The organism is Arthrobacter sp. efr-133-TYG-118 (genome assembly GCF_030209755.1).
Taxonomy (GTDB): Bacteria; Actinomycetota; Actinomycetes; order Actinomycetales; family Micrococcaceae; genus Arthrobacter.
In genome coordinates this window covers 57672-113583 of sequence record NZ_JARVRH010000006.1, presented here as the reverse complement: position 1 = coordinate 113583, position 55912 = coordinate 57672, and the positions used below count along the sequence as shown (strand labels likewise).

Genomic DNA, 55912 nt, shown 5'->3' with positions numbered 1-55912 from the left:
ATGCCTTCCGAGTGTCGTTCCACTTGGCAGAACGTTGCACTCGCGCCACTCGGGCTCATCCTCACACTGTCAGTGACAGCACTCACACGGAAGAGACCGATGAACCCCACACCGGGCGTAACCATAGATCGACTCGAGCCAGCCACCCGTTCACGAGTCGCGACTCCCGCGGTTCAAGACATTCTCGGGTCCACCGTTGCGGCAGCGTACGCGGCGCAGGGCGAAATCAACGTCCGACGAACGGCAGCCGGAGCACTACTCGTCGGTCGGAAGATCGGACTCGCCTCTCCGACTGTCCAGAAACAGCTCAGCGTCGACCAGCCCGACTTTGGCGTTCTCGTCGACGAGATGAGCCACGTTGACGCCGTGAACCTTGAGGAACACCTCGACGCGGAGAACGTCAAGATGGTCACCTGCGGGGGCAGGCAACGATCCCGTCGTCGCTGCCATCTCTCGCGTCACCCCGGTTCCCTACGCGGAAATCGTGGCCTCGATCGCCTCGAAATCCGCAGGACCGGGCACGAGGGCGAACATCGACGAGTTCACCGAGACCACCTCGACTGCCATCGAGGTGTCGGCGGTGCCGGTCGCGCCAAAGCCATCATCATCCTCAACCCGGCACAACCGCCGCTCATAATGCGAGACACCGTTCTCGCATTGATCGGCGAGGCCAGCCACGACGGCATCCGCGAGTCCATCCACACGATGGCGGCCAGGAGGACATGATCGTGGACATCGCGCTCGGCCTGATCCGACTTGGGGATTGGCCGCTGACGATGACCTTGTAGTCGACCCGATCCTTCCTTCGAGTGGAAGGTAAACCGAAGTCACACAAACCCAGGAGAACATCATGACCCTGCTTGAAGAAGAGATCGCCGTCATCACCGGTGGCGCTCAACACTTAGGCCCCGCGCTTCACGACGGTGGGGGCAAAATGGTCATTGGCGACTGCGGCGAGGATGCTATGCCGGCTGGCGGGCAGATCGGACGGGAAGGAATCGCCATCGGTGTCCGGTGCGACTGTGTGAATCGTGTGGGTTTCGAGGTCCTCCGATGAGCCGCCGCGCTATCGCGACCCTCGAGGAGCTCGAGTCCCTCGTCGGCCGGGACGTCGGTACGAGCGATTGGCTGGTGGTCGACCAGGCGCGCATCGATGCGTTCGCGAAGGCGACCGACGACCATCAGTGGATCCACGTCGACCACGAGCGGGCGACCGCAGGTGCCTTCGGGACGACCATCGCCCACGGCTTCCTCACGATCTCACTCATCCCGCACTTCGCCGGTCAGATCTACGGAATCGAGTTCGGCTCCGCCCGGTTGAACTACGGGGTGGAAGGCCTACGCTTCCCCAACCCGGTCCCCGTAGGCAGCCGCATCCGCGCGACGGCGTCCTTCACCGACCTCAAGGAAAAGCCGAGGGGCAATCAGTTGACCACGAAGTACGTCGTCGAGATCGAGGGCCAGGACCGACCGGCCTGCGTGGGGTCCGTCCTGACGTTGATCGTCGACTGACGCCACGCAGCCGACAACAAGGAGCGGCGGGGCGCCAAACGAACCCCGGACACCCGGCCTGGCGATCATCGTGGTCTCTGTGCTCTGGCGGTGGCGTCCGACTCGATCAACGGCGTCACGGGCCTCCCGGGCGGCTGGGGCCTGGGCAACGCGCTGTTCATCGCCGACTGGCCGTGCGTTCAGCGCTCGGGCTGGGCATAGCTGTCGGACCGCTGCTCGGAGGCACCCTGGGCAATATCAGCCGGCGCAGCCCGTTCGTCCCGGGGTGGCTGGCCACCAGCGGGATCAATAGCTCGACCAGTGCCGGATTGAGTCCGATGGTGCGCTTTCCGGCGCCGGTCTTCGTGGCTCCAACGTAAAACTGCGACTGCCCGTCCCGTTTCCAGGCCTTGTTGATCCTTACCGTGGGCGGCTTGGACAAAAGGTCGACATCCCCCACGGTGAGCGCCGTTGCTTCGCCAAACCTTGTTCCAGTCATGACGAGGAAGCTCGTAAACGCCTTGTACCTCTCCCCCATCCCTTCCATGATCAAGCTGAATTCGGCATGCGTGAGAAACATCGCTTCATCCTCAGCCCGGTCAAGGCTAGGCAGCTGCACGCCACGGCAAGGGTTCCGGGGGATGTATTGCAGCATCTCGGCAGTGTTCATCGCTGCAGAGATAAGACCATGAACATTGTGGATGGTCTTTGGTGAACGGCCCTTGGCCATCATCGACTTCACCCAATGATTCAGGTGCCGATAATCGAGCTTGTCCACCGGGATGTGACCTATGACGTCCCGCACATGAAGATCCAGCATCGTCTGGTAAGTCCGGGTGGTTCCACTCGAGGGCCGAATCAGGAGGTCAATATGCTCCTGAATCACTTCGGCCACAGTCGGTACTTTCGACTGGTTCGCGAGGATTGCTTGTTGGGCGATTTCGAAGGATTGTCCGTTCGCGTCCAACAGCCGTTTGAGGGTCTCGGCCTCGGATTCGGACGCAACGGTAAGCCCCTGTTGCTCGCGGCTCTTCGGGTCGCGCCATAGCACCATGAAGGAGGATGTTCCGTCCTTTTTCACGCGTTTGCGGATGCTGGCCACACAAAAATGCTAGACCCGTGTCAACACTTTTGGAGTTTTTGTCAACAGTCAGGGGCCAAATAGGCCCCTGACCTGCGGATACACTGTGCCCGAGGTGGGACTCGAACCCACACACCTTTCGATACCGCATTTTGAGTGCGGCGCGTCTGCCAATTCCGCCACTCGGGCGCGGAAACACCGAAACAAGACTAACCGACGTCGAGCTCTTCACAGAACTCAACGCTCCCTGTTGCAGTGCGCGAAACTACTCTACATGCAGATAGGCTAATTTCCAGAACCGGCTCGGCCGAGCAATAAATCATACGCAGGGACCGGGTGCAACTAAGATGGTTGAGAACCCGCCGTACGTCTTGAAGGAGATCCCGTGTCAGAACAGACGGAGTCCAAGCCCGCATCCCAGCCGGCACGCCGAGTAGTTGTCGCAGAGGATGAGACCCTCATCCGCCTGGACATAATCGAGATCTTGAAGGGCGAAGGCTACGACGTTGTCGGTGAGGCCGACAACGGTGAGAAGGCAGTCCAGCTGGCCGAAGAGCTGAAGCCGGATCTGGTCCTCATGGACGTCAAGATGCCTGTCATGGACGGCATCTCTGCTGCGGAGAAGATCGTCAAGGCGAGGATCGCCCCCGTGGTCCTCCTCACGGCGTTCAGCCAGAAGGAGCTCGTGGAGCGCGCCCGCGACGCCGGGGCCATGGCCTATGTCGTCAAGCCCTTCACTCCGGCCGACCTGATCCCCGCAATCGAGATCGCATTGTCCCGGCACGAGGAGATCAAGGCGCTCGAAAACGAGGTGTCCGACCTCCAGGAGCAGTTCGCCACGCGCAAGCTTGTGGAGCGCGCCAAGAGCCTCCTGACCACCAAGATGGGTCTCACGGAGCCGGAAGCATTCCGGTGGATCCAGAAGACCTCCATGGACCGCCGTCTCAGCATGCGTGAGGTCGCCGAAACCATCATCAACCAGGTCAACTAGCACTCCCCCGCGATGGGCGCCGCTTCCGGTGGAAGCGGCGCCCATCGTCGTCCCCGGCTCGCACACGGGGAGCCGGGCCCATGGCCGCACCCGGATAGCACCCGGCGCCGCCCACGAACCACCCGGCCCCAAAACAAGTCAAAGGAGGCCCCGCCAAACGGCGGAGCCTCCCCTTGCTTGAATCCGAAAAGATCAGGCCTTCGACTTGGCCTTCTTCTTTTCCGGCCACGGTCCGACCTTTTCCTTGCGGGCTGCGGCCTCTTCCACGCGGGAGGTGTCCGCGAGGTCGCCCACCTTGTGGACCTTGAGCGAGTTCGTGGAACCAGCCTGTCCGGGAGGCGAACCGGCCGCGATGACCACGAGGTCGCCGTTCTCTACGATCTTCATCTCGAGGAGGCTGCGGTCCACCTGGGCCGTCATGGCGTCAGTGTGGCCCACCATCGGGACCAGGACGGGCTGGATGCCCCAGGTCAGAGCCAGCTGGTTCCAGACGTGCTCCACCGGGGTGAAGGCGAAAACCGGCTTGACAGGACGCAGGCGGGACAGTCGGCGGGCCGAGTCGCCGGACTGGGTGAAAGTACAGATGTACTTAGCGTCCAGCTGGTCGGCGATTTCGACGGCAGCACGCGTGATGGCGCCACCGCGGGTCTTGGGCTTGGTACCGAGCGGAGGAACGCGCTCAAGACCGTGCTCTTCGGTGGACTCGATGATACGTGCCATGGTCTTGACCGTCTCGATCGGGAACTTGCCCACGCTCGTCTCGCCCGAAAGCATGACTGCGTCGGCGCCGTCGAGCACTGCGTTGGCGCAGTCCGAAGCCTCGGCGCGGGTCGGGCGCGGGTTGTCGATCATCGATTCGAGCACCTGGGTGGCCACGATGACCGGCTTGGCCCAACGGCGGGCCAGTTCAATGGCGCGCTTCTGGACGATCGGCACTTCCTCGAGCGGGAGTTCCACGCCAAGGTCGCCACGGGCAACCATGATGGCGTCGAAGGCGTCGATGATTTCGTGGAGCTGGTCCACTGCCTGAGGCTTCTCGATCTTGGCGATGACCGGCACGCGGCGGCCCTCTTCGTCCATGATTTCGTGCACGCGCTTGATGTCGGACGCATCACGGACGAAGGACAATGCCACCAAATCAACACCGCGCTTCATGGCCCAGCGGAGATCGTCCTCGTCCTTTTCGCTCAGTGCGGGGACGTTGACGGCAACGCCGGGCAGGTTGATGCCCTTGTTGTTGGAGACCCAGCCGCCGACGGTCACCGTAGCAACCACCTTGACGTCGTCAACATCGATGGCGCGAAGGGCAACCTTGCCGTCATCGATCAGCAGTGCGTCACCGATGTTGACGTCTTCGGTCAGGCTCTTGAGCGTGGTGGAGCAGATGTCCTTGGTACCCGGGACGTCCTCGGTGGTGATGGTGAAAGTGTCACCGACGGCGAGTTCGTGGGGGCCGTCGACAAATCGACCCAGGCGGATCTTCGGGCCCTGCAGGTCAGCCATGATGGCAACCGGCTTGTGAAGCTGGGCGGCGGCTTTGCGGACGTTCTCGTACGTGGTGTCGTGTACCGAGTAGTCGCCATGGCTCATGTTCATGCGGGCGACGTCGACGCCGGCTTCCAGCACCGCGAGGGTGTTGTCAAAGCTGGAAATTGCCGGTCCGAACGTTGCCACGATTTTTGCGCGTCTCATATACCTACCCTAGTAGTGTGCTGCAGTTGGAGTTGGGAAAGCGTCGTGCGCCGGTCCTTAGAGGACCGCTATAGCCCGGTCGGTGGGAGCCACCGGCGCGGGAAGAATGGTGCTGCCCATGAGGTACTTGTCGACGGCGGCAGCGCAGGCGCGGCCTTCGGCGATAGCCCAGACAATCAAGGACTGCCCGCGGCCGGCATCGCCTGCCACGAAGACCCCCTCGGTGTTGGTCATGTAGTACCCGTCTCGGGCCACGTTGCCGCGGCCGTCGAATTCTGCGCTGACCTGTTCGGTGATACCGGCAGGTTCCGCACCCGTGAAGCCGAGCGACAGGAAGACCAGGTCGGCGGGAATGATGCGTTCCGTACCGGCCTTCGGCAGGCGCTTGCCGTCCACGAACTCGGTCTCGGCCACCTTGACCCCTGTGAGCTTGCCGTTTTCGCCCACAAATTCAACGGTCGAGGCGAGGTAGGTGCGTTCGCCGCCCTCTTCATGTGCGCTGGCAACTTCGAAGAGCGTGGGGAACGTCGGCCACGGCTGGTGCGAGGCGCGCTCAAGCGGCGGCTGCTTGCCGATGGCGAGGGTGGTGACGGACGCGGCGCCGTGGCGGTGTGCCGTGCCGAGGCAGTCGGCGCCGGTGTCGCCGCCACCGAGGATGATCACGTGCTTGCCCTTGGCATCGATCTGGCCCTCCACGGTTTCACCGGCAACCACGCGATTGGCGGGGACCAGGTAATCCATGGCGAAGTGGATGCCTTCGAGGCCGCGGCCCGGGATGGGAAGGTCGCGAGGAACGGTGGCACCGGTGGCGATCACCACCGAATCGTAACGGCGGCGCAACTGCTCCCACGTCACGTCGCTTCCGACCGCAACACCCGTGCGGAAGCGGGTGCCCTCGGCCTTCATCTGCTCGACGCGGCGGTCGACCTGTTCCTTTTCCATCTTGAAATCGGGGATGCCGTAGCGCAGCAGTCCCCCGATCTTGTCGTCGCGCTCGTAGACGGCCACCGTGTGTCCGACGCGCGTCAGCTGCTGTGCGACTGCAAGCCCTGCGGGGCCGGAGCCGACGACGGCGACCGTCTTGCCGGAGAGACGCGCCGGCGGAAGGGGTTGTACCCAGCCGTTTTCGAAAGCGTCGTCGATGATCGAAACTTCAACCTGCTTGATGGTCACAGCGGGCTGGTTGATGCCCAGGACACAGGATGCTTCACACGGCGCAGGACACAAACGGCCGGTGAACTCCGGAAAGTTGTTCGTCGCGTGCAGGCGCTCGATCGCTTCCTCGCCCTTGCCGCGCCACGTGAGGTCGTTCCACTCGGGGATGAGGTTCCCCAAGGGGCAGCCCTGGTGGCAGAACGGAACGCCGCAGTCCATGCAGCGGCCTGCCTGGCTCTTGAGCACGCCCTTGTCCTGGGCTTCATAGACTTCTTTCCAGTCCATGATGCGGACGGGAACAGGACGGCGTGGCTGCGTCTCGCGCTGCCGGACTTTCAGAAATCCGCGTGGATCAGCCACCGGTTACCTCCAGGATTCGAGACCATACTTCTTCGCCATCGGGATCAAGGCCCTCTTCGATAGCGTCGAGGCGGGTTTGCAGGACTGCGGCGTAGTCGCGCGGCAGAACTTTGGTGATGCGGGCGGCTGTGTCATCGAAGTTTTCGAGCAAGCGGCCCGCAAGGACGGATTCGGTTTCTTCCAGGTGCTTGACCAGGAGTCCGTGGACGATGGTGCGGTCCTCGTCGTCAAGCTCAAGCAGCTGCAGCTCCCCTGAATCCAAGGCCTGCTTGTTGACCCGGGCGGGCTGGAGGTCCAGCACGTAGGCAGTACCACCGGACATGCCGGCACCGAAGTTGCGGCCGGTACGGCCGATGATCAGCGTCTGGCCGCCGGTCATGTACTCGCAGCCATGGTCACCGATGCCTTCAACGACGGCAGTGGCCCCCGAGTTGCGTACCAGGAAGCGTTCGCCCACCTGGCCACGCAGGAACATTTCACCACTCGTGGCCCCGTAGCCGATCACGTTGCCGGCGATGACGTTGCGTTCCGCCTGGAAAACGTTGGTGCGGTCCGGGCGGACGATGATGCGTCCACCGGAGAGTCCCTTGCCGACGTAGTCGTTGGAGTCGCCGAACATGCGCAGGGTAATGCCTGCCGGAAGGAAGGCGCCGAGCGACTGCCCGGCGGTGCCCTTCAGCGTGATGTCGATCGTGTCGGTGGCGAGCACATCGATGCCGAAGGTCTTGGTCACGACGTGCCCCAGCATGGTGCCGACGGAACGGTCCGTGTTGATGACGTCGACGGCGATCTTCACCGGCGTGCGGTCGCTCAAAGCCTCTGCGGCCATGCCGATGAGGCGCTGGTCGAAGTGCTTGTCGAGCTCGTGGTTCTGGCCGGTGAGGTTCCGCAGGGGAACGTCGTCGTCGAACTCGAGGCCGTGGAGGATCGGGTCGAGGTCGAGTCCCTCGGCCTTCCAGTGGTCGATCGCTTCCCGGGTGTCCAGGACCTCGGCGTGCCCGATGGCCTCTTCGAGGCTGCGGAATCCAAGTTCGGCAAGCAGCTCACGGACTTCCTCGGCAAGGAATTCGAAGAAGTTGACCACAAACTCGGGCTTGCCGTTGAAGCGCGAGCGGAGCTCCGGGTTCTGGGTTGCGACGCCGACCGGGCAGGTATCGAGGTGGCAGACCCGCATCATGATGCAGCCGGACACCACCAGTGGCGCCGTCGCGAAGCCGTACTCCTCGGCACCCAGCAGCGCAGCGATGATAACGTCCCGGCCAGTCTTGAGCTGGCCGTCCACCTGAACCACGACGCGGTCGCGGAGCCCGTTGAGCATGAGCGTCTGCTGGGTCTCGGCGAGGCCGAGCTCCCACGGGACACCCGCGTGCTTGAGCGAGTTCAGCGGCGAGGCGCCGGTTCCGCCGTCGTGCCCTGAAACGAGCACGACGTCGGCCTTCGCCTTGGTGACGCCGGACGCCACCGTGCCGATCCCGACTTCGGAAACCAGCTTCACGTGAACGCGCGCCGAGGGATTGGCCCGCTTGGCGTCGTAGATGAGCTGCGCGAGATCCTCGATCGAGTAGATGTCGTGGTGCGGGGGCGGGGAAATGAGCCCGACGCCGGGGGTCGAGTGGCGGGTCCGGGCTACCCAGGGGTAGACCTTCTGCGCCATCAGCTGGCCGCCTTCACCGGGCTTGGCACCCTGGGCCATCTTGATCTGGATGTCCTCGGCGTTGGTCAGGTACAGGCTGGTCACGCCGAAACGGCCGGAGGCAATCTGCTTGATGGCGGAGCGGCGCTCCGTGTCCAGCAGGCGGTCCACATCTTCGCCGCCTTCACCGGTGTTGGACTTGGCGCCCAGCCGGTTCATGGCGATCGCGAGCGTTTCGTGGGCTTCCTTGGAGATGGAGCCATAGCTCATCGCTCCGGTGGAGAAGCGCTTCACGATGCTGGAAACCGGCTCAACCTCTTCAAGCGGCACCGCGGGGCGCAGGCTGTCCTTGAACTTCAAGAGCCCACGGAGGGTCATGAGGTTCTCGGACTGGTCGTCGATTCCCTTGGTGTATGACTTGAAGATGTCGTAGCGGCGTTCGCGCGTGGCGTGCTGCAGCCGGAACACTGTCTCCGGGTTGAAGAGGTGCGGTTCGCCGTCGCGGCGCCACTGGTATTCGCCGCCACCGAGGAGCGGACGGTGGGGCTGCTCAATGCCGCCTTCCGGGTACGCCATCTGGTGGCGCGCGGAAACTTCGGCGGCAATGACGTCCAGGCCGACACCGCCCAGCTGGGAGTGGGTGCCGGAGAAGAATTCGTCCACGAGGTCCTGGGACAGGCCGAGGGCTTCGAAAGTCTGGGCGCCGGTGTACGAGGCCACCGTGGAAATGCCCATCTTGGACATGATCTTGAGGACGCCCTTGCCGAGGCCCTTGATGAGGTTGTAGACGCCGTCCTCGGGAGTCACACCAACGACTTCGCCGGTGCTGATGAGCTGTTCCACGGATTCCATCGCCAGGTACGGGTTCACGGCGGAAGCGCCGAAGCCCACGAGCACTGCCACGTGGTGCGTTTCGCGGACGTCGCCGGCCTCGACCACCAAGGCGGTCTTGGTGCGGTTGGCGCTGCGGAGCAAGTGGTGGTGTACCGCGCTGACGAGCAGCAGGGAGGGGATCGGGGCCCACTGCGCGTTGGAGTCGCGGTCGGACAGCACGATGTACTGCACGCCGCGGTTGATCGCGCCGGAAACCTGCTCGCAGATTTCGGTCAGGCGGCTCCGGAGTGCTGCTTCGCCGCCCTCCGGACGGTATAGTCCGCGGACCTTCATGGCGACCTTGTCGCCGTCGGCGTTCTCGATGTTGGCGATCTTGGCGAGCTGGTCGTTGTTGATCACCGGGAACGGCAGGGAGATCTGCGGCTGGCGGACCTGCCCGACGTCGAGAAGGTTGCCGTTGGGGCCGATGGCGCACTTCAGCGAGGTAACGAGCTCTTCGCGGATCGCGTCCAGGGGCGGGTTGGTGACCTGGGCGAAGGACTGCACGAAGTAGTCGAACAGCAAACGCGGGCGCTTGGACAGCACGGCAACCGGGGTGTCGGAGCCCATGGCGCCGAGCGGTTCGGCCCCGGTGCGGGCCATCGGCCCCAGGAGGATCTTCAGTTCCTCGGTGGTGTAGCCGAAAGTCCGCTGGCGGATGTTCACGGACGCAGCCGTGTGCAGCACGTGCTCGCGCTCGGGAAGCTCGTTGAGGTCGATCAGGTTGTCCTTGACCCATTCAGCCCAAGGGTTGGCTGCGGCCACCTCGGCCTTGACCTCGGCGTCGTCGATGATGCGACCGGCTTCGGTGTCCACCAGGAACATCTTGCCCGGCGAAACACGGCCCTTCTTGACCACCTTGGCAGGCTCGACCTCGATCACGCCGACTTCGGAAGCGAAGATGATCAGGCCATCTTCGGTGATCCAGTAACGGCCGGGGCGCAGGCCATTGCGGTCAAGGGTTGCACCAACGAGGTTGCCGTCGGTGAAGGACACTGCAGCCGGACCGTCCCACGGCTCCATGAGCAGCGAGTGGTACTCGTAGAAGGCGCGGCGGGCAGGATCCATCGTGGCGTGGTTTTCCCACGCCTCGGGAATCATCATCATGATCGAGTGCGTGATGGGCCGCCCGGAAAGCCAGAGCAGCTCGGCAACCTCATCGAAGGACGCGGAGTCCGAGGCACCCGGCGTGCAGATGGGGTACAACTCCTCCGGGGAATCGCCCAGCAGCGGGTTCGCGAGCTGGGACTGGCGCGCCCGCATCCAGTTCCGGTTGCCCTTGACGGTGTTGATTTCACCGTTGTGGGCGATGGTGCGGAAGGGCTGGGCAAGCGGCCATGACGGGAACGTGTTCGTGGAGAAGCGGGAGTGCACGATGGCCAGCTTGGTCTTGAAGCGCTTGTCCGAGAGATCCGGGTAGAACGGCTCCAGCTGGGCGGTGGTCAACATGCCCTTGTACACGATGGTGCGCGAGGACAGCGACGGGAAGTAGACGCCGAACTTGTTCTGGGCACGCTTGCGGACACGCCATGCCCGGGAATCCAGTTCATTCCGATCCAGCACTTCGCCAGTGGCGGAAGCAAGGAAGGGCTGTGCGAAGTAAGGCATGCAGGCACGGGCCATGGCGCCGACCAGGTCCCCGACTACCGGCACTTCACGCCAGCCAAGAACTGTCAGGCCTTCATCTATTGCAAGCGCCTCGATGCCGGCCTTCGCGGTCTCGGCTTCGCGGGTTTCAGCCGGCAGGAACGCGGTGCCCACGACGTATTGGCCGGGTGCGGGGAGCTCGAACTCAGTGACGGCCCGGAAGAATTCGTCCGGAACCTGCATGAGGAGCCCGGCGCCGTCGCCCGTGCCTTCGTCGGCGCCCACGGCGCCCCGGTGTTCAAGGTTGCGCAGGGCAGTCAGGGCCGCTTCCACGATGTCATAGCCGGGTTCACCACGCAGCGTGGCGATAATGGCCAGGCCACAAGCGTCCTTCTCCTGGTCAGGGTTGTAGAGTCCCTGGGCTTCCGGGAGCGCAGCGAAACGCTTGAAGGGCGAGATGGCACCCTGCGGTTCGACTGATTCGGACCAGCTTGGGTTATGAAGATGGGTCATTGAAGACGTCCTTCCTCGAGATCGTGCGAATGGAAGGGACAACGTTGGCCCCACCTTGCCTGCCGTGTGACGGGCATAACAAAGCGCTAGTTACTTGAAATTGTAGGTCAGCGGGCAAGACGCAACGAACAGTTACGCATGTCCCTGACCCAAGCTTGACCGCGGAGCCTCTGTGTGCTGCCGGGCGACTGCCAAGGTGCCACGACGCTGTGGCCGGGGGCCTCTGGGCGGTAGCCCGGTTCCCCTGTGCCGTAGCGCTGGCTACTTGGTGCTGCCAGCTTCCGGCCCGGATCCGGGGGCGCTGCTGGCGGTGGTTTCGGTGGACGCGGAGCCCGAATCCGACGTGACGCCGGCATGTGACTCCTCGGCCATTTCCGTAGGCTCAGCAGTATGGCCCAGATCGCTTTGGTTATTCCGGAGATTACCATGCGCACCGGTATCTGAGACAGATCCGTCCGTATCATGGGCCTTCGTATCGGTCACAATTGTGCTGTTCGTCTCAGGAGCGGTCGTCTCATCGTCCCGGGCACTTGAGTCAGCCGTGGCGGCGTCATCCTCTCCGGCGGTCACCGCGGCCGGTTCCCTACCGGGAAGGTACGCGGTGTCCGGCTCCGGCCTGCCGCGCAGGCTCAGGACGAGGAAGATGATGAGCGCTGCGACGAAGACGAAGATGCTGGTCCATACGTTGAGACGCGTGGTGATGCCGAAGAGGTTGATCTGTTCGGCATCGTCGATCCGCAACGCTTCGATCCAGACGCGGCCAAGCGTGTAGTAGATGGCGTACAGCCAGAAGAGCCTGCCGCGGCGGAAATGGAAGCGGCGGTCCAGGACCAGGAGGACCACGACGCCGATGATGTTCCAGAGGGATTCGTAAAGGAACGTCGGGTGGAACAGGGTGTCACTCGGCATTCCGGCCGGAAAATTGGGGCTGTTCGGGTCTATCTGAAGGCCCCATGGCAAGGTGGTGGGTCCGCCGAAGAGTTCCTGGTTGAACCAGTTGCCCCAACGCCCGATCGCTTGCGCCAGCAGGAGCCCGGGGGCCGCGGCGTCGAGGAAGGCGGTCAGCTTGACGCCGGAACGGCGGCAGCCGAGCCAGGCACCGACAACGCCGAGAACCACGGCACCCCAGATGCCCAGGCCGCCCCGCCAGATCTGCGGGATCAGGGAGAGGTCGCCGGTGCCGTTGAAGCCCGGGCCGAAGTACGCGTCCGGCGAGGAGATGACGTGGTAGAGGCGGCCGCCCACAATGCCGAAGGGGATCGCCCAGATGGCGATGTCCCACAGGCTGCCTTCGGGGGTGCCGCGGCGCTTCCAGCGCACGGCGGTGAGCCACAGGCCCAGGATGATGCCGAGAAGAATGCACAGGGCGTACGCATGGATACGGAGAGTCCCCCACGGCAGCGGAATATCAAATCCGGACCATGAGGGGCTCGGAATGCTCATGGGAGCCATTGCCGCGACGTGGAGGAGACTCTGCATTGTCTACGCTTTTCCTTTTCTAGGCCTGCGCTGTTGCACGGCCAAGGCCGGCGCTGAGGTTCTTGGTGAGTTGCGCGACGGCGTCAACGCCGCCGTCCCGGATGGCCGCGACCAACGCGGTACCGACGATCACGCCGTCGGCGTATGCCGCAATCTCGCGGACGTGGTCTGCGTTGGAGACTCCGAGCCCGACGCAGACCCGCTCGGCACCGGCCGCATGGGTGTCGGCGACAAGCTTTTCCGCGCTGCTGCTGACAGACTGCCGCGTTCCGGTCACGCCCATGATGGAGACGGCGTAGACGAAGCCGCGGCTCGCCTCCACTGTCATGGCCAGGCGTTCCGGGGTAGACGACGGTGCCACGAGGAAGACCCGGTCGAGTCCGTATTTGTCCGATGCCGCGAACCATTCGGCAGCCTCGTCCGGAATGAGGTCCGGCGTGATGAGTCCGGCTCCCCCGGCCTCCGCCAGCCTGCGTGAGAACTCGTCGACGCCCATGCGCATTACCGGGTTCCAGTAGGTCATGACCAGCACGGCGGCGTCGGTGGCTGCCGTGATGCCCGCTACTACGTCGAAGACGCTGGCGACGCGGAAACCGTTGGCGATGGCCTCTGTGGTCGCGGCCTGGATGACAGCGCCGTCCATGACGGGGTCCGAGTACGGGATGCCGATTTCAATAAGGTCCGCGCCGTTGCGCGCCATGGCAATGCCGGCGTCGATGCTTGACTGAACGTCCGGGTAGCCTGCCGGCAGGTATCCGATCAGCGCGGCCCGGCCTTGCGCCTTCGCGCGGTCGATCGCGGCCGCGGACTTGCTGGTCATCTGCTCAGTCATCAGTTCTGGTCCTCGCTTGCTTCTTCAATGCTGATCTCAAGGTTGCTGCGTTCGGACGGGCCTTTGGGTTTGCGCGTGGAGAGGGTAGTGCCCTTGACGTTGCCGTCTTCATCCAACATGTCGAACCACGCGGCGGCCGTTTCCACGTCCTTGTCACCGCGCCCGGACAGGTTCACGATGATGACCGTGTCGGCCGGGTTTTCCTTGCCTTCGGTGAGGAGTTTGCCCACTTTGATGGCACCGGCGAGGGCGTGCGAGGACTCGATGGCGGGGATGATGCCTTCCGTCCGGCAGAGCAGGCGGAACGCGTCCATGGCTTCGGTGTCCGTGATGGGCTCGTACGTGACGCGGCCGATGTCCGCGAGGTAGGAGTGCTCCGGACCGACGCTCGGGTAGTCGAGGCCTGCGGAAATCGAGTGGGACTCGATGGTCTGGCCGTCTTCGTCCTGCATGAGGTAGGAGCGGGCACCGTGCAGCACGCCGGGGCGTCCGAGGGTGATGGCGGCGGCGTGGCGTCCTGTTTCGACCCCGTCGCCGCCGGCTTCGAAGCCGTAGATCTTCACGGAGGCGTCGTCCAGGAAGCTGTGGAAGATGCCGATGGCATTGGAACCGCCGCCGATGCAGGCACAGACGGCGTCTGGAAGTTTGCCGGTCTGCTCCAGGATCTGGGCGCGGGCTTCCTCCCCGATGACCTCGTGGAAGAAACGCACCATCGCCGGGAACGGGTGCGCACCCGCCGCGGTGCCCAGCAGGTAGTGGGTGGTGTCCACATTGGAAACCCAGTCGCGGAGGGCGTCGTTGATGGCGTCCTTAAGCGTTTGCGATCCGTTGGTCACGGGAACCACTGTGGCGCCCAGGAGCTGCATGCGGGCCACGTTGAGTGCCTGGCGGCGGCAATCTTCGGCGCCCATGTAGACGACGCATTCCAGTCCGAGCAACGCAGCAGCGGTGGCGCTGGCAACGCCGTGCTGTCCGGCGCCGGTCTCGGCGATGACACGGGTCTTGCCCATGCGCTTCGCAAGCAAAGCCTGGCCGAGGACGTTGTTGATCTTGTGGGATCCGGTGTGGTTCAGGTCTTCGCGCTTGAGGAAGATGCGCGCGCCGCCGGCGTGCTGAGAGAAACGCTTGGCCTCCGTGAGCAGCGACGGACGGCCCGAGTAGTTCTTGTTCAGGTCCTTCAGCTGGGCAAGGAACTCAGGGTCGGCCTTGGCTTTCTCGAACGTGTCCTCGACTTCATCCAGGGCGGCGATGAGGGACTCGGGCATCCAGCGTCCGCCGTAGGAGCCGAAGTACGGCCCGGCGGCGTTGCGGAGCGAGGCTCCACCTTGTAGGAATGCGTCGGCCACATTCTCCTGCGAGTTGGCTGTTGATGCGTCCACCATCAGTCTCACCGTCCTGTTCAGTTGGTAGTTGGGTTTTTCCAGGGCCGCAGGACAGCTACCAGCCGCGTTGTCTGCTGCTGTCCGGGTCCACGCCGCGAATCAGGCCTGTCAGGTCCTGACGGCAATGGCGGCAGCTCCGGCCGCCTTGAATTCACTGATCCGCTCGCGCGGGGTGGAGTCGCTCACAAGGGCTTCGCCCACGAGGATTGCGTGGGCACCGTTCCCCGCATAGTGCGCGACGTCGTCGGCGTTCCGCACACCGGACTCGGCCACGACAACCGCTCCCGCTGGAATGTCTCCAGCGAGCGAGGCAAACAGGGAGCGGTCGACGTCGAGCGTCTTGAGGTTGCGGACGTTCACCCCGATGATCCGCGCCTGGGCCGCGGCCGCACGCTCGATTTCCTCGGGGGTGTGGGTTTCCACCAGGACGTTCATGCCGAGCTCGTGGCTCAACGCGCTGAATTCACGCAACTGTGCATCTGAAAGCGCGGCGACGATCAGCAGGATGAGGTCCGCACCATGGGCACGGGCTTCCCAGATCTGGTACTCGTCAACCGTGAAGTCCTTGCGCAGCAACGGAATGTCGACGGCGGCCCGCACCGCGTCCAGGTCCGCCAGGGACCCGTTGAAGCGCCGCTGTTCGGTGAGGACGCTGATCACGGAGGCGCCGCCGTCGGCGTATTGCACTGCCAGGGCGGCAGGGTCGACGATGCTCGCGAGATCGCCCTTGGAGGGGCTGCGACGCTTGATTTCCGCGATGACCTTCAGTTCGTCGCGGCTGGCTGACGGACCGCCCAAGGCAGCCCAGGCGTCCAGCGGAGGCGCAGCGGCCGCGGCCTGCTCTTTCAGCTCGTCAAGGCCGACAAGGCGGCGGCGAGCCTCCATGTCCTCCCTGACACCGACGATGATGTCATCAAGAACGGTCACAGTCAGTGGCCGACGTTCTTCAGCTTGCTGCCGTCGACGCCGTAGCCGGCCTTGCGCATGGCCCAGCCGGCAATCAGGCCGGCCACCATCACGACGATGCCGGCGATGAAGATGGGGGTGCTGGCGATAACAAAGGCGATGGAGGACACCAGTGCCCCTACCAGCATGACAATCACGCAGGTCCACGCGGCCGGGCTGTTGCCGTGGCCGATGGCGTCGCTGTGGCTGGCAGCGGTCACAGGGGCCTTGCTCGCGGACACTGTGGTTTTGCTCATGTGAAAATCTCCTCAGGATGAATACTGCTTACATTCTGCCATTTATTGACCGCGCCCGGGACATCGTCCGGCGTCCGGACAGCCGGGTCTTACGTGGGGTCTTCTCCGCGCGAGAGGCTGTCCCAGCTATCGATCTCGTCGACGGGTCCGGAACCCGCGAGGGCTGCCCGGCTGGCGACATCGTATTTGGTCCGCGCCTTCCAGTGCTGGCCCGCGAGCGGCAGCAGGCCACCGCACAAAGCCAGCAGACCCGCAGCGAGGACGGCGAGTACCGGGAACACTGTGGATGATGCAGCCGCTTGACCACCCGAGATGCCGGTGGTCGCCGCAATGGTTCCTTGCGCCGCACCGAGAGGGTCCGCCAGGACCGTCACCGCGGCAATGATGATGCCTGCCGAGGCAAGCACGATGATCGTCGCAATGATCCAGCGCGAAACCTTGCCCGCAATGGACGATGCCAGTCCCCCGGCAAGGGCGACGAGCGCGAGTGCGGTCACCGCAGTTGCGGCCTTGCTCCCCTGGACGTGGAGGTCGGCATTCGCCGCGGCAGCGGGATCGAGCCGGACGTTGATCCAGGTCTGGGTGGTGGTCCCGAAAACGGCGAGGGCAAGAATTGCCATGGCGAGCACGACGTTGCCCTTCCGCGCCCACACGGGAGGCTTTGTGGAGGCCGGCTGAGGGCGGGCAGCGTTCACGTGGCCGGGTTCCCGTCCACGACGGTATCCACGGAAACCGCGTCCGGGGAAATGTTGTGGAGCGATCCGGCGGTGTGCACGGCACGCAAAGGGGCGGCCGCCTTGTTCACGGTCTCGAGCGCTTCGGAAGGTTTGTGGGAATCGGCCACGATGCCGCCGCCGGCCTGGACATAGGCCCGGCCCTCACGCAACAGTGCCGACCGGATGGCGATCGCCATGTCCATATCGCCTGCGAAGTCCAGATAACCCACCACGCCGCCGTAGATGCCACGTCGGTGCGGTTCGAGTTCGTCCAGGAGCCGCAGTGCCCGCGGCTTGGGGGCACCGGACAGCGTGCCGGCAGGGAAGGTCGCCTTGAGCACGTCGTACGCCTTCGCTCCTGGCGCCAACTCTCCGACCACAGTGGACACGAGGTGCATGATGTGGCTGAAGCGTTCGACTTCCATGAACTGCGTGACGTCCACTGTTCCTGCCACGCAGACTTTGGACAGGTCGTTCCGGGACAAGTCGACGAGCATCAAGTGTTCGGCGCGTTCCTTCTGGTCCGCGAGCAACTCGGTGGCCAGGGCCTTGTCGGCTTCGACGGTCTTGCCGCGGGGCCGCGATCCGGCAATCGGATGGGTGATGACCTCATTGCCGGTGACCGTCACCAAGGCCTCCGGAGAGGAACCGACGATCGTGTATTCGCGGCCGTCGGGATCTTCGAGGCTGAAGAGGTACATGTACGGGCTCGGGTTGGTGTTGCGCAGCACGCGGTAAACATCCAGCGGGTCCGCGGCACACTCCATTTCGAAGCGCCGCGAAATGACCACTTGGAAGACCTCGCCGTCGACGATCGCTTCCTTGCCGCGATCGATCGCGTTGAGGTACTCCTGCTCATCCCAGCGTTCCTGGACACTGGACGCGAAGTCGAGGGCTTCGGACTGCAACACGGAGACAGGCTGCTTCACCGGTGTGCTGATCTGGTCCAGCAGTCGCTTCACCCGGGCGACGGCGTCATGCCAGGCTTCGTCGACCCGTTCGGAACTGTTGTCGAAATTGATGGCGTTGGCGATCAACAGGACGGTGCCGTCCATGTTGTCGTGGACAGCCATGTCCGTCACGAGGTTCAGGGCCAGTTCCGGCAGGTGGAGGTCATCCTCCGGGGGGCTGGTCAGCTTCTCCCAGTGCCGGACGGTTTCCCAACCGAGGAAGCCGACAAGTCCGGAGGTGAACGGAGGAAGGTCCGGGAAGCGGTCGGTTTGGAGGGCCGCAATGGTGTCGCGGACGGCGTCGACGGGGCTGCCGTCGACCGGCACGCCGACGGGAGGCTCGCCGATCCAGTGGGCCTGGCCGTCCTTGCTGGTCAGCGTGGCACGAGAACGGGAACCGATGAAGGAATAGCGTGACCATGCTCCGCCGACGGCTGCCGACTCCAGGAGGAAGGTGCCCGGCTGGCCCTGGGCCAGCTTGCGGTAGAGCCCGATGGGAGTCTCCGCGTCGGCCAGTACCCTGAGCCGGACCGGGATGACGCGGCTGTGTGCGGCGAGTTCGCGGAACTCCTCCAGGCCTGGGCTGATGATTCCAAGGTCCTGCATGGTTTGTGTTCTCCGCCTCTTCTTGTGGTTGCCTCAGTGGATGGTGTGTGGTGGGCTAGTCCCGCTCGCCTGTCACGGCGGCGAGGCTCCGGTCATCGAAGCATGTGCGTGTACCGGTGTGGCAGGCTGCGCCTACTTGGTCGACGCGGACCAGGAGAGCATCGCCGTCGCAATCCAGGGCCACCGATTTCACGAACTGGACGTGCCCGGAGGTGTCACCCTTGCGCCAGTATTCCTGGCGGGAACGGGAGAAGAACGTCACGCGCCCCGTGGTCAAGGTCCGGTGCAACGCCTCATCGTCCATCCAGCCGAGCATCAGCACTTCGTCGGTGTCGAATTGCTGGATGATCGCTGCCACCAGGCCGGCGGAATCGCGCTTCAGCGCGGCGGCCAGCTCTTGCGGGAGCGGACTTACGGGCACGACGGCGGGCTCCGCGGCAAAGGCGGCAGCGGGCGCGGCTGGGGGTATTGACTGCTCAGACATCAGATCAAGTCTAGTGCCTCATATGGAGCCGAAAATCAGCGGCGGTTCCACTGCGCAACAGAGCGCGTCTCGTGCTAGTTTCACAAGTGATGCATTTCGTCGATCCCTCCCGCGAAGTACTGGCCGAAACACTCCTGGCGGCCGGACCTGACTCCCCCACGCTCTGCGAAGGGTGGCTGACAAGGGACCTCGCTGCGCATTTGTACTTGCGGGAACGCAAAGCGGCCGTCGGCATCGGCTTGGTCATCAAGAGCCTCGCCCGGGCGTCGGACAAAGCGACGGCCAAACTGGCCTCCAAGCTCAAAACCACGGAAGATTACGCCGAGCTGGTGAATACCTTCCGCTCAGGGCCCCCCGCTTTGTCTCCCCTCAAGATCAAGGCCCTCGACGAGTCCTCCAACCTCATTGAATATTTCGTGCACACGGAAGACATCCGCCGGGCCGGAGACCGTTGGGCTCCACGGGCCCTGGACGAGGAATACTCGGACGCCCTATGGGACGAATTGATCAAACGCGCTGCCATTCTTTACCGCGGCGTGGATCTCGGGATCGTGTTGGTCCGCCCCACCGGTCCTCGCCATGTCGCCAAGCGGGCTCCCGTATCTGTCGCCATCGTGGGCGAACCCGGTGAACTCCTGATGCACGCCCACGGCCGCACGCATCACGCGCTGGTCACCTTCGAAGGCCAGCCGGACGCCGTCGCCCTCCTCCAGTCAGCCGAAGTCGGCCTCTGACCCGCCATTAAACCCCAACTGACTCGCAGTTGTTGTCGTTATGAGGGCTCAAAACGACGTTAACTGCGAGTCAGTTGGGACCAGCTAGCGGACCAGGAAACCCGCTTCGCGAATCGCTGCCTTGACCTGGGCGATCATGTCATCCGGGCCGAAGTGGAACACCGAGGCCGCCAGAACGGCGTCGGCACCTGCTTCCACTGCGGGCGGGAAATGCGCCGGTTCTCCAGCGCCCCCGGAGGCGATGATCGGGATGTGGACGGCCGCACGGACCAAGCGGATGAGTTCGAGGTCGAAGCCGTCCTTGGTGCCATCGGCGTCAATCGAATTCAGGAGGATCTCCCCCACACCGCGGTCCGCGGCTTCCTTGGCCCACGCAATGGCGTCGATTCCGGTTCCCTGGCGTCCGCCGTGGGTGGTCACCTCGAAGCCGGAAGCCGTGGGCTCGGAGCCGGGCCTCGTCCGTCGCGCGTCCACCGACAGGACCAGTACCTGGGATCCGAAGTGGCGGGTGATCTCGTCGATGACGTCCGGGCGTGCAACGGCGGCCGTGTTGATGGAGGCCTTGTCCGCGCCGAAACGCAGGAGCTTGTCCACTTCGGCCACGCCCCGGACGCCACCGCCGACGGTGAGCGGGATGAAGACTTCCTCAGCGGTGCGTCGAACGACGTCGAACGTGGTTTCCCGGTTGCCGGAAGACGCCGTGACATCAAGAAAGGTGAGCTCATCTGCCCCGGCGTTGTCATAGCGGTGCGCCAGCTCGACGGGGTCTCCGGCGTCGCGAAGACCCTCGAAATTGATGCCCTTCACCACACGGCCGGCGTCGACATCTAGGCACGGGATGACCCGTACTGCTACAGCCATTGCTACTCCTGGAATTGTCTCTCTTGGATGGCGTCAGATGCGGCAGGCGTGGATGCTGCTGACCAGGATGGCGCGGGCGCCGAGGTCGTACAGTTCATCCATGATCCGGTTGGTTTCCTTTTTAGGAACCATGGAACGGACCGCGACCCAATCGGAGTCGCGCAGCGGCGACACGGTGGGCGATTCGAGACCCGGAGTGAGGGTGGCGGCTTCTTCCACAAGATCCTTGCGGATGTCGTAGTCCATGAGGACGTACTGACGGGCGACGAGAACGCCCTGCAGGCGCCGGATCAGGACCTCGATCTCCTTCGCGGTACCGTTTGCGGCACCACCCTCGCCGGTGCGGCGGATCAGGACGGCCTCGGATTTGAGGATGGGCTCGCCGAAGATTTCCATTCCGGCAGCTTTGAGCGTATTTCCGGTTTCGACGACGTCGGCGATCGCGTCAGCGACACCGAGACGCACGGAAGACTCAACGGCGCCGTCGAGGCGGACGACCTTGGCTTTCACGCCCCGCTCGGCGAGGTAATCGCGCAGGAGGCCGTCGTAGCTCGTCGCGAGGCGCTTGCCTTCAAGCTGCTCGACGCTGGAGAAGTCACCGACAGGACCGGCGAAACGGAAAGTGGACGCGGCGAAACCAAGCGGAAGCAGCTCTTCTGCTTCGACCTGCGCGTCCAGCAGGAGGTCGCGGCCGGTGATGCCGACGTCGAGGGTTCCTTGGCCGACATACACCGCGATGTCGCGGGGGCGGAGGAAGAAGAACTCAATGTCGTTGTCGGGATCGACCATGACCAGTTCGCGGGTATCGCGGCGCTGGCGGTATCCCGCCTCGGACAGCATCGCGGAAGCGGCTTCGGACAAGGATCCCTTGTTGGGGACGGCTACTCGCAGCATTGGGGACTTTCTTGGGGAGTGGAAGGGGATGTTTCAGGCATTGTGCTCACGGCACTGTACTCAGAGGGGCCGCTCTCAGAGGGACTGTTCTCCGAGACGGCGCAGTGAGCGCGGGGGCCACGCGGGGCTCCGTCAGGACCTTTCAGGCCCGTGCGGAGCGGACGTGGCTAGAGATGCTTGTAAACGTCTTCCAGGCCCAGACCCTTGGCGAGCATCAGGACCTGCAGGTGGTAGAGCAACTGGGAGATTTCCTCGGCCGCGGCTTCATCGGATTCATACTCTGCCGCCATCCAGACTTCGGCGGCTTCCTCCACGACTTTCTTGCCGATGCCATGGATTCCGGAGTCCAATTCGGCGACGGTACGGGAGCCTGCCGGACGGGTCGCTGCCTTTTCGCTCAGTTCTGCGAACAGCGTCTCGAAATTCTTCACGCCCTACAGCCTACTTGCTCGGGGCCGATGACCGCCTGTCGGGTCATTGCATGACGGAAGGGATGTGAGCGAACGCACAATGTGCGCCGGCACGCCCACATCCCCTTCATCGATTGCTAGGTGTACTGCTTGAGGGTCAGCGCAGTGGAGAGCGCGGCGGTCACGGCTTCGTGCCCTTTGTCCTCGGACGAGCCTTCCAGTCCGGCGCGGTCCAGGCCCTGCTGCTCGGTGTCGCACGTGAGCACGCCGAAGCCCACCGGCACGCCGGTGCGAACGCTGACTTCAGTGAGTCCCGACGTCGCCGCCTGGCACACGTAGTCAAAGTGCGGCGTACCTCCGCGGATGACGACGCCGAGGGCAACGACGGCGTCAAAATGCGGCGCGAGCCGTGCCGCCGCGACGGGAAGCTCAAAGGACCCCGGGACGCGCAGCACGGTGGGCTCGGCGATGCCGGCTTCCTTTGCAGCGCGCAGTGCTCCGTCGAGGAGCCCGTCCATAATCTGGGTGTGCCAGCTGGCAGCCACGATGGCGAGTTTCAGCTGGTGGGTTTCCTCCGGGTTGAGGGTGGTGAGGTCGATGGTGGGGGCGCCGTGTCCGCTCATGGGTGTGTGGTAATCCGTTCAGTCTTGGCAGTTCAGTTCAGTCTTGGCAGTTCAGTTCAGTCTTGTTACTGCAGTTCAGTCTTGTTACTGCAGTTCAGTCTTGTTCGAGGTCAAAAGTGCCGGTAGCTCCATGGGTACCGGCCGGTTCGGTGTCTCCGAGGGTCAGTCGGTGGTCCATGCGGTCCTTCTTGGTCTGAAGGTACCGAAGGTTTTCTTCACGGGACGGAACCTCGGTGGGCACCATCTCCACAACCTTCACGCCAGCCGCGGCAAGCCGGTTCTGCTTGTCGGGGTTGTTGCTCAGGAGGCGGATTTCGTGAAGCCCCATTTCGGCAAGGATCTGGGCAGCCGCTTTGTAGCAGCGCGCGTCCACCGGCAGCCCGAGCTGCTCGTTGGCCTCGACCGTGTCGAATCCTGCCTCTTGGAGTGCATAGGCCTTGATTTTGTTTGCCAGGCCGATGCCGCGGCCTTCCTGTCCACGCAGGTAGAGCAGGGTGCCGCCCTCTTCGCGGATCAGCTCGAGGGCGTAGGCCAGCTGTTCGCCGCAATCGCAGCGGTACGAGCCGAATACGTCGCCCGTGAGGCACTCCGAATGAAGGCGCACCAGCGGGGCCTTGCCTGCACGCGGCGTTTTCGGGGAACTCACCGCCAGGTGCTCCGCACCGGTGGCAAGGTCGGTCCACGCTTGTGCCACGAACTCCCCGAAGGCGGTGGGTAGCTGGACAATCGGGCCGCCGCTCACGGGATGCGGTGCACGCGCGTGCGTGCCGCCGTCGTGCGTTGTCGCTGTGGTCATCGCTGCTCCTCGTTTCCTGCCGGAATTGCAACCTGGTGCTCAGCCTCCGACGCTACAACATAAGCCACGAGATCCTCGATCGAAATCAGAGGACATCCGTGCTCGGCAGCGAACTCCCGGAGGCTGTCCAGGCGCATCATTTCACCATCGTCATGTACCAACTCGGCGATCACGCCCACCGGGGCGAGCCCTGCAAGCCGACAGAGATCAACTGCCGCTTCCGTGTGTCCCGGACGTTCACGCACTCCCCCCTTAACGGCCCGGAGCGGAAAAATATGCCCGGGCCGGGTGATCGATGACGGCGTGCTGCTTGAATCAGCCAGAATCCGTGCGGTCAGGGCCCTGTCCGTTGCGGAAATACCGGTGCTTACGCCCAAGGCCGCATCACAGGACACCGTGTAGGCCGTGCCCTTGGCGTCTTCATTGACCAGGACCATGGGCGGGAGCGCCAGGGCATCAGCCCGCGAACCCTCGACGGGAACGCAAATGACTCCCGAGCTGTAGCGGATCGTCCAGCCCATGAGGGCAGGCGTCGCGTGTTCGGCGGCGAAGATGATGTCGCCTTCGTTTTCGCGGTCTTCATTGTCCACGACAATGACGGGACGGCCGGCTGCCATGGCCTGAATAGCCTTCTCGACGGGGTCCAGGCCCTGGCGTACCACGGTGGTACTGCCGTTGTGTGCGGCGCTCACTGGGCAGCCCCGCCGGCAGTTGCCGGGGAACGGAAGGACAGCAGGCGCTCGGTGTATTTCGCGAGAACGTCCACCTCAAGGTTGACGCGGCCGCCTGTGGCCTTGGCCCCGAGCCCGGTTTCGTCGAGCGTGGTGGGAATGAGTCCCACTTCAAACCAGGGGTTCTCCTCTTCGGCCGGGCTGACGGCGGTGACGGTGAGTGAAACGCCGTCGACGGCGATCGACCCCTTTTCGGCGATGTACCGTGCCAGCGGGGCCGGCACGGCGAAGCGGAGTCGATCCCAGTTGCCCAGCGACTCGCGCTCCAGAAGCCGCCCGACGCCGTCGACGTGGCCCTGCACGACGTGGCCGTCCAAGCGGCCGCCAGCCTGGACACAACGCTCGAGGTTCACAGTGTCCCCCGCAGTCAGTTCACCGATGGTGGTCCGTACGAGGGTTTCACCCATGACGTCAACGCTGAACTCCCTGCCATCGATGTCCGTTGCGGTGAGGCACACGCCGTTGACGGCGATGGAGCCGCCCAGGCCAAGCCCTTCAGTGGTGCTGGGGGCCATGAGGCGCAGTGTGGCGCTGGCCTCGCCGTCGTGCTCGACGGACAGGACCGTGCCTTGTTCAGCAACGATTCCGGTAAACATCAGTGTCCTCCTGTGGTGGTGTCCGAGGCGACCTTGCCCGGAAATGGTTCGTGGTGTTCGGTGTGGGACTTCGTCCACGCCGGTTTGTTTCCGTCCGATGGTCCGGACCTCAAATGCAGCCGCAGGTCGCGACCCAGTGCATGGACCGCACCGCCACCGGCGTCGTCCCAGTTCCAGTGCTGGGCGTCTGCGAGGGTGGAGATGCCGAGATCCGTCAGGGCAGGTGTACCCGAGCCCAACAGGGTGGGGGCGACATAGACGATCAATTCATCCACAAGACCCGCGGCAAGGAAGGCGCTCAGGATGCGGGAGCCGCCTTCCACCATGACGTGCCGGACGCCTTCAGCGAACAGCAACTCCAAAGCTTCTGAAGGATCGCGGGTTGGCAGCTGGATGAACTTACCGTCGTTCCCCCGCACCGCGGCATCGGCGGGGACCTCCCGCAGCCCCATGACGGCCCGGAGTGGCTGGCTTTGCGACTCCTCGCCGTCCGCTTCCCGCGCCGTCAGCCGGGGGTTGTCCACGAGGACGGTTTCGGTGCCCACCAGAATGGCGTCGATCAAGCGGCGCAGTCCGTGGTTGTCGGCCAGCGATTCCGGGCTGGAGATCCATTGGCTGGTCCCGTCGGTGGCCGCGATCCTGCTGTCCAGGGTCTGGGCAATGTGAAGCGTGACGAACGGGCGCCTCGCTTCCACCGCATTGAACCACTCGCGGTTCAGCTTCCAGGCCTCGGCGGCGGCCAGCCCGGACTGCACGTCCACTCCGGCAGCGCGCAGCGTGCCGGCACCTCCGGCGGCGGGATCGTGGGGATCGTCGACGGCGTAGACCACGCGGGATATCCCGGCGTCAATGATGGCCCGCGCACAAGGTCCCGTGCGCCCTATGTGGTTGCAAGGCTCCAAGGTGACCACCATGGTTGTCCCGGCGAGGTCCAGACCTTTTGCCTGCGCCTTGGCGATCGCATCCGCCTCGGCGTGGGGCGTGCCTGCGCCGCGGTGGTAGCCCGTGACGAGTTGCTCTCCGTTGGGCCCGAGCACGACCGCTCCCACCAAGGGATTGGCGCCACGGTGTCCCCGGAGGGCCACGTGCAGTGCGGTTTCCATGGCCGCAGACTCAGCCTCCGGGAAATTCAGCTTCAAGGCGTCGCTCATGAGAGGGCTCCTGCAGTTTCCGGCTCGGGCGTTGGCTCGAGCGGCCGGCTTTCACGTCGGTCTGCGCGCCACCAGACAAAGAATCCGGCAAGTGTGAAGAACCCGTAAAAGAGGTACATGAATGCGCTGGCAAAGTAGCCTGCGCTGAAAAGCAGCGGAACTCCCACAATGTCCACGGCAACCCAAATCAGCCAGAATTCGGTCCAGCCGCGCGCCATCCCATACGTCGCCAGAAGTGAACCCATGAAGGTCCAGGCGTCTGCCCACACAGGCGGGTAGGAACCCATGGAATCGAAAACGGGAGTCAGCGCGGCTGTTCCCGCAATCATGGCTGCCGCCATTGCGATCCGCACTTTGGGGCTTGCCCATCCGGGCACAATGGCGCGGCCGTGGGTGCCTGATTGGAGGCCCTGGCGCCAGCGGTACCAGCCATAGGCTGCGACGCTGATGAACATTATTTGGCGTCCGGCCTGGCCCCACAGGGTTGCCGGCGAGGCGGCACCGAAGACGTTGCCAAGAAAGACCGTCAGCAGGAGCAGGTTGCCTGCGATCCCGATAGGCCATGCCCAGACTTTGCGGCGCATGCCGCCCAAGGCGCTGGCGAGCCCGAAAATATTGCCTAGCACTTCGCGAAGAACAAGGACAGATCCGCCTACGGGAATCTGTGCTTCGAAGAGCCATCGCAGAAAGTCCATGTCGTTCCTTCCCTCGAATGCCGCGATGGCTCCGGGGGTGTACGACAGCGCGATGCCGGGCGCACGGAACGCCCAAGCATGACTGTACGTGCTTCTCCCATCCAGACTTTAACTGTCGGTACTGGAATTCCACCAGTTCAACCGTCCGCCGTCGAGATTCCCGTGAAGGAAACGCGAAGGCTCGCGGGTCGCGGACTATAACCGCCGGTTCGGAATTACACCGACCCCGGAGCACGTATGTGTGTTGCTATTCTGACACAACTGGAGGCCTGGCCGATGTATTCCCGGGGCAATATGCAGGCAATTGCGTCATTGTTGTCACATTGCCGCGAGGCCTGCGGCACGGAGCCGCTCAATGGCGGCAGCTGGGTCCGCATGGCCGTACACGGCGGAGCCGGCAACGAACACATTCGCACCGGCTTCGGCTGCCCGGACTATGGTCTCCTCCGTGACGCCGCCATCAACCTGGATTGCGACGCCGATACCGGAGCCGTCGATCGCCGCACGTGCCCGCCGGATCTTCGGCAGCGTGACGTCCAGGAAGGACTGCCCGCCGAAGCCCGGTTCCACGGTCATGATGAGGAGCATGTCCAGTTCACTGAGCATGTCCAGATATGGTTCCACCGGCGTGGCTGGACGAAGGGCCATACCCGCCTTCGCGCCGCGGGCACGGAGCTCACGGGCGAGTTTGATGGGAGCCATCGCCGCTTCCGCATGGAAGGTCACGGAAGCCACGCCGGCGTCGGCGTAGGCCGGCGCCCACCGGTCGGCGTCGGCGATCATCAAGTGGGCGTCCAGCGGGACCGGGCTCACGGCCTGGATCCGCTCCACGACCGGCAGGCCGAGCGTCAGGTTCGGAACAAAGTGATTGTCCATCACATCGACGTGGACGGCGTCGGCGTTGCTGATTCTCTTCAGCTCGGCTTCCAGGTTCACGAAGTCCGCGGACAGGATGCTCGGGTTGATACAGCACTGAGTCAAGGCAGTTCCCTCGGTGTTGGTGGCGGTGTGGTGGTGTAGGCAATTCTCCAGCTTAGGCACGCGGGACTTTAAGCCGGGAAAGGCGCCGAAGGTTACGGCTTCTTCCGGATAAGCGCCAGGAACATCGCATCAGTTTGATGCACGTGCGGCCACAATTGGGCAGTCAACTCGTGCCCGGCGCCGAGGTTGCCTTTCAGGCTGACCGAGTCCAGGGCCGCACCGGCGTCGATCTGCTCCAAGTCGTCCCGCTTGCGCAGGACATCGCTGACGACGGCGGTGGTTTCGGCCGGGTGCGGGGAGCACGTCACGTACGCCACCACTCCGCCCGGTTTGACGGCGTCGATGGCCGAGTTGAGCAATTCACGCTGCAACGGACCGAGATCGGCAAGGTCCTTGGGCGTCCGGCGCCAGCGTGATTCGGGGCGGCGGCGTAGCGCGCCAAGGCCGCTGCAGGGGACGTCGACCAGCACGCGGTCGAAAGTTTCCGGTTGTTCCTTGCCGACGTCGCGACCGTCGCCTATCCGAACGGTCCAGGCGTCCGCCGGAACCGCCGAGAGCGCCTGGCTGACCAGCTTTGCCCGGTGTTCTGCGGGTTCATTGGCCAAGAGGCTCGCGCCTTCCTGGTGGGCGAGGGCGGCCAGCAACGCGGCCTTTCCACCGGGACCGGCACAAAGGTCCAGCCACTTCTCGCCGTCCTTGGCGGCCTGTCCGAGGTCCACGGCCGCGACGGCGCGGGCTACCAACTGGGATCCGACGTCCTGGACGCGTGTGGTTCCTTCGCGGATGGAGGACAATCGCCCGAGGTCGCCGCCGCTGGACAGCGCCGAGTCGATGACGAGTTCGCCGGGAGTGGCCCCGCTCTCAAGGGCCTCATCAAGGTTGCCGATGCCGGGCAGCGCCACAAGGTTCACCACTGGGGCCGCGTTGTCGGCTTCAAGCAGTTCGGTGATTTCGCTCGCCGGGCGGCCATGCATGACGAGCGACTGGCGCAGCGCCCGGACAATCCATTCCGGGTGCGCATGGCGTACGGAGGCGATCTTGGTCTCGTCGGTCTCGTTTTCCAGCAAGTGGTCCAGCCACTCCGGCAGCGTCCTGGCGGTGACTTTTCGGAGCACCGCGTTGATGAGCGACGACGGGCCGGCCCCGATGACCGCGCGGGCCAGCCCGACAGTCTGGTCGAGTGCGGCGTGGGCAGGAACGCGCATCGCGAGCAATTGGTGGGCACCAAGTCGCAACGCATCAAGGACTGCCGGATCGAGTTGGGCGAGCGGCCGGTCGACACACTCGGCGAGGACGGCGTCGTACATCCCCTGGCCGCGAAGTGCCCCGTAGCTCAGCTCGGTGGCGAATCCGGCGTCGCGCTTGTCGAGGTGGTGGTGGCGGATCCGTGAGGGCAGCACAAGGTTTGCGTACGCGTCTTCCGAAGCGACTGCGCGCAAGACCTCGAACGCCACCAATCGTGCCGGATCCGCGCGCCGGGTCCGCTGGGACGGTGCGTTGGTGGAGAAACCGCGTTGCGGGCCCCTGTTGCGTTCGCGGCCTTGGGCGTTGCGGTTGCTTTCGCCGCGGGGACCGCGGTTGCCGTGGCCCCCGCCGTCCCTGTTCCCACTGTTGTCGGGGCCGCGCCGGCCGGACTCATTCATTCGAATTCCACGCTTTCTGGTGTTGCCAAACCACGGGCCCAATCGGCCGACGGCATCATCTTCTTGCCCGCAGGCTGGATCCGCCCGAGCTGCACTGCATGGGATCCGGTCCCGACCAGGACGTTCTTGCCGTCAACCCGGACCTGGCCGGGGGCCAGGTCCCGGATGTCCGGGCGCAAACCGACGGGTTCCAGCTTGACGCGCTGCCCGTCGAGCATGGTCCACGCTCCCGGTTCGGGCGTGGCGCCGCGGGACCTGCGGTTGATGGCGAGGGCCGGTTGCGTCCAGTCGAGCCGGCCGTCGTTGAGCGTCAGTTTGGGCGCGAGCGAGACATCGCCTTGCTGGGGCAAGGGGGCCGCTTTGCCGGACTCGACGGCGGATAGTGTCTGGGCGAGCAGGATCGCTCCGCTGCGCGAAAGCCGCTCCAGCAAGTCGCCGGCCGTGTCCTCAGGACGTACGGTTTCCGTCAAAGTCCCGAAGACCGGTCCGGTGTCGAGTCCTTCCTCGAGGAGGAAGGTAGCCGCTCCTGTGATGTCGTCACCGGCGATGACTGAACGTTGGACCGGTGCGGCGCCGCGCCAGGCAGGAAGGAGGGAGAAGTGGAGGTTGATCCAGCCGTGGCGCGGGACTCCGAGTGCGGCTTTGGGGACGAGGCCTCCGTAGGCGACAATCGCTGCGACGTCCGGCTGATAAGAAGCGATCCGCTCGGTGGTCCCGGCGTCCACTTTCGAGGCGTGGATGATGTCAATGCCCAGTTCGGCGGCATGTGCTGCCACCGGCGAGGGCGTCAGGATCCGTTTGCGGCCGGTCGGCGCATCCGGCCTCGTCAGCACCGCCACGATCTCGAAACCCGCCTCGATGAGCGCGTCAAGGGAAGGGACGGCTGCAGCCGGGGTGCCGGCGAAAAGCACCCTCATTCGGCAGCCCCGAAGCTGCCGAAGCTGGAGCCGACAGTGTTGGCCCTCTTGGCGGTGGTCCGTTCTGTCACGGTGTGGTAATTCGCCGCGCGGATGGCCCGGAGGGCGGTTTTCCGGTCCTCACCCTCCAGGCGGTCGGTGAACAGGATCCCGTCCAGGTGGTCCGTTTCGTGCTGGAAGCAGCGGGCGAGCATGCCCTCCGCCTCAACGGACACGGGGTTGCCGTTCAGGTCCACGCCGGTGGCGCGGGTGGTCTTGCGGCGGCGCACCGGGAACGCGAGTCCTGGAATGGAGAGGCAGCCTTCTACCTCGTCAGGCTGGAAGTCATCGCTGTTCTCCAGCACGGGGTTGATGATGTGCCCTTCCACACCGCCGATCCGGTAGGTGAAGACCCGCTGGCTGACGCCGACCTGCGGCGCGGCGAGCCCTGCGCCGTCCACGTCTTCCATGGTCTCGGTCATGTCCGACACGAGTTTGGCGAGCTCAGGCCCGAATTCCGTGATTGGATCAGCAACCGTGCGGAGCACGGGGTCGCCGATGATACGGATACTCAAAATGGCCATGTGCTGTCTTTCCTCACGATCGGCGAAGCTTCGGTCCCCGCAAAAGGGGCCTAGGCCAGTTTAGTTGAGCCTGCGGGCGCCGCGACGGCAGGGTACGACGGCGGAGCTACAGGGAGCAGCGCCGTTCCGGCTGCGGCCACATCCGCAGACATCTCCCACACCCGCTTCAAGGCGCAGAATTTCCACCAGTGGTGCTTGAGAACGTCCGGGTTGGCCCGCTGGGGACGCACTTCGGTCTCGCCGATAGCCACCGCAAGCAGGACAGGATTTTCACCGTACTTCCACGGCTCCCACTCCCCTGCCACTGGATCCACTAGGCTTTCCTCGGCCTTCATACCCGCAACCAGCTGCATCACCACCTTGTCGTCGAGGGGTTTCACCGTTCCATCGCGGGTGGTGCCTTTGGTCTTGTAGTCGATCAGGCAGACCCTGCCGTTGATTTTGGCGACGAGGTCAAGGGTTCCGGCGTAACCGACGCTCGCGTTCCACACCGTGATCTCCGGCGCAATAGGCTCCACCCGGTACAGCTCCCACCATTCATCGAAGCGGGCCGCGAAGGCTTCCTCGCCATGTGAAGCGAGCTCTTCGCGCGTTTCCTTCACGCGGTGCGCACGTCCAAGGGCGCGGAGGGCCACTTGCTCGCAGTAGTTATGCACGCGGTCGCCACGGCGTGCAGCGTCGTCCCGGTACACCTCCGCTGCCTTGGCTGCCTTGTTGACGGCCTGCCTCATCTTGGCGGGACTGGACAGATGTTGCGGGAGTTCGGGATCTTTCGCCAGGCTGCTGGCACCCATGTAGCCGAACCAGCCGTCCAGGGAGTGGGCCTGCTGGCCGATCACTGTGGTGATGGAAGGGACCGAGAAGGTCTCGGACGTGGACCGGGCATACATCCGGCCGTATTCGGTGGCGTGGGCAAGCAGTGGATCTGTCATAGGAAAACTCTTTCACACACCGCTGACAAGATGATCCGGAGCCTTGGAGGGTGCCGACGGAACCCACCACCCCGTAACTAATAAGATCCTCATGCATGGCGTACAGGGTTCCCTGGCTCCCGGTGCCATAATTGGTCACGTCCTCGGCTACGGGAGCAAATCTTGGTCCTCGATATAACAACACTGCGAGTGGCCCTTGGCGTGGTCGCTCTTACCCTGCTCCTCTTGTTCTATGCATCGTTCAGGCGCACGCGGTCGTCCTACAACGGGTGGTGGTGCATCGCCCTTCTGTTCTTCCTCGCTGGCAACCTTGCTTTCCTTCTCAATGGGACGCCGTATCAAGTCTGGGCAAATCCCTCGGGAAATGTCCTCCTGGTGGGCGGAGCGTTCAGTGTGTGGACCGGCGCCCGGTCCCTCAGGATGCTGCCGCCGCCAAGGTGGCAATTTGCAGCGGCCTGCGGCGTAACGGCCCTCGCCTCCGTTTTGGAAAGCCCTGGTTTCAACACCTGGTCCGGGGGCCTGGTCTATCTGGGATTCATGACGGTGGGCATCGCGTTGGCGTCCCGCGATCTCTGGCTGCTGGATTCCAGCTACTCCCATGTGCACAAGTCGATGGCCTTGGCCGCGGGATTCCTGGCCGCCTACTATTTCTGCCGCCTGTCCGTGTACCTCGTCGAAGGTCCAAGCGGACCGAATTTCCGCATGTATTTCGGCCCATCAATGGCCAGCCTGGTCACGCTGATACTCCTGGTTGCGGTCTCTTTCAGCATGACCGCCCTCAGCAACGATCAGTTGATCAACCGGCTAAGCGAACGCGCTGCCCGCGACAACCTGACCGGGCTCCTCAATCGTGGCACTTTCATGGACCTGGCCGCTAAGGAACTTGAGCGCCTGCACGCCACAAGCTCGGTCGCCTCCTTGATCCTGGCCGACTTGGACCACTTCAAGGCGATCAATGATGAGTTCGGTCACGCCGCCGGTGACGCCGCCCTACAAGCATTCGCGGCCGCGTGCTCCGAGTCCGTACGATCCACCGACCTCGTCGGACGATATGGGGGCGAAGAATTCATCTTGCTCTTGCCTGGAGCGAGCCAAGAGCGGGCCGAAAGCATCGCGGCCGACATCAATCGCTCTTTGGCGGCCAGCAAAAGCCTCGACGACGTCCACCTTCCAACGGTGAGTTACGGAGTCACCTCAACCCAGTTCGGCGCAGTCGACCTCACGGCGATGATTGCTGCTGCCGACACTGCCCTCTACCAAGCTAAGTCACTCGGAAGGAACCGGGTGGTCAGGGCACAGCCTCGCACATGATCGGGCCTCGATGGGCTTGAGGCAAGAACTCGCGGGCAATGACAAGAGGTCCTGTGCGAAACATCAACAATGTTTCGCACAGGACCTCTTCTTGGTGGGCGATACTGGGTTCGAACCAGTGACCTCTTCGGTGTGAACGAAGCGCGCTACCACTGCGCCAATCGCCCGTGCACAAGAAGACTAACCGACACCGGCCGGAATTCAAAAATCTGGAAAACGTCGGGCCGCCCGAGCAGGCAAAAATCGGGAAAAGGCCCACGAATCACATCCGTGTAACTCGCAAAATCCGCGCCAATTCAAGGAACCAGCACCCATTGCTTACGATTCCGGCAGATCGATTTGGAGTTTCCCGGAACCTCCTATAGAGTTTTTACTCGTCGGAAAGCGACGGAATGCCCCCTGCGGACAGGCCGCCGAAGAAGACAATGCGGACGTAGCTCAGCTGGTAGAGCACCACCTTGCCAAGGTGGATGTCGCGAGTTCGAATCTCGTCGTCCGCTCGCAGGACACTGTCACGGCATTGACTTCTTGGAACCCCAGGAATCGTGCTTACACGGTGGGTTGGCCGAGAGGCGAGGCAGCGGCCTGCAAAGCCGTATACACGGGTTCGAATCCCGTACCCACCTCGGTGAAAACCTTGGTTTCCGGTCCAGGCCGGATTGCATTTGGGCGATTGGCGCAGCGGTAGCGCGCTTCCCTGACACGGAAGAGGTCACTGGTTCGATCCCAGTATCGCCCACCAAGGCAAGGCAACTTGCTTGTTGATGAAAATCCGGCCCCGGCCGGAAGATCGTCATGTGCGGACGTAGCTCAGCTGGTAGAGCACCACCTTGCCAAGGTGGATGTCGCGAGTTCGAATCTCGTCGTCCGCTCTCCTATTTTAAGGTCCCGGCAACGGGCCGGCCGGCTTATGCCGATCCGGGCGATTGGCGCAGCGGTAGCGCGCTTCCCTGACACGGAAGAGGTCACTGGTTCGATCCCAGTATCGCCCACCAAAGCAAGGCAACTTGCTTGTTGATGATAATCCGGCCCGGGCCGGAAAATCATCATGTGCGGACGTAGCTCAGCTGGTAGAGCACCACCTTGCCAAGGTGGATGTCGCGAGTTCGAATCTCGTCGTCCGCTCCATTCCTCGAAATCAGACCAGCGCCACTGGTCAAAAGCAGTGTCATTCCCCAGCAGCTCCGCCGGAGCTGCTTTTTTGTGCCCGCAGACGGGGTTATAGGACAAACGGGTGTAAATCCCGGGCGCGTCATGTCCGCCCCGGGATCGTCTTCGCTCGGATGTCGGATTCTGCTCAATCATTCGAATGGACAGATTCCGGGCCCGCGGAATCACGGGACCGGCAACTTCGGCGAAGAGAATGATCCAGCAGAATCCGACGGTATCCATAGATCGTCGAACTCCCGTCGACTTGGATCTGGTCATGGACGTCCCCGGTCACCGGGATCCGCGGGGCAACGTTCCAGCACCGGGCCGGGCGGCGGCGGAATGACCGGGCGGCGCCGAACCCCGCAGACGCCCACCACATGCCGCCTACCCCATCCCACTCATGCCGCTCACCGAAAAGATCAGCAGAACTGATCAATACCACTCAGCAAAAATCACTTTATCCAATGTGATTCAGATCGCATACTTTTCTACAGGCCTAATTCGTCCACGCCCACACGCAGGAGCAACCGGTGAATCAACAAGCACTCGTCCGTTCGATCATGAGGAAGAAACCCATTGACGACATCGAGGAGGAAAACAAACACAGCGGGCTCTTCAAAAGCCTGGGCCTCTGGCAACTGACAGCCATCGGCGTCGGCGGCATCATCGGCGTCGGGATCTTCTCCTTGGCCGGCCTCGTGGCGCACGGAAGCAAAGACACCCCCGGAGTCGGCCCCGCTGTGCTGATCTCGTTCCTGGTCGCGGGCCTTGCATCAGCGGCAGCGGCACTCTCCTACGCAGAATTCGCCGGCATGATCCCCCGCGCCGGATCCGCCTACACCTATGGCTACGTTGCCCTGGGCGAGGTCATCGGCTGGTTCATCGGCTGGGACCTGCTGCTCGAGTACATCGCGATCGTCGCCGTCGTCGCAATCGGCATTTCCGGGTACTTCGACGCCTTCCTCTCGGGGATTGGCATCCATATGCCCACCTGGATGACCTCAACCGTGGACGAGGGAAAGGGCGGGGTCATCAACCTTCCGGCCATCCTGGTCTGCTTGTTGGTCACCTGGATCCTAAGCCGCGGAACCAAGGCGTTCGGCCGTTTCGAACTGGTCGCCGTTGCGATCAAAGTTGTGCTCATCCTGTTCATCATTGGCTTGGGCATTTTCTACATCAACACCAACAACTACAACCCGTTCATGCCCAGCGGCTTCGGTCCCGTACTGGCCGGCTCCGCAACGGTCTTCTTCGCAGTGTTCGGCTACGACGCCATGAGTACAGCCGCGGAGGACGCGACTGATGGCAAGAAGCACATGCCGAAGGCAATCGTCCTCTCGCTTGTCATCGCCATGCTCCTCTACGTTGCGGCAACCCTGGTGCTCACTGGTATGCAGAACTACAAGGACATCAACCCCACCGCCGGCTTCGCCTCCGCCTTCACCGGCGTTGGCCTGCCCGTCATTGCCACCATCATCTCCGTGTTCGCGGTCCTGTCCATCCTGACCGTGATGCTGACCTTCCTCCTGGGCGTCACCCGCGTCTGGTTCTCGATGAGCCGCGACGGCTTGCTTCCGGGCTGGTTTGCCGGGACTGACAAGCACGGCACCCCCCAGCGTGTCACGTGGATCGCAGGCATCGCTTCGGCCCTGCTCGCCGGCGTTTTCCCTATCAAGGCTGTCGCCGACCTGACCAATATCGGCATCCTTGCCGCGTTTGTGGTGGTGTGCTTGGCCGTGATCGTCTTCCGCTACAAGAAGCCCAACGCACCCCGCACCTTCAGGCTGCCGTTCATGCCTGTAGTTCCTGCCTTCGGCGTTCTCGCCTCAGCCTTCCTCATGGTCCAGCTCCATTGGGAAACCTGGCTTCGCTTTGTCGTGTGGCTGATCATCGGACTGGTCATCTACTTCAGCTACGGCCGCAAGCATTCCTTGATGAATCCGGACAGTCCCCGCCACCAGCAGCTTTCTCCCGAGAAGCAGCTGTGACCTGTTCCAGGAATCGTTTGACTTCCCTGTCAAAATTTTCCCTTGGCACCTCCAAGGTCTCGGGTTAGGATCGAGAACGGAGGAGCGAACTGGCTCCGTGATTGAAGGGAGGTGCCCGTGGGATTATTTGACGATCTGAAGGGCAAAGTTCAGGACCTCGTTGGTGGCAATGAAGAAGCCATCAAGGACGGCATCGAATAGACCGCCGATTTTATCGACGACTAGATGCGGTTCAGAGAGCCGCTTCCGAGTTCGTGGGCAACCTCGACGGTTTGCTGAAAGGGTTTCGGCCTAGACAGCTCCCTCCGCCAATGAGGCTCCGTAGCCGGTTCCACCGGCCAGAGCTCCCGAATACAGTTACGTCAACGGGGCACCGGTCCCGCCGCGAGGCGCCGCCGGTGCCCTTGGCGTTTAACCGCTGTCGCCTCGGCAGACGCGCCACGGCTCGGGTAACGTGATGGACTATGCCTGCGTCATCCCTCCACACCGGACAGTCACGTCCAGCCTCCGCTTCCCGGCAGCTCTCCCGTCCGCTCGTGGCTGGAATTGTGACCGCGCTGGTCGGTTTCACGTCCTCCTTCGCGGTGGTGCTCGCAGGCCTCCGGGCGGTTGGGGCCACGCAGGAACAGGCGGCCAGCGGGCTCCTTGCCCTCACCCTCACCTTCGGGCTCGGCGTGCTCTGGCTTTCCTGGCGGTCGCGCTTGCCTGTCACGCTTGCGTGGTCGACACCTGGTGCGGCGCTGCTCGCGGGAACTGGAGTGCCCGACGGCGGGTGGCCTGCCGCCGTCGGCGCCTTCCTCATCGCTGGTGCGCTGATCGCCCTGACGGGACTCATTCCGGCCCTTGGAAAGCTGATGGCGAAGATTCCGACGGCCCTCGCCCAGGCGATGCTGGCCGGGGTGCTTTTATCCCTTTGCCTTGCCCCGTTCAGGGCCCTGGGCACCGCTCCCTTGTTGGTGGCTCCCGTGATCCTGTGCTGGCTGGTCATGATGAAGCTGGCGCCCCGCTGGTCGGTCCCGGCCGCGCTGTTGGTGGCTCTCGCAGTCATCGGAATCTACATCGTCGTCAACGGCGTGAGCATCCCTACGAACCGGCTGCTGCCTGAGTTGCATTGGACCACCCCCGCTTTCACGCTCAGCACGGTGGCCGGCATCGCCTTGCCCTTGTTCATAGTCACCATGGCTTCCCAGAACATTCCGGGGGTGGCAGTGCTGAAGTCCTTCGACTACACGGTTCCGTGGCGCCAGTCGATGCTGGTGACCGGGGCAGGGACTGCGCTGGGGGCTCCCTTTGGTGGACATGCGATCAACCTCGCCGCGTTGAGCGCTGCGCTGGCGGCAGGGGAGGAGGCAGGTGAGGACCGGGGCCGGCGCTGGATCGCAGCCTTCACGTCAGGCTTGGCCTACCTCGTGCTGGCAGCCTTCTCCGCCGCGCTGGTGACCGTCGTGGCGGCGGCACCGCCGGGACTCCTGGAAGCCGTCGCGGGCTTGGCGCTGCTGGGCACCATGGCCTCCGCGGTCGCCTCGGCGCTGGCCATTGCCGAAGAACGCATCGGAGCCTCCGTGACGTTCCTGATCGCAGCCTCGGGCCTCAGCTTCGCTGGGATCGGCGCCGCCTTCTGGGCCCTTGCCGCCGGAATCCTGGTGCGATGGGTCCTCAAGGACCGGGAACCCCAGGAACCCCAAAAGTAGAGTGGGGCAGCAGGGTCCCTACGTGGCGACGGAGTCGACACGAAAGGGCCTGCCCCAATCTGGGGCAGCCGGGTCGGTCTGGGCCCACGTGGCTTGGAGTCGACACGAAAGGGCCTGCCCGAATCTCCCTACGAAGGCTCGTGGTTTTGGCCCTCACGCGCCAGGGCGGTCAGGCGGGACACGGCGCGGAAGTACTTCTTCATGTACCCGCCGGTCATCATTTCCTCGGTGAAGAGCTTGTCGAAGGGCACGCCGCTGGCAAGGATCGGGACGTCCTTGTCATACAGGCGGTCGGCCAGCACCACGAAGCGAAGGGCGACGGCCTGCTCCGTAATCGTTTCGACGTTGCGCCAGACAACGGCATCGATTCCTGAGATCAGCTTGCGATAACGGCTGGGATGCACACCGGCAAGGTGGTCGATCAGGCCGCGGAAATCGTCCATGGCCACAGTCTGGCCATCGAACTCGGCATGCATCTGCCGCTTGAGGTCTTCGGTCTTCAACGGTGCCGGAGCCGCGGGCAAGCCGCGGTGCCTGAAGTCTTCCCCGTCGATCCTGACAACATCGAACTGGTCCGCAAGGACCTGGATCTCCCGCTGGAAGTCGACGGCGGCAAACCGGCCGTCCCCGAGTGAACCAGGCAGAGTGTTGGACGTGGCAGCGAGCTTCACACCGGCGTCGGACAATTCACGCATGAGACGGGACATCAGCACCGTGTCGCCCGGGTCGTCGAGCTCAAATTCGTCAATGCAGACAAGCTTGTAGCTGCTCAAAGCCTCCACGGTCTTCCGGAAGGACAGCGCGCCCACCAGGTTGGTGTACTCCACGAACGTCCCGAAGGCTTTCGGCCCCGGAGCCGAGTGCCACAGGGAAGCCAGAAGGTGGGTCTTTCCGACGCCGAATCCGCCGTCGAGGTAGATGCCCGCCCGGCTGTTGACCTTCTTGCCGAAAAGGCGCTTGAACAGTCCGTCTCCGTCACCAGCTCCCACCGTCGCCCCAAACACTTCCAGGGCCTTGACCGCTGCGGCTTGGCTGGGCTGGTTCGGATCAGGCCGGTAGCTTTTGAAGGACACCTCTCCGAACCGTGGCGAAGGGTAGAAGCCCTTCAGAATCTCATCCGCTGAGACCGCCGGCGTGCGCGCGACGAGCTGTTCGATCTGTACCAATGCGGTCCGTTCTTCGTGTCGTAAGTCCCCAGCAAGAATACCGGCAATGCCACGCCCCGGGCGGACACGTGATGAAGGCCATATTTCACCATATGAACGGAGAGGAGCTTTAGACCCCGGCCCTCGATAATGTGGGATTAATGCCGGGCACGTCCTATCGCCCGGCGCCGCCCGGTGTCAGTGAAAGTGTCAGTGAAAGGCCATACCAATGTCCTACCCCGTTGAACAGAACGAGAAGTTCGCCGCGTACGCCCACCCCGAACGCCTGGTGTCCACCGAGTGGCTTGCCGCGGCACTCGAGGGCGGCGCGCTTGGCGACGGCAAGCTGGTTGTTGTCGAATCCGACGAAGACGTCCTCCTATACGAGACCGGCCATATTCCGGGCGCAGTCAAGATCGACTGGCACACGGACCTGAACGATGAAGTCACCCGGGATTACGTCGATGGTGAAGCGTTCGCAGCCCTCGCAGCCCGCAAGGGCATCTCGCGGGACACCACCGTGGTGATCTACGGCGACAAGTCCAACTGGTGGGCCGCTTACGCCCTCTGGGTTTTCACGCTCTTCGGCCACGACGACGTCCGGCTCCTGGACGGCGGCCGCGACAAGTGGATCGCCGAAGGCCGCGAAATCACCACCGACGTCCCCCAGCCCACCCCGGGCGAGTACCCCGTGATCGAACGGAACGACGCCCCGATCCGCGCCTTCAAGGATGACGTGCTGGCTCACTTCGGCAAACCGCTGATCGACGTCCGCTCCCCCGAGGAATACACCGGCCAGCGCACCCACATGCCGGCCTACCCCGAAGAGGGCGCCCTGCGCGGGGGCCACATCCCCACGGCTGCCTCCATCCCGTGGGCACGCGCCGCTGCTGAAGATGGCACCTACCGTAACCGGACCGAACTTGAGGCCCTCTACCTCGGAGAAGCCGGCCTCACGGAAGGCGACGACGTCGTGGCGTACTGCCGCATCGGCGAGCGTTCCAGCCACACCTGGTTCGCCCTGAAGTACCTGCTTGGGTTCGAAACGGTACGCAACTACGACGGTTCCTGGACGGAGTGGGGCAATGCAGTGCGTGTCCCGATCGTCAAGGGTGCCGAGCGGGGCTCCGTCCCCGCGCTCGCCGGAAAGTAGCCGGAATCCCTGTGCCTTGCCATTGGCCCGGCAATATTGAAGCAACGGGAGCCAGACCGCCCCGGACGTGCGTAAGCTGGAAGTGATGAGTACCAATACGTTGCCCGCCGCACTGGCGGAAATTGTCGATGACTTCCAGGCACTGACCGAGCCCGATCGCCTTCAGCTGTTGCTTGATTTTTCGCGCGGGCTCCCGGCCCTGCCGGAACGGCTGCTGGACCACCCTGAGCTCCTGGAGCAAGTGGTGGAGTGCCAGTCGCCGCTGTTCCTGACCATCGAGCAGGAAAAGAAGCCCGACGGCGTCGCCTACCGTTTGTTTTTCAAGGCACCGCCGGAGGCGCCCACCACGCGCGGCTTTGCGGGCGTTTTGCACGAAGGCCTGGACGGGCTGACTGCCGACGAGATCCTGGCTGTTCCGGATGACATGCCGGAACTGCTGGGCCTCACCCGGGCAATCACACCGCTGCGCATGCGTGGCATGACGGCCATGCTGGGGCGGATCAAGCGCAAAGTCGCCGCGGCGGACCGCTTGTCGTCCTGAGCCGGAGTACCGGTAATGGCCAAGAAACAGGCTTCACAGGGAACGCCGGCCACAGCCGTGCTGGCTGCAGCCGGCGTTCCTTTTGCCCTGCACCCCTATACGCATGATCCTTCGGCGGCCAGCTACGGGCTTGAGGCGGCCGAGGTCCTGGGTATCGATCCCGGCCGGGTCTTCAAGACCTTGATGGTGGACGTTGAAGGCAAGCTCGCGGTGGGCATCGTCCCGGTGAGTGGCACCCTTGACCTCAAAGCAATCGCCGCGGCTCTCGGATCCAAGAAGGCCACCATGGCCGATCCCAAAAGTGCAGAGCGGCGCACCGGCTATGTCCTGGGCGGGATTTCCCCGCTGGGTCAACGCCAGCCATCGCCCACTGTGCTCGACGAATCGGCGTTGGCCTTCGGCACGGTCCTCGTTTCCGGCGGACGCCGCGGCCTGGACATTGAGCTGGATCCCGCAGACCTCATCCGTCTGACCGGCGCCCGGACTGCGCCGATCGGCAGCCCTTAGGAAGCCCCGGGAGCAGCGCAGGTACTCTCAAGCCGCCGCCGCTGGCCCGCCCTCAAGCCGACACCGGCCCGCCACGGGGCGTGAGGTGCGGAGCGAGCCACGAGCGCACCAGCCGCTCCCACTTCTGCGGATCCACGTTCCACTCTTTCGTGTGGCGCGCGCCTTCGAAGGGTTCAAAGGTGACCATGTCCGGATTCTTCTCAGCGAGGCTGGCCGAAGGTTCGTACGGAACGTACTCATCATCAAGACTGTGGATTATCAGCGTCGGAGTCCGCAGTTCGACGGCGCGGGCATCCCAGTCCATTGCCTTCAAGTCGACGGGCGCGGCCAGGCCCGTGAGGCGCCGACCCAAAGGGTGCCCCAGCATCAACTGCCCGTAACGGCCCACAGCGTAGGGGATCCTGTTGATCTGGGCGTGGTGTGCCAGGACGTTGACCCAGTTGATCACCGGCGCGTCCAGGACCATGGCCCTGATCACATGGCGGTGATGCGAAAGATCGGCCGTCTGCAGGCAGATCGCCCCGCCCATCGACCATCCGAACAGGACCACTTCGTGGGCGCCGTGGGCGAGTGCGTACTCAATTGCAGCGTCGACGTCGTACCATTCCGTGGACCCCAGGCCGTAGCGCCCGTCCGGGGCAGACGGCGCCAGGCCGTCGTTCCGGTAGGAAACCAGCAGGCTGTCGAGTCCGAGATCGTGCGCCACTCGCACCGCGCGCAAGCCTTCGAGTCGGGTAGCCCCGCGGCCGTGCACCATGATCGCCCACACCTTCGCGGGCTTCCCTGCGCCTGACGGAATCAGCCACGCGGGCGCTTGGCCCCCCTCGACGTCGATCCGTATATCTTCCGAATCCAGGCCAAGCGCCGCCGGGGAGTCATAGACAGCACCGCTCCACCATCCACGCCGGGCCGTTGCCAGATCTCCGGTGTAGACTTTCTCGACTTCGCGCTGCACCGTCCGCTCCGCGGGCGAATAAGACACGATCCGTCCGATCCTCGCGAATCCAGTTCCGCCGGCGAAAATGAGGCTGAACACGCCGTCGATGGTGGTGTCCGGGGTAGCTGCGAGGATGACCTGAAGCCCGTTGTCAACGCGCACCACGGCCAAGACCTCTTGGTCAGCCTCGCGCACTGACGGGGTGATGACCCGCCGGGCGAAATAGGCTGCGAGCGCCGAAGACCCTGCGCCCAGCAAGCCGGCAATGCTGCTTCCCGCAACGATCCCCGCAACGGTCCATTTGGCGCGGACGGACATTTTCGCGCCGTTCTCAACGGTTGGCGCAGCTCGGGTCATGGATGCCATGAGACCATTCTCCCGGTTGCGGGGCCGTGTTCCGAACAGCGCCCCTGGTGGCGTTTCCTCCCGGGAGGCAACGCCGCAGCGAGAACAGAATTGCCGCGCTAAACCATGCCTCCCGGCGCGGCTCAGGTCTACGCTGTAGCCATGAGTGAACCAATCGTCATCCTTACCGAAGAGCCTCTCGGCCCGGACGACCGCGTCAATATCGCCAAACTGATCGACGGCGGGGACTCGCCCCTGGTGGTGTTGGTGCCTGCGAACACCGAACGGCACTTATTGGTGGACTTCCTCGAGAACCTCTCCTTGCTTGACATAGCCAAGGCATTCAGGGATCTGCTCGCAGAGGCACCGGATCCACAATCGGAGCGGGCCCAGGCTGCGGAGGCCTTGTCGGCATCCCTCGCGGCCTTGGATGGGCTGGGCGGCGGGGTGACCGGTGAAATCGTCGACGGCGGCGCGGTGGCGGGCTTGGTGTCCAAAGTCAAGGCGCTCAATGCGGCACAGGCCGTAGTGGTCACCCGCCCGCACGCGATTGCCGATACCTTCCACACAGACTGGGCGAACAAAGCCCAGGACCAGTTGGGGCTGCCCGTGCTGCATCTCTATGCGGGCTCGGGATTTATCGGCGACTCGTGAGCGTTGAGAGAGCATGAGCACTGCAGACAACAAGAAGTACTTCCAGGCCGCGGACCCCTTGGCCGGGGTTCCCCTCCAGGATGTCCCGAAGGACGGGCGATGCGTGGAGAAAACGGATGCGGAGTGGCGCGAGGAACTTACCCCGGAGGAGTTCAGGGTCCTTCGCCAGGCCGGAACGGAACGCCCGTACACGGGTGAGTACTGGGACACCCATACAGCAGGCGTGTACCAGTGCCGGGCGTGCGGCGCAAAGCTTTTCACGAGCAACGAGAAATTCGATTCCCATTGCGGCTGGCCGTCCTTCTGGGCACCGCTCGCGGAAGGCACCGTCCGGTACATTCATGACCGTACTTTGGGAATGGAGCGGGTGGAGGTCCGCTGTGCCAATTGCGATTCACACTTGGGACACGTTTTCGAGGGTGAGGGCTACGGCACACCTACTGACCAGCGGTATTGCATCAACTCCGTTTCACTCAAGCTTGTCGAGTCCCCGGCCGGGCAGTAGTCCCGGGCGGTAAGTCCGGGCCTAAGCTCCCAAGCCAAGGCCAAACTTCCGGCAGTCCCCCAAGGCCAGCCCTCCCCGGGCTGGATCTTCCGGGGGCTGTCGGAACCATTTGAACAAGAGTTTCTTATGCTCGAGCCACTTTTGAATTAGAGACTCTGGCCGCTTGCTACGCTCCCCTCAGAACAATGATTCTTGAGGAAAGGCACCGTCAACGATGACCACCACCGTTACCACCACCCGTCCGCGCATCACCTCGGACAACCGGGACTGGATCTCCCTGAAGGCCGCAGCCACTGCCCTCCAGGCGTTCCAGGGCCAGGATGGTTCCATCCAGGATTCCCTCCACCACGAGGCTGCCCGGGCGTACACAGCCACCATCGTGGAGGCCATCAAGAGCCTGGCTCCTGCGTTCCCGCACGACGCTGCGTATCTCGAACTCCTCGTCACGGATTTCGGCCGTTGGGCCGACGCCGGGTTCGGAGTCCCGGACTTCCTCGACTCGCTGCTGGCCTTCCAGCCGCAGGAACACCGCGAAGACGGGCTCCAGCACCTCGTGGTGTTCCCCATGTACACCCAGAACGGCAGCACGAGCCGTCTTGTGGAAGCAGTCCTGATCGAGGTGATCTGGCCCGAGTTCATCGGCGCATTGGAGGCCGGCGAATACTCCAACAAGCTGTTCGTACCTATCCGGTTCCTGGACTTCACCCCCGGGTACGACACCAATTCGGCCGTGCTCTTTCCCGAGACCGTTGCAGTGAGGGAAACGCCTGCCTTCACGTGGGGCGCCATCTTCGCCGACCGCGAGGCCGCACGCTTCCGCCGTGTCCTCAAGGCAGCTGCCGCAACCACATCCCTTGAGCTCCCCGCAGATGCCGCCGAGCTGTTGGATGACCAGGAACTCACACAGCGGACGTTCGTCATGTGGGACCTGATCCATGACCGCACCCACATGCGCGGCGACCTTCCCTTCGATCCGTTCATGATCAAGCAGCGGATGCCGTTCTTCCTCTATTCGCTCGAGGAGCTCCGCTGCGATCTGACAGCCTTCCGCGAATCCGTCCGGATCGAGAAGGACGAGGACGCTTCGCCCGACGCCCGCCGCCACGCGAAGCTCGTCCAGTACGCCGTCATCTTCGACCGTATCTTCCGCTTCGCGATCACGGGCAACCGGGTCCGCAACTACGACGGCCTGGGTGGCCAGCTCCTCTTCGCGTGGATGCACCAGCACCACGTCCTGCACTGGACCGACAGCAAGCTCAGCATCGACTGGGACGAAGCCGCCGACGTCGTCATCGAGCTCGGTGCCCGGATCGAAGAACTGTACTGGCGCTCGATCGACCGCCCCAAGGCTGCCCATTGGCTCGCAGCGTATAAGCTCATTTCCGGTACGGTCACTCCCCACCCGGCTTCGGTCTGGGCGAAGGGCCCAGAGGCACTGCCGCTCGACGGGCCGCCCCGCGGCCTCACCGACCAGGTCCTCGACGACGAATTCCCCCTGTCCATGTTCTACGAAGCACTGGAGAAGAAAATGCGTCCCATCATCGAATCAACCACCGGTATCACCGGGCAGACCGCAGCGTCATGACCGGCGGACCGCTGACCGTCGTCGTCACCGGTGGCAGCAACTCCTCCGGGATCGCTGTAGCCCGCGCCTTCGCGCTGGCCGGGCACCGCGTCTTCACGATCGGCTCGAACGAAGCCCGCATCAGGGCCGCCGCGGCCGAAGCGGGCAACGACGTCACTCCCCTGGTGTGCGATCTTTCCCGGCTGGAGTCCGTGCGCGAGCTCGCATCGGAGATCCACGGGAGCTCGGAAAGGGTCGACGGCGTCATCCACCTGGTGGGAGGGTGGCGCGGCGCCAAGGGAATCGAGGACCAACCGGACGAAGACTGGTCCACCCTTGAGCAAAGCGCCATCACCACCCTGAGAAACGTCTCCCGGGTCTTCTACAAGGATCTCGCCTCCTCCCCCACGGGACGTTTCGCCATGGTGAGTTCGACGGCGGTCGCCGCACCTACCGCAGGAGCCGCCACCTACGCGGCGGCCAAAGCCGCCGCGGAGACCTGGACCCTGGCGGTGGCCGACGGGTTCCGTCGTGATCAATCCGGAAACTCCGGAATCAAGGACGAACCCGTGGAGCAGCACAGCGCCGCCGTGGTCTTTGTGGTGAAGTCACTCCTGGACGCGGCGATGCGAAGGGAACATCCGGAGCGGAAATTCCCCGGATACACGGACGTTGAAGACTTGGCGGCGGCCGCCGTCGGGCTCTTCGACAAGCCGGCAGCGGAACTGAACGGACAGCGCCTCCTCCTGGCCAAATAGACTGAAAGCGTGAATGAACAAGTGACGAGCACTACAAAAGAATTCCCGGCTGCCCTCGAAACGGAAACCAGTGGGCGACTCCACGATCCCTCCGTCCGCGGTTTCGCCTCGGACAACTACTCAGGCGTCCACCCTGAAATCCTGGCGGCCCTCGCCGCAGCCAATGGCGGCCACCAGGTCTCCTATGGGGAGGACCAGTACACGGAACGGCTCCAGGAAGTCATGGAGCGGCACTTCGGCACCGGCATCGAGTGCTTCCCCGTCTTCAACGGCACCGGGGCGAACGTCTTGTCCCTGCAGTCACTGCTCCCGCGCTGGGGCGCGGTCATTTGCGCCTCGACCGCGCACATCAACATGGACGAGAACGGGGCGCCGGAGCGGATCGGCGGCATCAAGCTCCTCCAGGTCCCGACGTCTGATGGCAAGCTGACTCCGGAATTGATCGACCGCGAAGCGTGGGGCTGGGGCGACGAGCACCGTGCGCAGCCCCTTGCCGTCTCCATCACGCAGACAACGGAGCTCGGCACGTGCTACACGCCGGAAGAAATCCGGGCGATCGCCGACCACATCCATGCCAAGGGCATGAAACTCCACATGGACGGCGCCCGGCTCGCCAATGCCGCCGCCCACCTTGGCGTGCCGTTGCGGACGTTCACCCGCGACGCCGGCGTGGACATTTTGTCCTTCGGCGGCACCAAGAACGGGCTGCTGTTCGGCGAAGTAGTAGTCGCCCTTAATCCGGAGGCCGCCCATGGGCTGAAGTTCCTGCGCAAGATGAACATGCAACTGGCCTCCAAGATGCGCTTCATTTCGGCCCAGTTCATCGCGCTCCTTGAGTCCGGGCTGTGGCTTCGCTCTGCGGAACATGCAAATGCCATGGCCTCACGGCTCCGTACGGCGGTCGACTCCATCGAGGGCGTGGAGCCTACGCAGGCCACGGAGTCCAACGGCGTCTTCGCGGTGCTTCCCGCCGGCGTCGCCGATCGCCTCCGCTCCTCGTTCAAGTTCTACGACTGGAACGAAGCGAACCGCGAGGTGCGCTGGATGTGTTCCTTCGACACCACCGAAGAGGACATCGATTCCTTCGTTGCCGCAATCAAGCGCGAACTGGCGTCCGCATAGGGCACCCGGCGGGGCGGCGTGGCTTCAAGGTTTCGCCGCCCCTGACACATAATCTGCGAAGGTGAACGCACTCGCACAGGTTCCCGCGGATTTCTTGCATGCGTTGGGAACGCTACGAAAAGCAAAGTGCCGGAGTGAGCTGCGGCTCGCGGAAATCCCGGCACCCTCCCGCTTGGCCCCCTACGCCGTGGCCTTGGGGGCAGAGGTCTTCAGCCGGTCGACGCGTCCCGGCCGGAGCCCTGTCCATGGCCCCGCGGCCATGGCATTCTCCAGCGAGAACACCCTGGGCTCCCCCGGAACGGCCGATGATGAAGACGATGAGCTCGCAACAGGCAGATTCATCTTGCTCCACGATCCCGACGGCTCGGCTGTATGGGACGGGGAATTCCGGATCGTCACCTACATCCGGGCGCAGCTGGAAGCCGACATGGGAAACGACGCCATGCTGGGTTCCGTGGCCTGGACATGGCTCGTGGACGCCCTCGAGAACCATTCGGCCCAGTACCGCGCGGCGGGCGGAACTGCCACACGCATCCTGTCCGAGAGTTTCGGGACGCTGGCCGAAAGACCGGAAACCATCGACATCGAACTCCGTGCCTCGTGGACGCCTGCGTCTTCGGATGTCCAGGCCCATCTGGAGGCATGGTGCGACATGGTCTGCACGTTCGCGGGGCTCCCTCCCCTGCCTCCCGGCGTCATTCCCCTGCCTAATCGGCGGCTCACATGAAGTCCGTGAAAGCCGCTCGAATCCCTGGCCGGACCGGCCCCGCGCAGAGTCGGTAAACTGAAGGCACCATGACCCCTGAAAATCTGGAACCCACCACAGCCGGCGCTCCGGCTGCTGATCCCACACCACACATCACGGTAGACGGCTTCGAAGGCCGGATACCCGAGATCATCGATCTGGATGCCCCGCGCGAGGGCGTGCCCCTTGTCATCGACACCATGGCCGGCCTGGAGCGATGCGCTGCTGCCATCGCCGCGGGATCCGGACCCGCCGGGGTTGACGCCGAACGTGCCTCCGGCTTCCGCTACGGGCAGCGTGCCTTCCTCGTGCAGATCAGGCGCGACGGCGCAGGCACCTGGCTGATCGACCCCGAGCCCTTCGATGACCTGAAAATCATCAATGAAGCGCTGCGCGGCGTCGAGTGGATCCTGCACGCCGCCACGCAGGACCTTCCGTGCCTGGCCGAGCTCGGCATGTGGCCCGACAAGCTCTTCGACACGGAACTCGCCGCACGCCTTGCCGGACTGCCCCGCGTGGGCCTGGCAGCCGTCATCGAGCAGCTCCTGGGCTTCGGCCTCGCCAAGGAACACTCGGCCGCCGACTGGTCCACCCGGCCCCTCCCCGAACCCTGGCTGCGGTACGCGGCCCTCGACGTCGAGGTGCTCGCCGAACTGCGCGAAGAACTCATCGAACTCCTGGAAGCCGACGGCAAGCTGGGATTTGCCGAACAGGAATTCGCCGGCATCCTCGGAGCAGGCCTTCCAGCCCCGAGGGTTGACCCGTGGCGCAAGACCTCCGGACTGCACCAGATCCGTGACCGCCGTCAGTTGGCTGCCGTGCGCGAGCTTTGGTACGAACGTGACCAGCTCGCGCGGAAACGGGATGTTGCTCCGAGCCGCCTCATTCCCGACTCCGCCCTGGTCGCCGCGGCCAAGGCCATGCCCACAACTGTTCCGCAGCTCCTGGCAACCAAGGGCTTCCACGGGCGGGCCGCGCAGCGCGAAGCGCCACGCTGGCTGCGCTGCATTGCTGGTGCGAGGAACACCGAAGACCTCCCACCGCTGCATCTTCCAACCAACGCTCCCCCGCCGCCGCGCGTCTGGACAGACCGGGATCCCGAAGCGGCGGCGCGCCTGGGGACTGCCCGGCCCCGGCTTCAGGAGGCGGCCGATGGACTCAAGCTTCCCGTGGAAAACCTGCTTACTCCGGATTACATGAGGCGCGTGCTGTGGCGGCCGCCGTCGGACATCACTGTGGAGTCCGTGTCGGAAGAACTGCGCGCGCTCGGCGCCCGCGACTGGCAAATCGCCATCACGGCGCCGATCCTCGCCGAGGCGTCACTGAATCCGCAACCGCTACCGCCCAAGGAACCCAAAGAGCCACGGAGCCCGGTTTCCAAGGAACGGACCCCGGCCCCTTAGCCCGAGGTTCCCGACTGCTCTTGAGACCCTCGCTCACATACCGGCCCTTCTCCAAGTGCATTTTTTAATGACGTGAGCGAGCGTCCGCCGGGAACCCTTCATACCTGAGCGAGGGTCCGTCGGAAACCCTTCATACGTGAGCGAGGATCGGTATTGAACTCCTTGCGCGCTAAGTTACCGGCGAGTAACATGGCGGTAAATGACACCGGCTTCCCCTACGAGGGCTGTCCGGCATCCATGTCTCAAGGAGGAGCCACACATGAGCCACACCGGGAACAGTGCCAAGCCGCGGGCAGTCCGCGACGTCGTCTTCGTGGACGGTGTCCGGACGCCGTTCGGCAAAGCGGGCGAAAAAGGCATCTATGCGGGCACGCGTGCCGATGACCTCGTGGTCAAGTGCATCCGCGAACTGATGCGCCGCAACCCGGGCCTGCCCGCCGAGCGCGTTGACGAAGTCGCCATCGCCGCCACGACGCAGACCGGCGACCAGGGCTTGACTATCGGCCGCACCGCCGCCCTCCTGGCCGGCCTCCCCCGCAGCGTGCCCGGCTTTGCGATCGACCGCATGTGCGCCGGAGCAATGACCGCGGTCACGACGACGGCGAGCGGCATCGGTTTCGGCGCGTACGACGTCGTGATTGCCGGCGGTGTGGAGCACATGGGCAACCACCCCATGGGCGCGGGCGCGGATCCCAACCCCAGGTTCATGTCCGAGCGGATCGTGGATCCAGCCGCCTTGAACATGGGCAACACCGCCGAGAACCTGCACGACCGTTTCCCCTCGATCACCAAAGAGCGAACGGACACCTACGCCGCGGGATCCCAGGCAAAACTTGCTGCGGCCTACGGCAAGGGCCAGATCCAGCCCGACTTGGTCCCGGTCGCCACGATGAAGCCAGGCCAAGGCTGGACGGTTAACACCGTCGACGAGCCGCCGCGCCCAGGGACCACGGTGGATGACCTCGCGGAGCTACGCACCCCGTTCAGGGCCCACGGCCGGGTCACCGCAGGCAATGCCGCCGGCTTGAACGACGGCGCGACGGCGGCAGTCCTGGCGTCCGCCGAAGCTGCCGAGGAGCTCGGCCTGTCCGTGAAGATGCGCCTGGTCTCCTATGCCTTCGCCGGGGTCGAACCCGAAGTCATGGGCATAGGACCGGTCCCGGCCACCGAGAAGGCCCTTAAGAACGCCGGACTGGGCATCGAGGACATCGGCCTCTTCGAGATCAACGAGGCCTTCGCCGTTCAGGTCCTGAGCTTCCTGGACCACTTCGGAATCGCCGACGACGACCCGCGCGTCAACCGCTACGGCGGGGCGATCGCCGTCGGGCATCCCCTCGCATCGTCCGGCGTGCGGCTCATGAACCAATTGGCGCGCCAGTTCGAAGAAGACCCGTCCGTCCGGTACGGCATAACGACCATGTGCATCGGCCTGGGAATGGGCGCCACAGTAATCTGGGAGAACCCGCACCACCCCGGCTACAACAGCTACAGAGACTACGACAGCGCAACAGAGACCTCTGTCGACACCGAGAGCAAGGGAGCCGCAGCATGAGCGCCGCCGAATTCCAGAAACTGGCCGGACTGTTCCCGGACGAGACAGTGACCCACTCCTATGTCCAGGACATCGAACTCCCCGGCAACGCCGGAACGTTCGCCTTGATCACCCTGGACAACGGCCTGGACCACACCAAGCCCACCACCCTTGGACCAAATACCCTCGTCGAGCTCGGGACGGTACTTGAAGGGCTCAAGGATCGCGCTGCGCGCGGCGGGATCGTCGGCGTCGGCGTCACGGGCAAGCCGTACTTCCTGGCGGCCGGAGCGGACCTCTCAGCAGTCAAGCGGCTAGAAGAGCGCGAACACGGCCTGTGGATGGCCCAGCTCGGGCACGACGTCTACGCAACGCTCGCCGACCTGGGTGTTCCGAGCTTCGCCTTCATCAATGGCCTCGCGCTCGGTGGTGGCCTCGAAATCGCCCTCCAGTCCACGTATCGTACGGTCTCGACCGGCGCGGGCGCCCTCGCGTTGCCCGAAGCCTTCATCGGGCTCGTCCCCGGCTGGGGCGGCGTCTACATCCTGCCGCGACTCATTGGCCCGGAAAACGCCGTCAAGGTCATGATCGAGAACCCGCTGAGCAACAACCGCACGCTCACCGGCCCCCAGGCTTTCCAGCTAGGCATTGCCGACGCCATCTTCGAGCCCGCGGATTTCGTGGAGCAGTCCATTGCCTGGGCTGCGAAGGTGATCGCGGGCGAGGCCGCCCCGGAACGGAGCAACTCCGTGGATCCGGCGGATACCGCCGTTGCCGAACGCTGGGCCGGCGCGGTGGCAGCCGGCCGCGCGTTCGTGGAAGCCAAGACCTCAAACGCATCCCCGGCCCCGGCCAAGGTCCTGGACATCCTCGAGGCCAACCGGACCATGGGCAAGGCGGAATCCGCGGCCCTGGAATGCGAGACGCTCGCAGAGTTGATGCAGACGGACGAGTTCCGTTCCACCGTCTATGCCTTTCTGGACCTCGTGCAGAAACGGTCCAAGCGGCCTGCCGGTGCGCCCGACCGCAAGCTCGCACGTCCAGTGACGAAGATCGGCGTCGTCGGGGCCGGTCTGATGGCGAGCCAGCTCGCCCTGCTGTTCGCACGCCAGCTCAAAGTGCCCGTCGTCCTGACGGACATCGACCAGGAGCGCGTGGACAAAGGAGTTGCCTACGTCCATGCGGAGGTGGACAAGCTGCTCGGCAAGAAGCGGATCAGCTCCGACGCCGCCAACCGGACCAAAGCCCTGGTCACCGGATCCGTCTCCAAAGCGTCATTCGCCGATGCCGACTTCGTCATTGAAGCCGTCTTCGAAGAACTCAATGTCAAGAAGCAGGTCTTCGCGGAAGTGGAAGCGATCGTCTCCCCCGAATGCATCCTCGCGACCAACACCTCCTCGCTGTCCGTGACCGCGATGGCCGAAGACCTGCAGTACCCGGAGCGCCTGGTCGGTTTCCACTTCTTCAACCCGGTTGCGGTCATGCCGCTCCTGGAAATCGTGCGTGCTCCGAAGACCGACGATGCCGTGCTGGCCACCGCGTTCGAGCTCGCCAAGGGCTTGAAGAAGACAGCCGTGCTGGTCAAGGACGCAGCCGCTTTCGTCGTCAACCGGATCTTGCTGCGGCTCATGGGCGAAGTCATTGCCGCGTTCGACGAAGGAACGCCGGCGGAAGTCGCCGACTCGGCGCTGCGCCCCATGGGCCTGCCAATGAGCCCGTTCACCCTCAGCGCGATGGTGGGGCTTCCGGTCGCCCAGCACGTCCAGGAATCGCTGCACGCCGCCTTCGGCGAGCGTTTCGCGGTATCGCAGAACCTGCAGAAGTTGGTTGACAATGGCGTGAAGTCACTTTGGGCACCTGGTCCTGAGGGAACGCCGGTCATCCCTGCCGACACGTTGGCGCTCATGTCCTTCGGCACCACGCCTTCCACGGCCGAGGAAGTCCTGCGTCGCACGCAGGACGCATTGGCGGAGGAAATCGGGCTAATGCTCTCCGAAGGCGTGGTGGCCGGACCTGAAGACATCGATCTCTGCGTCATCCTCGGTGCCGGCTGGCCGATGTTCCTGGGCGGGATCACACCCTATTTGGACCGAGTGGGCGCCTCCGAGCGTGTCAACGGCAAACGCTTCCTCGCACCCGGTGTCGCTTCGAGGCCGAACGCGGGCTAACCCTGCCGTCCAGTAGTGTCCGACAGTCGCCGAGCAAGGCCGCCCAATGAGCTCACCAGTTCAGCGAAGGCCTCCCCCGGGTGGTTCTCCGAGACGATGCGCGCGTTGGGAGGCTCGCCCCACAGTCCGCGGAAGTCCGCCACGGTGGTTCCAATGAGCCTCGGGGCTGTCGTCTCGACGTGGACTGTTGCCGTGCGGGTGCGGTACCTGGCGGTGCCGGCGGCGACGGACGCGGCGAAGTAGTCGTGGATATGCGCCACGTAGCCTTGGCCGTAATGGCGATGGAACTCGAAATAGTAGCGCACCATATCGCTGATGTGCCGCACTAGTTCGTTCGAAGCGGTGCTGCGCCGCCCCTCAGACTGTTCGGGAAGGACTAGTTCCGGCTCCGTGCAGGCTGCCTCGGAAGCCAGTGCGGCCACGTGTCCGGGTGTCAGTTCGATCCGTTCCGTGGTCTCCAGGGCGCACACCACCGGCAGGCGTTCCTCAGGAAGTCCGCCGAAGGCGGCAAACACCTCGGCCGCTGCGTGCGGATCAACGTGGGTGTTCCATTCGGCCGTGGGTGTCGTGTTGCCTTGGTAGTAGTAGCTGCCGCCCATGATCACGACGCCGCGCAGCAGCTCCGGTAGGCGCGGCTCGGCCCGCAGGGCGAGGGCGAAGTTGGTGAGGGGCGCTGTCAGCAGGGCGGTCAGCTCCCCCGGCCGTGACCGGGCCGCTTCGACCCAGAGCTCGACGGCGTCGACGTCGTGCACTTTTCCACGCGGTTCCGGCAGCTCGGCGTAGCCGATGCCCTGCGGCCCGTGGGTTTCCGGCGTGGTGGTCAGCGGGATCCGCAGCGGAGCCCGGGCACCGATGGCGACGGGCACGTCGGGGCGGCCGCACAACTCGAGCAGGGACAGGTTGTTGCGTGCCACCTGCTCCGCCGCGACGTTGCCCGGGGTGCTGCTCACGGCAACGAGCTCCACCTGCGGCTGGCTGCACAGATAGGCCAAGGCGAGGGCGTCGTCGATTCCCGTGTCGCAGTCCACGAGCAAGCTCACGGACTCGCGCCGGCCTGCAGCCGCTGCCTGCTCCCCGCTCATGGAACCCTCCTTAGAAAAGGGCAACCTTGGGCGTACGGGGGAAGATGTCATCCAGTTCGGCGCGCTCTTCCGCCGTGGGTACCCATCGCACGGCTTTCGCGTTTTCGGTGATTTGCGCGGGGCGGGTGGCACCGGCAATCACGCTGCTGACTGCGGGCTGGGCGGCCAGCCAGGAGAAGGCCAGCTGCAATTCGTTCAGGTCCCGCTCCTTGGCGAATTGGCTGAACCGGCCCAGCTGGACCCAGTCGGCGTCGTTGACCATGTTGGTCCGCGTGTGGCTGAGGCGCGATCCTTCCGGTGCGTTGCCTGGAGCATACTTGCCCGTCAAGAGGCCGTTCGCCAAGGGGAAATACGGCAGGACACCGAGCCCGAAGGCCTGGGCGGCCGGCAGCACTTCGAGTTCCGCGCGACGGTCCAGCAGGTTGTAGTGGTTCTGGGTCGAAATGAACCGCGCACCGCCCTGCATCCGGGCGACGTATTCGGCCTCGGCGATCTGCCAGCCTGCGCGGTTGGAATGGCCGAGGTACCGGACCTTGCCGCTTGTCACGAGGTCGTCGAGCGCGGCGAGGGTCTCCTCGACAGGGGTGAGGGGGTCCGGGGTGTGGTATTGGTACAGGTCAATCCAGTCGGTGCCGAGGCGGCGCAGCGAAGCCTCGGCGGCCTGGATGATGTAGCGCCGCGATCCCCGGGCACCGAAATCGTTGCCGTTGGCGCCGTGCATGTCCATGCCGAATTTCGTGGCCACGATGGCATCGTCCCTGCGGCCTTTCAGGGCGACACCCAGCATGGTCTCACTGAGGCCGGGCTCCCGGCCATAGACGTCTGCAACATCGAACAGGGTCACGCCAGCATGCAAAGCGGCATGCACTACCGCGTTGGTGCCCTCCTGCGATTCCGTGGCCGTATTGGCCCGGCCGAGATTATTGCACCCCAAACCGACTACTGAGACGGTCAATCCGGAATTTCCAAGACGGCGATATTCAGTCATGGTTTCACCCTACAACGCCCGCGGTGGCCGACCTGCCGCTCAGGATCCGAAGGCGATTCCTGCCTCTTCCATCGCGTCGTGCAACTGGGCCATGACCTTGGGGCCCATGCCGTGCAGGGCCGCCACCCGCCCTTCACCGAATTCGGCGAGCTGTTCCAAGGTTTCCAGGCCCTCGTGGGCGAGTGCCCTTCGTGCGGGAGCGGACAAGCCCTTGGGCAGCGGAGTGTGTCCGGGCCAGTTGCTCTTGGGCGCCATGTGTGTCCCTTCGAAGCGGAGGTATGGTCCTTAGAGAGTAAAGCCCGCGCCGGTTTTCGGCGAGTGTTTCACTTTGAATGCGGCGGGTTCGGCATGGGGTGCTGCCGCGATGCTCAGCTTGGTGAAGTCCAGGTCTTCCCCCCGGATGCACACCTTGATGGCGTTGACGGCCTTGTTGACGTCCGGGCACAGGCAGAAAATGTTGAGCTTCGAGTCGCCGATTTCGGATCGATCCACGGTACCCAGGCCCCGCCAGGCCAGTTCGCTCGTCAAAGCGGCCTTGGCCTTGCGTTCAAGGTAGCGGTCGCGGTCGGTGCCGTCCTTCGTCTTCAGGGCGATCTGCGCGACCACCCAGAACTGCTGTTCTTCGGGAATCTCCGCATAACCGTCCTCTTCGCATTGTGCGGCAAAGGCGGTCATGAGCCCTTCGACGGCGGATTCGTCCTCGACGTCGGTTTCGTCAGTACTGCTCTGGTGTCCTACGACCCCGTGGTTGATGACGAACTGCTTGAATTCGTCGTCATACCAAGCCTCCCGGAAATGCAGGACGGCTTCGTCGTCGCGCTTATACGTGCGGATGATGCCGCTCATGCCCGTCCTTTTCTGAACCACTCCGCGCAGGTCTTGTTTGGACCTGTGCCGTCGAAGGGTGCCTGTGTATGTTTGATAGCGGCCGGAACAGGCCGTTCACAGCTTGGGGATACTGCCTGTGCTGGGATGTTCTTGTCCCGGCAGGGGCCGCGCGAAAGGCACCTTTGTCCCCAGAACCTGCGCAACGACGTCGTGCGTTATCTGTTGGGCGGTAAGCCCCAC

At 64.1% G+C, this 55912-nt stretch carries 53 protein-coding genes, 8 tRNA genes and 1 riboswitch (1 of these 62 running past the window's edge); of the genes, 26 read left to right on the top strand and 35 right to left on the bottom strand.

From position 1 onward, the window contains the following. Nucleotides 1-99: 99 nt before the first annotated feature. The 3 genes from QRN59_RS24625 to QRN59_RS05610 all read left to right on the top strand — a co-directional run bounded on the left by QRN59_RS24625 (nucleotide 100) and on the right by QRN59_RS05610 (nucleotide 1512). Complete coding sequence (locus QRN59_RS24625) at nucleotides 100-726, top strand: hypothetical protein (RefSeq protein WP_502871026.1); 627 nt, start codon at nucleotides 100-102, stop codon at nucleotides 724-726. A 124-nt stretch (nucleotides 727-850) separates the two neighbouring features. After that, nucleotides 851-1057, top strand: coding sequence for an SDR family oxidoreductase (locus QRN59_RS05615; RefSeq protein WP_284981514.1), 207 nt, complete (start codon nucleotides 851-853; stop codon nucleotides 1055-1057). Continuing rightward, nucleotides 1054-1512: a MaoC family dehydratase gene (locus QRN59_RS05610; RefSeq protein WP_284981513.1), complete on the top strand. Its 459-nt coding sequence runs from the start codon at nucleotides 1054-1056 to the stop codon at nucleotides 1510-1512. The genes QRN59_RS05615 and QRN59_RS05610 overlap by 4 nt, the downstream gene beginning before the upstream one ends. A gap of 157 nt (nucleotides 1513-1669) precedes the next feature. On the opposite strand, the gene QRN59_RS05605 is transcribed toward QRN59_RS05610, so the two are convergent. Then, complete coding sequence (locus QRN59_RS05605) at nucleotides 1670-2593, bottom strand: tyrosine-type recombinase/integrase (protein ID WP_284981512.1); 924 nt, start codon at nucleotides 2591-2593, stop codon at nucleotides 1670-1672. An 86-nt stretch (nucleotides 2594-2679) separates the two neighbouring features. Then, nucleotides 2680-2761, bottom strand: a tRNA-Leu gene (locus QRN59_RS05600). A 196-nt stretch (nucleotides 2762-2957) separates the two neighbouring features. On the opposite strand from QRN59_RS05600, the gene QRN59_RS05595 reads away from it, so the two are divergent. Beyond that, a complete protein-coding gene (locus QRN59_RS05595) occupies nucleotides 2958-3563 on the top strand; it encodes an ANTAR domain-containing response regulator (protein ID WP_028266834.1) in 606 nt (201 codons plus the stop codon). A gap of 192 nt (nucleotides 3564-3755) precedes the next feature. Here QRN59_RS05595 and pyk read toward each other — a convergent pair whose 3' ends face one another. The 11 genes from pyk to hisI form a co-directional block, all read right to left on the bottom strand. Next, on the bottom strand, nucleotides 3756-5255 hold the full coding sequence (gene pyk, locus QRN59_RS05590) for a pyruvate kinase (RefSeq protein ID WP_284981511.1): 1500 nt from the start codon (nucleotides 5253-5255) through the stop codon (nucleotides 3756-3758). Between the two features lie 57 nt (nucleotides 5256-5312). Continuing rightward, nucleotides 5313-6770 carry a glutamate synthase subunit beta gene (locus QRN59_RS05585; protein WP_284981510.1) on the bottom strand — a complete coding sequence of 486 codons (1458 nt, stop codon included), beginning with the start codon at nucleotides 6768-6770 and terminating at the stop codon, nucleotides 5313-5315. Continuing rightward, a complete protein-coding gene (gltB, locus tag QRN59_RS05580; protein ID WP_284981509.1) occupies nucleotides 6763-11376 on the bottom strand; it encodes a glutamate synthase large subunit in 4614 nt (1537 codons plus the stop codon). Before gltB ends, QRN59_RS05585 begins: the two co-directional genes overlap by 8 nt. A gap of 261 nt (nucleotides 11377-11637) precedes the next feature. Then, nucleotides 11638-12855, bottom strand: coding sequence for a prolipoprotein diacylglyceryl transferase (lgt, locus tag QRN59_RS05575; protein WP_284981508.1), 1218 nt, complete (start codon nucleotides 12853-12855; stop codon nucleotides 11638-11640). Nucleotides 12856-12874: 19 nt separating this feature from the next. Continuing rightward, nucleotides 12875-13687, bottom strand: coding sequence for a tryptophan synthase subunit alpha (gene trpA / locus QRN59_RS05570; RefSeq protein WP_284981507.1), 813 nt, complete (start codon nucleotides 13685-13687; stop codon nucleotides 12875-12877). Further along, a complete protein-coding gene (gene trpB / locus QRN59_RS05565) occupies nucleotides 13687-15069 on the bottom strand; it encodes a tryptophan synthase subunit beta (protein WP_284981506.1) in 1383 nt (460 codons plus the stop codon). The genes trpA and trpB overlap by 1 nt, the downstream gene beginning before the upstream one ends. Before the next feature lie 108 nt (nucleotides 15070-15177). Continuing rightward, the gene (gene trpC, locus QRN59_RS05560; protein WP_284981505.1) at nucleotides 15178-15996 is read right to left on the bottom strand and encodes an indole-3-glycerol phosphate synthase TrpC; all 819 of its coding nucleotides are present in this window, start codon (nucleotides 15994-15996) and stop codon (nucleotides 15178-15180) included. A 2-nt stretch (nucleotides 15997-15998) separates the two neighbouring features. Continuing rightward, complete coding sequence (locus QRN59_RS05555) at nucleotides 15999-16271, bottom strand: HGxxPAAW family protein (RefSeq protein ID WP_234750247.1); 273 nt, start codon at nucleotides 16269-16271, stop codon at nucleotides 15999-16001. A gap of 89 nt (nucleotides 16272-16360) precedes the next feature. Beyond that, nucleotides 16361-16891: a Trp biosynthesis-associated membrane protein gene (locus QRN59_RS05550; RefSeq protein ID WP_502871030.1), complete on the bottom strand. Its 531-nt coding sequence runs from the start codon at nucleotides 16889-16891 to the stop codon at nucleotides 16361-16363. A gap of 71 nt (nucleotides 16892-16962) precedes the next feature. Further along, the gene (locus QRN59_RS05545) at nucleotides 16963-18543 is read right to left on the bottom strand and encodes an anthranilate synthase component I (protein WP_284981503.1); all 1581 of its coding nucleotides are present in this window, start codon (nucleotides 18541-18543) and stop codon (nucleotides 16963-16965) included. Between the two features lie 55 nt (nucleotides 18544-18598). Continuing rightward, complete coding sequence (gene hisI / locus QRN59_RS05540; RefSeq protein WP_284981502.1) at nucleotides 18599-19027, bottom strand: phosphoribosyl-AMP cyclohydrolase; 429 nt, start codon at nucleotides 19025-19027, stop codon at nucleotides 18599-18601. A gap of 89 nt (nucleotides 19028-19116) precedes the next feature. Between hisI and QRN59_RS05535 the strand changes: the two genes are divergently transcribed. Beyond that, nucleotides 19117-19761: a TIGR03085 family metal-binding protein gene (locus tag QRN59_RS05535; RefSeq protein WP_184739179.1), complete on the top strand. Its 645-nt coding sequence runs from the start codon at nucleotides 19117-19119 to the stop codon at nucleotides 19759-19761. Between the two features lie 84 nt (nucleotides 19762-19845). On the opposite strand, the gene hisF is transcribed toward QRN59_RS05535, so the two are convergent. From hisF to QRN59_RS05465, 14 genes are all read right to left on the bottom strand, one after another. After that, nucleotides 19846-20622 (bottom strand): imidazole glycerol phosphate synthase subunit HisF, encoded by a 777-nt coding sequence (gene hisF, locus QRN59_RS05530; RefSeq protein ID WP_236817181.1) that lies wholly within the window; start codon nucleotides 20620-20622, stop codon nucleotides 19846-19848. A gap of 33 nt (nucleotides 20623-20655) precedes the next feature. Beyond that, complete coding sequence (gene hisG / locus QRN59_RS05525) at nucleotides 20656-21516, bottom strand: ATP phosphoribosyltransferase (RefSeq protein WP_284981501.1); 861 nt, start codon at nucleotides 21514-21516, stop codon at nucleotides 20656-20658. 167 nt (nucleotides 21517-21683) lie between these two features. Continuing rightward, nucleotides 21684-21947 carry a phosphoribosyl-ATP diphosphatase gene (locus QRN59_RS05520; RefSeq protein ID WP_078105460.1) on the bottom strand — a complete coding sequence of 88 codons (264 nt, stop codon included), beginning with the start codon at nucleotides 21945-21947 and terminating at the stop codon, nucleotides 21684-21686. Between the two features lie 116 nt (nucleotides 21948-22063). Then, nucleotides 22064-22549: a 6,7-dimethyl-8-ribityllumazine synthase gene (gene ribH / locus QRN59_RS05515; RefSeq protein WP_284981500.1), complete on the bottom strand. Its 486-nt coding sequence runs from the start codon at nucleotides 22547-22549 to the stop codon at nucleotides 22064-22066. Between the two features lie 94 nt (nucleotides 22550-22643). Beyond that, nucleotides 22644-23345 (bottom strand): GTP cyclohydrolase II, encoded by a 702-nt coding sequence (ribA, locus tag QRN59_RS05510; protein WP_284981499.1) that lies wholly within the window; start codon nucleotides 23343-23345, stop codon nucleotides 22644-22646. Next, nucleotides 23342-23962: a 3,4-dihydroxy-2-butanone-4-phosphate synthase gene (gene ribB, locus QRN59_RS05505; RefSeq protein WP_502871029.1), complete on the bottom strand. Its 621-nt coding sequence runs from the start codon at nucleotides 23960-23962 to the stop codon at nucleotides 23342-23344. Before ribB ends, ribA begins: the two co-directional genes overlap by 4 nt. Before the next feature lie 71 nt (nucleotides 23963-24033). After that, nucleotides 24034-24672 (bottom strand): riboflavin synthase, encoded by a 639-nt coding sequence (locus tag QRN59_RS05500; protein WP_284981497.1) that lies wholly within the window; start codon nucleotides 24670-24672, stop codon nucleotides 24034-24036. After that, entirely contained in the window at nucleotides 24672-25823 is a 1152-nt protein-coding gene (gene ribD / locus QRN59_RS05495) for a bifunctional diaminohydroxyphosphoribosylaminopyrimidine deaminase/5-amino-6-(5-phosphoribosylamino)uracil reductase RibD (protein ID WP_284981496.1), read from the bottom strand. Before ribD ends, QRN59_RS05500 begins: the two co-directional genes overlap by 1 nt. After that, nucleotides 25820-26518, bottom strand: coding sequence for a nicotinamide riboside transporter PnuC (gene pnuC / locus QRN59_RS05490; protein WP_284981495.1), 699 nt, complete (start codon nucleotides 26516-26518; stop codon nucleotides 25820-25822). The genes ribD and pnuC overlap by 4 nt, the downstream gene beginning before the upstream one ends. An 84-nt stretch (nucleotides 26519-26602) precedes the next feature. Beyond that, nucleotides 26603-26757, bottom strand: a riboswitch (FMN riboswitch). A gap of 79 nt (nucleotides 26758-26836) precedes the next feature. Beyond that, nucleotides 26837-27499 carry a ribulose-phosphate 3-epimerase gene (rpe, locus tag QRN59_RS05485; protein ID WP_284981599.1) on the bottom strand — a complete coding sequence of 221 codons (663 nt, stop codon included), beginning with the start codon at nucleotides 27497-27499 and terminating at the stop codon, nucleotides 26837-26839. A gap of 92 nt (nucleotides 27500-27591) precedes the next feature. Continuing rightward, entirely contained in the window at nucleotides 27592-29142 is a 1551-nt protein-coding gene (locus QRN59_RS05480) for an RsmB/NOP family class I SAM-dependent RNA methyltransferase (protein ID WP_284981494.1), read from the bottom strand. Continuing rightward, nucleotides 29139-30059 (bottom strand): methionyl-tRNA formyltransferase, encoded by a 921-nt coding sequence (gene fmt / locus QRN59_RS05475; RefSeq protein WP_284981493.1) that lies wholly within the window; start codon nucleotides 30057-30059, stop codon nucleotides 29139-29141. Before fmt ends, QRN59_RS05480 begins: the two co-directional genes overlap by 4 nt. Continuing rightward, on the bottom strand, nucleotides 30056-30622 hold the full coding sequence (gene def / locus QRN59_RS05470; RefSeq protein WP_284981492.1) for a peptide deformylase: 567 nt from the start codon (nucleotides 30620-30622) through the stop codon (nucleotides 30056-30058). The genes fmt and def overlap by 4 nt, the downstream gene beginning before the upstream one ends. Before the next feature lie 50 nt (nucleotides 30623-30672). Next, nucleotides 30673-31554: a cytochrome gene (locus QRN59_RS05465; RefSeq protein ID WP_284981491.1), complete on the bottom strand. Its 882-nt coding sequence runs from the start codon at nucleotides 31552-31554 to the stop codon at nucleotides 30673-30675. Nucleotides 31555-31716: 162 nt separating this feature from the next. On the opposite strand from QRN59_RS05465, the gene QRN59_RS05460 reads away from it, so the two are divergent. After that, nucleotides 31717-32865, top strand: a complete 1149-nt coding sequence (locus QRN59_RS05460; RefSeq protein WP_284981490.1) for a GGDEF domain-containing protein — start codon at nucleotides 31717-31719, stop codon at nucleotides 32863-32865. Nucleotides 32866-32957: 92 nt separating this feature from the next. Here QRN59_RS05460 and QRN59_RS05455 read toward each other — a convergent pair. Then, nucleotides 32958-33032, bottom strand: a tRNA-Val gene (locus tag QRN59_RS05455). Nucleotides 33033-33292: 260 nt separating this feature from the next. On the opposite strand from QRN59_RS05455, the gene QRN59_RS05450 reads away from it, so the two are divergent. From QRN59_RS05450 to QRN59_RS05410, 8 genes are all read left to right on the top strand, one after another. Then, nucleotides 33293-33365 (top strand) — tRNA-Gly (locus QRN59_RS05450). A gap of 55 nt (nucleotides 33366-33420) precedes the next feature. Continuing rightward, nucleotides 33421-33491, top strand: a tRNA-Cys gene (locus QRN59_RS05445). Nucleotides 33492-33532: 41 nt separating this feature from the next. Beyond that, nucleotides 33533-33607, top strand: a tRNA-Val gene (locus QRN59_RS05440). Between the two features lie 57 nt (nucleotides 33608-33664). Further along, nucleotides 33665-33737 (top strand) — tRNA-Gly (locus QRN59_RS05435). A 48-nt stretch (nucleotides 33738-33785) separates the two neighbouring features. Next, nucleotides 33786-33860 (top strand) — tRNA-Val (locus QRN59_RS05430). 57 nt (nucleotides 33861-33917) lie between these two features. Then, a tRNA-Gly gene (locus QRN59_RS05425) sits at nucleotides 33918-33993 on the top strand. 584 nt (nucleotides 33994-34577) lie between these two features. Next, complete coding sequence (locus QRN59_RS05420) at nucleotides 34578-36005, top strand: amino acid permease (protein WP_284981598.1); 1428 nt, start codon at nucleotides 34578-34580, stop codon at nucleotides 36003-36005. 464 nt (nucleotides 36006-36469) lie between these two features. Then, nucleotides 36470-37696, top strand: coding sequence for a benzoate/H(+) symporter BenE family transporter (locus QRN59_RS05410; RefSeq protein ID WP_284981489.1), 1227 nt, complete (start codon nucleotides 36470-36472; stop codon nucleotides 37694-37696). A gap of 128 nt (nucleotides 37697-37824) precedes the next feature. Here QRN59_RS05410 and zapE read toward each other — a convergent pair whose 3' ends face one another. Beyond that, nucleotides 37825-38862: a cell division protein ZapE gene (zapE, locus tag QRN59_RS05405; RefSeq protein ID WP_284981488.1), complete on the bottom strand. Its 1038-nt coding sequence runs from the start codon at nucleotides 38860-38862 to the stop codon at nucleotides 37825-37827. 208 nt (nucleotides 38863-39070) lie between these two features. On the opposite strand from zapE, the gene QRN59_RS05400 reads away from it, so the two are divergent. The 3 genes from QRN59_RS05400 to ybaK all read left to right on the top strand — a co-directional run bounded on the left by QRN59_RS05400 (nucleotide 39071) and on the right by ybaK (nucleotide 41042). Beyond that, nucleotides 39071-39994, top strand: a complete 924-nt coding sequence (locus QRN59_RS05400) for a sulfurtransferase (RefSeq protein ID WP_284981487.1) — start codon at nucleotides 39071-39073, stop codon at nucleotides 39992-39994. Nucleotides 39995-40079: 85 nt separating this feature from the next. Then, nucleotides 40080-40535, top strand: coding sequence for a SufE family protein (locus QRN59_RS05395; RefSeq protein ID WP_284981486.1), 456 nt, complete (start codon nucleotides 40080-40082; stop codon nucleotides 40533-40535). A gap of 15 nt (nucleotides 40536-40550) precedes the next feature. After that, nucleotides 40551-41042, top strand: coding sequence for a Cys-tRNA(Pro) deacylase (ybaK, locus tag QRN59_RS05390; protein ID WP_284981485.1), 492 nt, complete (start codon nucleotides 40551-40553; stop codon nucleotides 41040-41042). A gap of 52 nt (nucleotides 41043-41094) precedes the next feature. On the opposite strand, the gene QRN59_RS05385 is transcribed toward ybaK, so the two are convergent. Next, the gene (locus tag QRN59_RS05385; RefSeq protein ID WP_502871028.1) at nucleotides 41095-42336 is read right to left on the bottom strand and encodes an alpha/beta hydrolase family protein; all 1242 of its coding nucleotides are present in this window, start codon (nucleotides 42334-42336) and stop codon (nucleotides 41095-41097) included. 150 nt (nucleotides 42337-42486) lie between these two features. On the opposite strand from QRN59_RS05385, the gene QRN59_RS05380 reads away from it, so the two are divergent. The 9 genes from QRN59_RS05380 (at nucleotide 42487) to QRN59_RS05340 (ending at nucleotide 52774) form a co-directional block, all read left to right on the top strand. Then, nucleotides 42487-42978 (top strand): hypothetical protein, encoded by a 492-nt coding sequence (locus QRN59_RS05380; RefSeq protein ID WP_284981483.1) that lies wholly within the window; start codon nucleotides 42487-42489, stop codon nucleotides 42976-42978. A 13-nt stretch (nucleotides 42979-42991) separates the two neighbouring features. Beyond that, on the top strand, nucleotides 42992-43483 hold the full coding sequence (gene msrB, locus QRN59_RS05375; RefSeq protein WP_284981482.1) for a peptide-methionine (R)-S-oxide reductase MsrB: 492 nt from the start codon (nucleotides 42992-42994) through the stop codon (nucleotides 43481-43483). Nucleotides 43484-43697: 214 nt separating this feature from the next. After that, a complete protein-coding gene (locus QRN59_RS05370; protein ID WP_284981481.1) occupies nucleotides 43698-45068 on the top strand; it encodes a DUF6421 family protein in 1371 nt (456 codons plus the stop codon). Beyond that, nucleotides 45065-45805, top strand: coding sequence for an SDR family NAD(P)-dependent oxidoreductase (locus tag QRN59_RS05365; protein WP_284981480.1), 741 nt, complete (start codon nucleotides 45065-45067; stop codon nucleotides 45803-45805). The genes QRN59_RS05370 and QRN59_RS05365 overlap by 4 nt, the downstream gene beginning before the upstream one ends. A 9-nt stretch (nucleotides 45806-45814) precedes the next feature. After that, nucleotides 45815-46927, top strand: coding sequence for a threonine aldolase family protein (locus QRN59_RS05360; protein ID WP_284981479.1), 1113 nt, complete (start codon nucleotides 45815-45817; stop codon nucleotides 46925-46927). Between the two features lie 61 nt (nucleotides 46928-46988). Then, complete coding sequence (locus QRN59_RS05355; protein WP_284981478.1) at nucleotides 46989-47654, top strand: DUF3000 domain-containing protein; 666 nt, start codon at nucleotides 46989-46991, stop codon at nucleotides 47652-47654. Nucleotides 47655-47722: 68 nt separating this feature from the next. After that, nucleotides 47723-49075 (top strand): HRDC domain-containing protein, encoded by a 1353-nt coding sequence (locus QRN59_RS05350; RefSeq protein WP_284981477.1) that lies wholly within the window; start codon nucleotides 47723-47725, stop codon nucleotides 49073-49075. Nucleotides 49076-49334: 259 nt separating this feature from the next. Further along, complete coding sequence (locus QRN59_RS05345; RefSeq protein WP_284981476.1) at nucleotides 49335-50627, top strand: thiolase family protein; 1293 nt, start codon at nucleotides 49335-49337, stop codon at nucleotides 50625-50627. Next, nucleotides 50624-52774, top strand: a complete 2151-nt coding sequence (locus QRN59_RS05340; RefSeq protein WP_284981475.1) for a 3-hydroxyacyl-CoA dehydrogenase NAD-binding domain-containing protein — start codon at nucleotides 50624-50626, stop codon at nucleotides 52772-52774. Before QRN59_RS05345 ends, QRN59_RS05340 begins: the two co-directional genes overlap by 4 nt. Here QRN59_RS05340 and QRN59_RS05335 read toward each other — a convergent pair. The 5 genes from QRN59_RS05335 to dxs all read right to left on the bottom strand — a co-directional run. Next, nucleotides 52771-53856 (bottom strand): nucleoside hydrolase, encoded by a 1086-nt coding sequence (locus QRN59_RS05335; protein ID WP_284981474.1) that lies wholly within the window; start codon nucleotides 53854-53856, stop codon nucleotides 52771-52773. The genes QRN59_RS05340 and QRN59_RS05335 overlap by 4 nt on opposite strands. Before the next feature lie 10 nt (nucleotides 53857-53866). Beyond that, on the bottom strand, nucleotides 53867-54844 hold the full coding sequence (locus tag QRN59_RS05330; RefSeq protein ID WP_284981473.1) for an aldo/keto reductase: 978 nt from the start codon (nucleotides 54842-54844) through the stop codon (nucleotides 53867-53869). Nucleotides 54845-54883: 39 nt separating this feature from the next. Then, nucleotides 54884-55099, bottom strand: coding sequence for a helix-hairpin-helix domain-containing protein (locus QRN59_RS05325; protein ID WP_028266791.1), 216 nt, complete (start codon nucleotides 55097-55099; stop codon nucleotides 54884-54886). Between the two features lie 30 nt (nucleotides 55100-55129). Then, complete coding sequence (locus tag QRN59_RS05320) at nucleotides 55130-55690, bottom strand: hypothetical protein (protein ID WP_284981472.1); 561 nt, start codon at nucleotides 55688-55690, stop codon at nucleotides 55130-55132. Nucleotides 55691-55786: 96 nt separating this feature from the next. Continuing rightward, nucleotides 55787-55912, bottom strand: the end of a protein-coding gene (gene dxs, locus QRN59_RS05315) for a 1-deoxy-D-xylulose-5-phosphate synthase (protein WP_284981471.1). It continues 1848 nt past the right edge of the window; only the last 126 of its 1974 coding nucleotides appear in the window; its start codon lies beyond the right edge, outside the window; it ends in the stop codon at nucleotides 55787-55789.

Bases quoted from the DNA above. Each gene is read 5' to 3' on its own strand.
- QRN59_RS24625 (WP_502871026.1), top strand. From the start codon at position 100: ATGAACCCCACACCGGGCGTAACCATAGATCGACTCGAGCCAGCCACC.
- QRN59_RS05615 (WP_284981514.1), top strand. From the start codon at position 851: ATGACCCTGCTTGAAGAAGAGATCGCCGTCATCACCGGTGGCGCTCAA.
- QRN59_RS05610 (WP_284981513.1), top strand. From the start codon at position 1,054: ATGAGCCGCCGCGCTATCGCGACCCTCGAGGAGCTCGAGTCCCTCGTC.
- pyk (WP_284981511.1), bottom strand. From the start codon at position 5,255: ATGAGACGCGCAAAAATCGTGGCAACGTTCGGACCGGCAATTTCCAGC.
- gltB (WP_284981509.1), bottom strand. From the start codon at position 11,376: ATGACCCATCTTCATAACCCAAGCTGGTCCGAATCAGTCGAACCGCAG.
- lgt (WP_284981508.1), bottom strand. From the start codon at position 12,855: ATGCAGAGTCTCCTCCACGTCGCGGCAATGGCTCCCATGAGCATTCCG.
- trpA (WP_284981507.1), bottom strand. From the start codon at position 13,687: ATGACTGAGCAGATGACCAGCAAGTCCGCGGCCGCGATCGACCGCGCG.
- trpB (WP_284981506.1), bottom strand. From the start codon at position 15,069: ATGGTGGACGCATCAACAGCCAACTCGCAGGAGAATGTGGCCGACGCA.
- QRN59_RS05555 (WP_234750247.1), bottom strand. From the start codon at position 16,271: ATGAGCAAAACCACAGTGTCCGCGAGCAAGGCCCCTGTGACCGCTGCC.
- QRN59_RS05550 (WP_502871030.1), bottom strand. From the start codon at position 16,891: ATGGCAATTCTTGCCCTCGCCGTTTTCGGGACCACCACCCAGACCTGG.
- QRN59_RS05545 (WP_284981503.1), bottom strand. From the start codon at position 18,543: ATGCAGGACCTTGGAATCATCAGCCCAGGCCTGGAGGAGTTCCGCGAA.
- hisI (WP_284981502.1), bottom strand. From the start codon at position 19,027: ATGTCTGAGCAGTCAATACCCCCAGCCGCGCCCGCTGCCGCCTTTGCC.
- QRN59_RS05535 (WP_184739179.1), top strand. From the start codon at position 19,117: ATGCATTTCGTCGATCCCTCCCGCGAAGTACTGGCCGAAACACTCCTG.
- hisF (WP_236817181.1), bottom strand. From the start codon at position 20,622: ATGGCTGTAGCAGTACGGGTCATCCCGTGCCTAGATGTCGACGCCGGC.
- hisG (WP_284981501.1), bottom strand. From the start codon at position 21,516: ATGCTGCGAGTAGCCGTCCCCAACAAGGGATCCTTGTCCGAAGCCGCT.
- ribH (WP_284981500.1), bottom strand. From the start codon at position 22,549: ATGAGCGGACACGGCGCCCCCACCATCGACCTCACCACCCTCAACCCG.
- ribA (WP_284981499.1), bottom strand. From the start codon at position 23,345: ATGACCACAGCGACAACGCACGACGGCGGCACGCACGCGCGTGCACCG.
- ribB (WP_502871029.1), bottom strand. From the start codon at position 23,962: ATGGCAGCCGGCCGTCCCGTCATTGTCGTGGACAATGAAGACCGCGAA.
- QRN59_RS05500 (WP_284981497.1), bottom strand. From the start codon at position 24,672: ATGTTTACCGGAATCGTTGCTGAACAAGGCACGGTCCTGTCCGTCGAG.
- ribD (WP_284981496.1), bottom strand. From the start codon at position 25,823: ATGAGCGACGCCTTGAAGCTGAATTTCCCGGAGGCTGAGTCTGCGGCC.
- pnuC (WP_284981495.1), bottom strand. From the start codon at position 26,518: ATGGACTTTCTGCGATGGCTCTTCGAAGCACAGATTCCCGTAGGCGGA.
- QRN59_RS05480 (WP_284981494.1), bottom strand. From the start codon at position 29,142: ATGAATGAGTCCGGCCGGCGCGGCCCCGACAACAGTGGGAACAGGGAC.
- fmt (WP_284981493.1), bottom strand. From the start codon at position 30,059: ATGAGGGTGCTTTTCGCCGGCACCCCGGCTGCAGCCGTCCCTTCCCTT.
- def (WP_284981492.1), bottom strand. From the start codon at position 30,622: ATGGCCATTTTGAGTATCCGTATCATCGGCGACCCCGTGCTCCGCACG.
- QRN59_RS05465 (WP_284981491.1), bottom strand. From the start codon at position 31,554: ATGACAGATCCACTGCTTGCCCACGCCACCGAATACGGCCGGATGTAT.
- QRN59_RS05420 (WP_284981598.1), top strand. From the start codon at position 34,578: ATGAGGAAGAAACCCATTGACGACATCGAGGAGGAAAACAAACACAGC.
- QRN59_RS05410 (WP_284981489.1), top strand. From the start codon at position 36,470: ATGCCTGCGTCATCCCTCCACACCGGACAGTCACGTCCAGCCTCCGCT.
- QRN59_RS05400 (WP_284981487.1), top strand. From the start codon at position 39,071: ATGTCCTACCCCGTTGAACAGAACGAGAAGTTCGCCGCGTACGCCCAC.
- QRN59_RS05395 (WP_284981486.1), top strand. From the start codon at position 40,080: ATGAGTACCAATACGTTGCCCGCCGCACTGGCGGAAATTGTCGATGAC.
- ybaK (WP_284981485.1), top strand. From the start codon at position 40,551: ATGGCCAAGAAACAGGCTTCACAGGGAACGCCGGCCACAGCCGTGCTG.
- QRN59_RS05385 (WP_502871028.1), bottom strand. From the start codon at position 42,336: ATGACCCGAGCTGCGCCAACCGTTGAGAACGGCGCGAAAATGTCCGTC.
- QRN59_RS05380 (WP_284981483.1), top strand. From the start codon at position 42,487: ATGAGTGAACCAATCGTCATCCTTACCGAAGAGCCTCTCGGCCCGGAC.
- msrB (WP_284981482.1), top strand. From the start codon at position 42,992: ATGAGCACTGCAGACAACAAGAAGTACTTCCAGGCCGCGGACCCCTTG.
- QRN59_RS05370 (WP_284981481.1), top strand. From the start codon at position 43,698: ATGACCACCACCGTTACCACCACCCGTCCGCGCATCACCTCGGACAAC.
- QRN59_RS05365 (WP_284981480.1), top strand. From the start codon at position 45,065: ATGACCGGCGGACCGCTGACCGTCGTCGTCACCGGTGGCAGCAACTCC.
- QRN59_RS05350 (WP_284981477.1), top strand. From the start codon at position 47,723: ATGACCCCTGAAAATCTGGAACCCACCACAGCCGGCGCTCCGGCTGCT.
- QRN59_RS05345 (WP_284981476.1), top strand. From the start codon at position 49,335: ATGAGCCACACCGGGAACAGTGCCAAGCCGCGGGCAGTCCGCGACGTC.
- QRN59_RS05340 (WP_284981475.1), top strand. From the start codon at position 50,624: ATGAGCGCCGCCGAATTCCAGAAACTGGCCGGACTGTTCCCGGACGAG.
- QRN59_RS05335 (WP_284981474.1), bottom strand. From the start codon at position 53,856: ATGAGCGGGGAGCAGGCAGCGGCTGCAGGCCGGCGCGAGTCCGTGAGC.
- QRN59_RS05330 (WP_284981473.1), bottom strand. From the start codon at position 54,844: ATGACTGAATATCGCCGTCTTGGAAATTCCGGATTGACCGTCTCAGTA.
- QRN59_RS05325 (WP_028266791.1), bottom strand. From the start codon at position 55,099: ATGGCGCCCAAGAGCAACTGGCCCGGACACACTCCGCTGCCCAAGGGC.
- QRN59_RS05320 (WP_284981472.1), bottom strand. From the start codon at position 55,690: ATGAGCGGCATCATCCGCACGTATAAGCGCGACGACGAAGCCGTCCTG.